The 56,356-nt window shown below is 62.1% G+C and carries 55 protein-coding genes and 1 tRNA gene (2 of these 56 cut by a window edge); 27 read left to right on the top strand and 29 right to left on the bottom strand.

All coding sequences use genetic code 11. From position 1 onward, the window contains the following. Both AB8A23_RS04820 and AB8A23_RS04815 read left to right on the top strand, forming a co-directional pair. Positions 1-1,029: the 3' portion of a 4-hydroxyphenylacetate 3-hydroxylase family protein gene (locus AB8A23_RS04820; RefSeq protein WP_439060284.1), read on the top strand. The gene continues 471 nt to the left of window position 1, outside the view; the window shows 1,029 of its 1,500 coding nt (coding positions 472-1,500); its start codon lies off the left edge, out of view; its stop codon occupies positions 1,027-1,029. A gap of 24 nt (positions 1,030-1,053) precedes the next feature. Continuing rightward, positions 1,054-1,434, top strand: a complete 381-nt coding sequence (locus AB8A23_RS04815; RefSeq protein ID WP_089266367.1) for a cupin — start codon at positions 1,054-1,056, stop codon at positions 1,432-1,434. A 33-nt stretch (positions 1,435-1,467) separates the two neighbouring features. Here AB8A23_RS04815 and AB8A23_RS04810 read toward each other — a convergent pair whose 3' ends face one another. Together AB8A23_RS04810 and AB8A23_RS04805 are read right to left on the bottom strand one after the other, a co-directional pair. Further along, the gene (locus AB8A23_RS04810) at positions 1,468-2,286 is read right to left on the bottom strand and encodes an NYN domain-containing protein (RefSeq protein ID WP_439061195.1); all 819 of its coding nucleotides are present in this window, start codon (positions 2,284-2,286) and stop codon (positions 1,468-1,470) included. 92 nt (positions 2,287-2,378) lie between these two features. After that, entirely contained in the window at positions 2,379-2,951 is a 573-nt protein-coding gene (locus tag AB8A23_RS04805) for a TetR/AcrR family transcriptional regulator (RefSeq protein ID WP_439060286.1), read from the bottom strand. Between the two features lie 81 nt (positions 2,952-3,032). On the opposite strand from AB8A23_RS04805, the gene AB8A23_RS04800 reads away from it, so the two are divergent. The 8 genes from AB8A23_RS04800 to ptsN all read left to right on the top strand — a co-directional run bounded on the left by AB8A23_RS04800 (position 3,033) and on the right by ptsN (position 10,234). Next, a complete protein-coding gene (locus AB8A23_RS04800; protein ID WP_439060287.1) occupies positions 3,033-3,527 on the top strand; it encodes an ester cyclase in 495 nt (164 codons plus the stop codon). A gap of 157 nt (positions 3,528-3,684) precedes the next feature. Beyond that, positions 3,685-4,299: a ribonuclease D gene (locus AB8A23_RS04795; RefSeq protein WP_068730302.1), complete on the top strand. Its 615-nt coding sequence runs from the start codon at positions 3,685-3,687 to the stop codon at positions 4,297-4,299. A gap of 175 nt (positions 4,300-4,474) precedes the next feature. Then, positions 4,475-5,224 carry an LPS export ABC transporter periplasmic protein LptC gene (lptC, locus tag AB8A23_RS04790; protein WP_439060288.1) on the top strand — a complete coding sequence of 250 codons (750 nt, stop codon included), beginning with the start codon at positions 4,475-4,477 and terminating at the stop codon, positions 5,222-5,224. 5 nt (positions 5,225-5,229) lie between these two features. Further along, the gene (locus AB8A23_RS04785; RefSeq protein ID WP_439060576.1) at positions 5,230-5,901 is read left to right on the top strand and encodes an LptA/OstA family protein; all 672 of its coding nucleotides are present in this window, start codon (positions 5,230-5,232) and stop codon (positions 5,899-5,901) included. 197 nt (positions 5,902-6,098) lie between these two features. Beyond that, positions 6,099-7,115 (top strand): LPS export ABC transporter ATP-binding protein, encoded by a 1,017-nt coding sequence (gene lptB, locus AB8A23_RS04780; protein ID WP_175369395.1) that lies wholly within the window; start codon positions 6,099-6,101, stop codon positions 7,113-7,115. Between the two features lie 90 nt (positions 7,116-7,205). Continuing rightward, positions 7,206-8,882, top strand: coding sequence for an RNA polymerase factor sigma-54 (rpoN, locus tag AB8A23_RS04775; protein WP_175369396.1), 1,677 nt, complete (start codon positions 7,206-7,208; stop codon positions 8,880-8,882). Positions 8,883-8,941: 59 nt separating this feature from the next. After that, on the top strand, positions 8,942-9,547 hold the full coding sequence (gene hpf, locus AB8A23_RS04770; protein WP_089266375.1) for a ribosome hibernation-promoting factor, HPF/YfiA family: 606 nt from the start codon (positions 8,942-8,944) through the stop codon (positions 9,545-9,547). Between the two features lie 225 nt (positions 9,548-9,772). After that, positions 9,773-10,234, top strand: a complete 462-nt coding sequence (gene ptsN / locus AB8A23_RS04765; protein ID WP_089266376.1) for a PTS IIA-like nitrogen regulatory protein PtsN — start codon at positions 9,773-9,775, stop codon at positions 10,232-10,234. 112 nt (positions 10,235-10,346) lie between these two features. Here the strand turns inward: ptsN and AB8A23_RS04760 are convergent, their stop codons facing one another. The 10 genes from AB8A23_RS04760 to AB8A23_RS04715 all read right to left on the bottom strand — a co-directional run bounded on the left by AB8A23_RS04760 (position 10,347) and on the right by AB8A23_RS04715 (position 19,062). Next, positions 10,347-10,874, bottom strand: coding sequence for a hypothetical protein (locus tag AB8A23_RS04760; RefSeq protein WP_439060289.1), 528 nt, complete (start codon positions 10,872-10,874; stop codon positions 10,347-10,349). A 27-nt stretch (positions 10,875-10,901) separates the two neighbouring features. Further along, complete coding sequence (locus AB8A23_RS04755) at positions 10,902-11,510, bottom strand: hypothetical protein (protein ID WP_439060290.1); 609 nt, start codon at positions 11,508-11,510, stop codon at positions 10,902-10,904. Between the two features lie 336 nt (positions 11,511-11,846). Next, complete coding sequence (locus tag AB8A23_RS04750) at positions 11,847-12,113, bottom strand: DUF1150 family protein (protein WP_089266380.1); 267 nt, start codon at positions 12,111-12,113, stop codon at positions 11,847-11,849. A 106-nt stretch (positions 12,114-12,219) separates the two neighbouring features. After that, a complete protein-coding gene (locus tag AB8A23_RS04745; protein WP_068730313.1) occupies positions 12,220-12,645 on the bottom strand; it encodes an Hsp20 family protein in 426 nt (141 codons plus the stop codon). Positions 12,646-12,803: 158 nt separating this feature from the next. Next, positions 12,804-13,901, bottom strand: coding sequence for a sn-glycerol-3-phosphate import ATP-binding protein UgpC (locus tag AB8A23_RS04740; protein WP_439060291.1), 1,098 nt, complete (start codon positions 13,899-13,901; stop codon positions 12,804-12,806). 6 nt (positions 13,902-13,907) lie between these two features. Then, positions 13,908-14,756: a sn-glycerol-3-phosphate ABC transporter permease UgpE gene (gene ugpE / locus AB8A23_RS04735; protein WP_231078589.1), complete on the bottom strand. Its 849-nt coding sequence runs from the start codon at positions 14,754-14,756 to the stop codon at positions 13,908-13,910. Then, positions 14,756-15,637 carry a sn-glycerol-3-phosphate ABC transporter permease UgpA gene (gene ugpA / locus AB8A23_RS04730; RefSeq protein ID WP_089266387.1) on the bottom strand — a complete coding sequence of 294 codons (882 nt, stop codon included), beginning with the start codon at positions 15,635-15,637 and terminating at the stop codon, positions 14,756-14,758. The genes ugpE and ugpA overlap by 1 nt, the downstream gene beginning before the upstream one ends. 87 nt (positions 15,638-15,724) lie before the next feature. Further along, positions 15,725-17,038, bottom strand: a complete 1,314-nt coding sequence (ugpB, locus tag AB8A23_RS04725; RefSeq protein WP_439060292.1) for a sn-glycerol-3-phosphate ABC transporter substrate-binding protein UgpB — start codon at positions 17,036-17,038, stop codon at positions 15,725-15,727. A 167-nt stretch (positions 17,039-17,205) separates the two neighbouring features. After that, positions 17,206-18,414: a CaiB/BaiF CoA transferase family protein gene (locus AB8A23_RS04720; protein ID WP_175369402.1), complete on the bottom strand. Its 1,209-nt coding sequence runs from the start codon at positions 18,412-18,414 to the stop codon at positions 17,206-17,208. 222 nt (positions 18,415-18,636) lie between these two features. Further along, complete coding sequence (locus AB8A23_RS04715; RefSeq protein WP_175369403.1) at positions 18,637-19,062, bottom strand: organic hydroperoxide resistance protein; 426 nt, start codon at positions 19,060-19,062, stop codon at positions 18,637-18,639. Positions 19,063-19,223: 161 nt separating this feature from the next. On the opposite strand from AB8A23_RS04715, the gene AB8A23_RS04710 reads away from it, so the two are divergent. Beyond that, positions 19,224-19,682: a MarR family winged helix-turn-helix transcriptional regulator gene (locus AB8A23_RS04710; RefSeq protein ID WP_175369404.1), complete on the top strand. Its 459-nt coding sequence runs from the start codon at positions 19,224-19,226 to the stop codon at positions 19,680-19,682. Between the two features lie 69 nt (positions 19,683-19,751). On the opposite strand, the gene AB8A23_RS04705 is transcribed toward AB8A23_RS04710, so the two are convergent. Together AB8A23_RS04705 and AB8A23_RS04700 are read right to left on the bottom strand one after the other, a co-directional pair. Continuing rightward, a tRNA-Ala gene (locus AB8A23_RS04705) sits at positions 19,752-19,827 on the bottom strand. 81 nt (positions 19,828-19,908) lie between these two features. Then, entirely contained in the window at positions 19,909-20,322 is a 414-nt protein-coding gene (locus AB8A23_RS04700) for a TIGR02300 family protein (protein ID WP_068730321.1), read from the bottom strand. Between the two features lie 147 nt (positions 20,323-20,469). On the opposite strand from AB8A23_RS04700, the gene aroA reads away from it, so the two are divergent. The 12 genes from aroA (at position 20,470) to AB8A23_RS04640 (ending at position 32,592) form a co-directional block, all read left to right on the top strand. After that, positions 20,470-21,819, top strand: a complete 1,350-nt coding sequence (gene aroA, locus AB8A23_RS04695; RefSeq protein WP_309941351.1) for a 3-phosphoshikimate 1-carboxyvinyltransferase — start codon at positions 20,470-20,472, stop codon at positions 21,817-21,819. Between the two features lie 111 nt (positions 21,820-21,930). Further along, on the top strand, positions 21,931-22,569 hold the full coding sequence (gene cmk / locus AB8A23_RS04690; RefSeq protein WP_439060293.1) for a (d)CMP kinase: 639 nt from the start codon (positions 21,931-21,933) through the stop codon (positions 22,567-22,569). Positions 22,570-22,831: 262 nt separating this feature from the next. Further along, the gene (gene rpsA / locus AB8A23_RS04685) at positions 22,832-24,535 is read left to right on the top strand and encodes a 30S ribosomal protein S1 (protein WP_068730324.1); all 1,704 of its coding nucleotides are present in this window, start codon (positions 22,832-22,834) and stop codon (positions 24,533-24,535) included. 201 nt (positions 24,536-24,736) lie between these two features. Beyond that, positions 24,737-25,717, top strand: a complete 981-nt coding sequence (gene sppA, locus AB8A23_RS04680; protein ID WP_439060294.1) for a signal peptide peptidase SppA — start codon at positions 24,737-24,739, stop codon at positions 25,715-25,717. Between the two features lie 161 nt (positions 25,718-25,878). Next, positions 25,879-26,190, top strand: coding sequence for an integration host factor subunit beta (locus AB8A23_RS04675; protein ID WP_089266402.1), 312 nt, complete (start codon positions 25,879-25,881; stop codon positions 26,188-26,190). An 87-nt stretch (positions 26,191-26,277) separates the two neighbouring features. Continuing rightward, entirely contained in the window at positions 26,278-26,667 is a 390-nt protein-coding gene (locus AB8A23_RS04670; RefSeq protein WP_199711988.1) for a LapA family protein, read from the top strand. A 57-nt stretch (positions 26,668-26,724) separates the two neighbouring features. After that, positions 26,725-27,381 (top strand): phosphoribosylanthranilate isomerase, encoded by a 657-nt coding sequence (locus AB8A23_RS04665; RefSeq protein WP_309941335.1) that lies wholly within the window; start codon positions 26,725-26,727, stop codon positions 27,379-27,381. Next, positions 27,381-28,598 carry a tryptophan synthase subunit beta gene (trpB, locus tag AB8A23_RS04660; protein WP_120287734.1) on the top strand — a complete coding sequence of 406 codons (1,218 nt, stop codon included), beginning with the start codon at positions 27,381-27,383 and terminating at the stop codon, positions 28,596-28,598. Before AB8A23_RS04665 ends, trpB begins: the two co-directional genes overlap by 1 nt. Next, a complete protein-coding gene (gene trpA / locus AB8A23_RS04655) occupies positions 28,595-29,431 on the top strand; it encodes a tryptophan synthase subunit alpha (RefSeq protein WP_309941333.1) in 837 nt (278 codons plus the stop codon). The genes trpB and trpA overlap by 4 nt, the downstream gene beginning before the upstream one ends. 105 nt (positions 29,432-29,536) lie before the next feature. Continuing rightward, positions 29,537-30,466 (top strand): acetyl-CoA carboxylase, carboxyltransferase subunit beta, encoded by a 930-nt coding sequence (gene accD, locus AB8A23_RS04650; RefSeq protein WP_175369410.1) that lies wholly within the window; start codon positions 29,537-29,539, stop codon positions 30,464-30,466. Further along, positions 30,463-31,794 carry a bifunctional folylpolyglutamate synthase/dihydrofolate synthase gene (locus AB8A23_RS04645; protein ID WP_439060295.1) on the top strand — a complete coding sequence of 444 codons (1,332 nt, stop codon included), beginning with the start codon at positions 30,463-30,465 and terminating at the stop codon, positions 31,792-31,794. Before accD ends, AB8A23_RS04645 begins: the two co-directional genes overlap by 4 nt. 57 nt (positions 31,795-31,851) lie before the next feature. Further along, positions 31,852-32,592 (top strand): metallophosphoesterase family protein, encoded by a 741-nt coding sequence (locus AB8A23_RS04640; protein WP_439060296.1) that lies wholly within the window; start codon positions 31,852-31,854, stop codon positions 32,590-32,592. A 234-nt stretch (positions 32,593-32,826) separates the two neighbouring features. Here the strand turns inward: AB8A23_RS04640 and trxA are convergent, their stop codons facing one another. The 11 genes from trxA to ubiE form a co-directional block, all read right to left on the bottom strand. Continuing rightward, positions 32,827-33,147 carry a thioredoxin gene (trxA, locus tag AB8A23_RS04635; RefSeq protein ID WP_068734104.1) on the bottom strand — a complete coding sequence of 107 codons (321 nt, stop codon included), beginning with the start codon at positions 33,145-33,147 and terminating at the stop codon, positions 32,827-32,829. 101 nt (positions 33,148-33,248) lie between these two features. Next, positions 33,249-36,743: a double-strand break repair helicase AddA gene (gene addA / locus AB8A23_RS04630; protein WP_439060297.1), complete on the bottom strand. Its 3,495-nt coding sequence runs from the start codon at positions 36,741-36,743 to the stop codon at positions 33,249-33,251. Then, a complete protein-coding gene (gene addB / locus AB8A23_RS04625) occupies positions 36,740-39,931 on the bottom strand; it encodes a double-strand break repair protein AddB (RefSeq protein ID WP_439060298.1) in 3,192 nt (1,063 codons plus the stop codon). Before addB ends, addA begins: the two co-directional genes overlap by 4 nt. Before the next feature lie 68 nt (positions 39,932-39,999). Continuing rightward, the gene (locus AB8A23_RS04620; protein ID WP_309943835.1) at positions 40,000-40,722 is read right to left on the bottom strand and encodes a nucleotidyltransferase family protein; all 723 of its coding nucleotides are present in this window, start codon (positions 40,720-40,722) and stop codon (positions 40,000-40,002) included. A gap of 159 nt (positions 40,723-40,881) precedes the next feature. Beyond that, positions 40,882-41,199: a PilZ domain-containing protein gene (locus AB8A23_RS04615; RefSeq protein ID WP_068734110.1), complete on the bottom strand. Its 318-nt coding sequence runs from the start codon at positions 41,197-41,199 to the stop codon at positions 40,882-40,884. A gap of 256 nt (positions 41,200-41,455) precedes the next feature. Beyond that, positions 41,456-42,979, bottom strand: coding sequence for a tRNA (adenosine(37)-N6)-threonylcarbamoyltransferase complex ATPase subunit type 1 TsaE (gene tsaE, locus AB8A23_RS04610; RefSeq protein ID WP_309943834.1), 1,524 nt, complete (start codon positions 42,977-42,979; stop codon positions 41,456-41,458). An 11-nt stretch (positions 42,980-42,990) separates the two neighbouring features. After that, a complete protein-coding gene (locus tag AB8A23_RS04605; protein WP_309941316.1) occupies positions 42,991-45,513 on the bottom strand; it encodes a sensor histidine kinase in 2,523 nt (840 codons plus the stop codon). Positions 45,514-45,686: 173 nt separating this feature from the next. Next, a complete protein-coding gene (gene dut, locus AB8A23_RS04600; protein ID WP_439060299.1) occupies positions 45,687-46,151 on the bottom strand; it encodes a dUTP diphosphatase in 465 nt (154 codons plus the stop codon). Then, positions 46,148-47,608: a bifunctional phosphopantothenoylcysteine decarboxylase/phosphopantothenate--cysteine ligase CoaBC gene (coaBC, locus tag AB8A23_RS04595; protein ID WP_439060300.1), complete on the bottom strand. Its 1,461-nt coding sequence runs from the start codon at positions 47,606-47,608 to the stop codon at positions 46,148-46,150. The genes dut and coaBC overlap by 4 nt, the downstream gene beginning before the upstream one ends. Positions 47,609-47,668: 60 nt before the next feature. Continuing rightward, entirely contained in the window at positions 47,669-49,237 is a 1,569-nt protein-coding gene (gene ubiB / locus AB8A23_RS04590; protein ID WP_093757889.1) for a 2-polyprenylphenol 6-hydroxylase, read from the bottom strand. Next, complete coding sequence (ubiE, locus tag AB8A23_RS04585) at positions 49,234-49,995, bottom strand: bifunctional demethylmenaquinone methyltransferase/2-methoxy-6-polyprenyl-1,4-benzoquinol methylase UbiE (RefSeq protein WP_120288096.1); 762 nt, start codon at positions 49,993-49,995, stop codon at positions 49,234-49,236. The genes ubiB and ubiE overlap by 4 nt, the downstream gene beginning before the upstream one ends. A gap of 94 nt (positions 49,996-50,089) precedes the next feature. On the opposite strand from ubiE, the gene mutM reads away from it, so the two are divergent. Continuing rightward, a complete protein-coding gene (gene mutM / locus AB8A23_RS04580) occupies positions 50,090-50,995 on the top strand; it encodes a bifunctional DNA-formamidopyrimidine glycosylase/DNA-(apurinic or apyrimidinic site) lyase (protein WP_439060301.1) in 906 nt (301 codons plus the stop codon). Between the two features lie 66 nt (positions 50,996-51,061). Here mutM and rutA read toward each other — a convergent pair whose 3' ends face one another. Further along, positions 51,062-52,162, bottom strand: a complete 1,101-nt coding sequence (gene rutA / locus AB8A23_RS04575; protein WP_439060577.1) for a pyrimidine utilization protein A — start codon at positions 52,160-52,162, stop codon at positions 51,062-51,064. Between the two features lie 181 nt (positions 52,163-52,343). On the opposite strand from rutA, the gene AB8A23_RS04570 reads away from it, so the two are divergent. Both AB8A23_RS04570 and AB8A23_RS04565 read left to right on the top strand, forming a co-directional pair. Next, on the top strand, positions 52,344-53,141 hold the full coding sequence (locus tag AB8A23_RS04570) for a class I SAM-dependent methyltransferase (RefSeq protein ID WP_120287745.1): 798 nt from the start codon (positions 52,344-52,346) through the stop codon (positions 53,139-53,141). 165 nt (positions 53,142-53,306) lie between these two features. Then, a complete protein-coding gene (locus AB8A23_RS04565) occupies positions 53,307-53,984 on the top strand; it encodes a PilZ domain-containing protein (RefSeq protein WP_120287746.1) in 678 nt (225 codons plus the stop codon). A 20-nt stretch (positions 53,985-54,004) separates the two neighbouring features. Here the strand turns inward: AB8A23_RS04565 and AB8A23_RS04560 are convergent, their stop codons facing one another. From AB8A23_RS04560 to AB8A23_RS04550, 3 genes are read right to left on the bottom strand one after another with little or no spacing between them, the layout of a single operon-like run. After that, complete coding sequence (locus AB8A23_RS04560) at positions 54,005-54,394, bottom strand: type II toxin-antitoxin system VapC family toxin (protein ID WP_120287747.1); 390 nt, start codon at positions 54,392-54,394, stop codon at positions 54,005-54,007. Positions 54,395-54,408: 14 nt separating this feature from the next. Next, positions 54,409-54,648: an AbrB/MazE/SpoVT family DNA-binding domain-containing protein gene (locus tag AB8A23_RS04555; RefSeq protein ID WP_120287748.1), complete on the bottom strand. Its 240-nt coding sequence runs from the start codon at positions 54,646-54,648 to the stop codon at positions 54,409-54,411. Positions 54,649-54,708: 60 nt separating this feature from the next. Next, positions 54,709-56,070 (bottom strand): serine protease, encoded by a 1,362-nt coding sequence (locus tag AB8A23_RS04550; RefSeq protein ID WP_120287749.1) that lies wholly within the window; start codon positions 56,068-56,070, stop codon positions 54,709-54,711. A 234-nt stretch (positions 56,071-56,304) separates the two neighbouring features. On the opposite strand from AB8A23_RS04550, the gene AB8A23_RS04545 reads away from it, so the two are divergent. Next, positions 56,305-56,356, top strand: the beginning of a protein-coding gene (locus AB8A23_RS04545; protein ID WP_439060302.1) for a HesA/MoeB/ThiF family protein. Its footprint extends 749 nt past the window's final position; the window shows 52 of its 801 coding nt (coding positions 1-52); its start codon is at positions 56,305-56,307; the stop codon falls past the right edge of the window.

Raw genomic sequence — 56,356 nt, 5'->3', positions numbered from 1 at the left:
AGCGCGGCCGAGCAGGCTGATCCGTTCCTGTCAGCAGGCGTGGTGTCGCGCGATGCCGAGGGTCTGACGATCCGTGGCGCCAAGATGCTTGCCACCGGTGGCATCATGGCCAACGAGGTGTTCGTCACCTGTATCCAGCCGCTGCAGCCCGGCGACGAAAAGTACGCGGTGTCTTTCGCGATTCCGATGAATACCAAGGATCTGAAGGTCCTGTCGCGCAAGTCTTATGAAGCCGCGTCGCCATCCGTGTTCGACAATCCGCTGTCGAGCCGCTTCGATGAAAACGATGCTGTGCTCTATTTCGACGACGTGAAGGTGCCTTGGGATCGCGTATTCATCGTCGATGACATCGCGATGTGCCAGAAGCAGTTCCACGCCACCCCGGCCCATGTGTATCAGAATTATCAGGCGATGATCCGGCTCTCGGTGAAGCTGCGTTTCCTGATCGGGATCGCGCATCGGACCGCTGAAACCAACGGCATCGCCGGCTTCCCGCAGGTCAGGGAAATGCTCGGCCAGCTCGCAGCCGAAGTGTCGATGGTCGAAGCCTTCGTCGTTGCGATGGAGACCAAGGGCACGCAGCGCGGCGCTTATTACGTGCCGGACCGGGCGATGCTGTATTCGGCACAGGTCCTCACCCAGCAGCTCTATTCCAAGGTCATCAACACGCTGCGCGAGCTCGCCGGCGGCGGCATGATCATGCTGCCGTCCTCGGTGAAGGACTTCGCCAATCCGGAATTGGCGCGTCTGATCGGCAAGACCCAGCAGTCCCCCGCGGCCAGCGCGATAGAAAAGGTCAAATTCTACAAGCTGGCCTGGGACGCGGTCGGCTCCGAATTCGCCTCGCGTCACTCGCAATACGAGATGTTTTTCGCCGGCGCGACCTTCGTCACCAAGGGCCATGCCTTCCGCACCTATGACTGGATGAGGTCGGCGGCGTTGCTCGACAAGATGCTCTCCAGCTATGACCTTGCCGACGAAGTCTCCACCTTAACGGCGCCGGCTGCTTCGCCGCGTGCTGTCGCTTGATCTGTCCCTTCAGGAAAACTGACCATGGCCATCAATAAACTTCACGATGAATTCCGTACCGTCGATATGTCTTCGGGATGGGAGACGCCCGCGGGCTATCCGGCCGGCATCCAGCAGAAGATCCTATCGGGGGCGCTCGACGAGGTGAACAAGCGTGGCAGCCGCACCCGCTTGCTGCGCTTCGAGCCAGGCGTCTACACCACCGAGCCGTTCGTGCACGAATATTGGGAAGAAGTGTTCCTGTTCACCGGCGACCTGATCGTCGGCAATGACAAGCAGGGGAATGGCGGCGAGTCCTTCAAGCCGAACACCTATGCCTGCCGTCCGCCCGGTGCCTATCACGGCCCGTTCAAGTCGGTCGGCGGCTGCGTGTTGATGGAAATCCACTATTTCGACCCGGCCTGATAGAGCACTGCCAAGTCCTGATCAGGATAGCCGTCAGCTCTGGCTGGCGGCTTTCTCGCGCGCATCCCTGGCTTTTCTTGCCCGTATTGACGTTCTCTTCGGAGCATCCGCCTTAGGAGGCTTCGCTTTGGCCTTGGCTCGTACTCTCAGGCGACCAGTTTCGGTCTTCTCGATCTCGAATATTTCAGTTTTGCGCACGAGATCGCTCAATTTTCTGAAACCATAGGTCCGGACATCGAAATCGGAAACGAAGTTCGGCAGTTGCTCGCCCATGCGGTCCAGGCTGACCCAGCCTTCCTCGTTGCTGAGTTGCGCAACGACCTTTTCCAGAATGGGAACGGCCGCAGCAGGGTTTTTGAGGGCAACGGCTTTTGGGGGCTGTTCTGTAGTAGCCGCGGCGCGGTCGGGGATCAGATTTTCCGTATAAATGAACCGGCGACAGGCCTGCCGAAAGCTTTCCGGCGTTCTCTGATTGCCGAAGCCGTAGACGTCCGCTCCCTGCTCCCGCAGTCGTGAGGCGAGGCGGGTAAAATCGCTGTCGGAAGAAACAAGGCAAAAACCGTCGAAGCGCCCACTATGCAGCAGGTCCATCGCGTCGATGACGAGCGCGATGTCGGATGCGTTCTTGCCTTTTGTATATGCGAATTGCTGATACGGATCGACGGCATATTTCTGCAGTATATCGGCCCAGGACTTGAGCTGTTGGCTCGAAAAATCGCCGTAGATCCGGCGAACGCTGGCTTCTCCGAATTTGGAAACTTCCTCGAACAGTCCGGCGGCAATCTGAGGCGATGTATTGTCGGCGTCAATCAAGACCGCGAAACGCGGCAGGCGTTGCTGTTGAACCTTCATCTGCTACTTCCATTTTCGCGGGATGAACGTGCTTGCGAATGTGTCAGCTTTCCGCAAATGACGAAACGACTTTCAAGGATTCTGAGATCCCGTCACGCCTCGCGCAGCAGTAACCGGATGGCTTTCTCCGCGCGGTGCATCGGCTCCAGGCTGCGATAGGTCCGTGCCAGCAGCAGCGCCCCCTCGAGCTGGCTCAATGCCGCTGTTGCAATGACCTCGGCATCATCAGCCGGTCGTCCGAATCGCTCCAGTCCCTTTTTGATCTCGGCTTCCCACTTCTGGAATGCGTTTCTGGTCGCGGCGCCCAGCACGTCGGACTGCGCAGCGGTCTCCAGCGCCGTGGTGGCGATCGGGCACCCCTCCTTGAAATCCGAAGTCTCGAGATCCGCGGCCATGCCGCGCGCAATCCGGATCAGGAAGGTTTCGGCATCCTCCGACGTCTCGGCCGCGCCAGCGATTGCCTTGCGCACTGCCTCGCCGGCCAGCGTCAGCGCGGTCTCGCCGATCTCTTCCTTGCCGCCCGGAAAATGAAAATACAGCGAGCCGCGGGGCGAGCCGCCGGCGGCCAGAATGTCGTGCAATGCGGTGCCGTGGTAGCCCTGCTGGCGAAACAGCTTTGCTGCGGCAGCAAGCGTTTTCCCTTTTGAATCAGTAGCTTTTGTCATATCCGCAAATATCATTTGCAAATCAGTATGTCGACCGTCATAATATGTAGGTTGACATACATATTATGGAGAAGGCGTTTCATGACCATTTTCTCGCGCCTCGTTCTCGCAGCGGCCGTTCTTACGGGTGCATCAGGCGCCACCGCCCAGACAATGACCGAAGCCCAGGCCCGCGCCGCGATCGCGCCCTGGTACAGCCTGTTCAATGTTGCCAGCCGCGGGGATGTGAAAACCATCCAGGAACAGGTGCTGACGCCGGACTACGAATCCTGCGCGGGCTACCTTCCGGGCGAATGCTGGGGACGCGACACCTCGATCAAGGTGGTCGGCAATTTTGCCAACACGATCCCCGACATGAAATTCGATATCAAGGAAGTGCTGGTTGCTGGCGATCGTGTCGTGGTGCGCGGCGAAGTGACGGGCACGCCGGCCGGCGAGCTGTTCGGCGTGCCGCATTCCGGCAAGAGCTTCCGGATGATGGCCATCGATATCCAGACCATCAAGGACGGCAAGATCTCCCGGACCTTTCACATGGAGAACTGGCTCAGCGCGCTGGGACAGCTGCGCGCCAGGTGAAGCGCCCTGCCATCCGCAGGAACAACTATCCGGAAAGGCCAAATCGGTATAATCGACGAAATGTCGGCAGTGCCCCGTTGCGCAGGCAATCGGGTGCATATGTCCAGCTGAGTTTCATGCGCGTCACGTCGACGCCGAATATACCGAGGCCTTTGAGATGACCATCCGCCTGCATCGCGGCGATTTGCCGGATTTGAGCCGCTACACCGATTCGGTTGCGATCGATACCGAGACCATGGGTCTCAATCCGCATCGGGACCGGCTATGCGTGGTGCAGCTCTCGCCCGGCGATGGAAGTGCCGATGTCGTGCAGATCCCGATGGGCCACACGGACGCGCCGAACCTGAAGAAGCTGCTCGGCGATCCCAAGGTGACGAAGATCTTTCACTTTGCGCGGTTCGATCTCGCCGCTCTCTACAACGCGCTCGGCGTCATGCCCGAGCCGGTCTATTGCACCAAGATCGCTTCCCGCCTGTGCCGCACCTATACCGACAGGCATGGTCTCAAGGATCTGGTCCGCGAAGTCCTCGGCGTCGATCTGTCGAAGCAGCAGCAGTCGAGCGACTGGGGCAGCCAGACACTCAGTGAGGCGCAGCTGTCCTACGCCGCGTCGGACGTGCTGCATCTGCATGGGCTGCGCGAGCGCCTCAACGTCATGCTGGCGCGCGAAGGACGCACCGAGCTGGCGCAGGCTTGTTTCGACTTCCTTCCGACCCGGGCCAAACTCGACCTTTCGGGCTGGGAAAACGAGGACATTTTCGCTCATTCGTGACCGGCCTGCGGCGAAGTGACTTTCTGAAACAGTTCAGGGTGCCTCCCGCCGCGTTTCGGTCATACTCCTCGTTCTGGTGGGCGGGGCTGCAAACCGGTGCATTTCAGCGTAGACTGGCGCCGGTTTGGCAGGCCTTTCGGTGTGGCCCTTTTTGGCATGGCCCGTTGGAGCGACGGTGAGTTCAGTTCAGATTCCCAGCTATCAGGCGGGCATGGATGCGCGGTTCAAGGCCGCGGCACGCCATAGCCGTCTGGTGCGTCTGCTGCGGATTGCTGTCCCTGCCGTCGTGATCCTGTCGATGGCGGCAATTGTCGGCGTGTCGATCTTCAATCCGTTCCGGATCCTCGCCAAATTGCCGCTCGACATGGGCAATCTGGTCGTTTCGGGGACCAGGATCACCATGGAGACGCCGCATCTGGCCGGTTTCTCGCCAGACGGGCGGCCCTATGAGTTATGGGCCAAGGCCGCGACGCAGGATCTGACAGATCCCGACAATGTCGAACTAACGACCTTGCGCGCCAAGGTGATGATGGAAGACAAGTCGACGATGACGATGGATGCCCGCACCGGGAAGTTCAATTCGAAATCGCAGATGCTCTATCTGTATCAGGACATTTTCCTGCAAACGACGACCGGCTACGAAGCCAAGCTGACACAGGCGAACATTGATATTGCCAATGGCACGGTCACGTCGGACGAACCGGTCGATGTCAAACTTCTCAATGGCACTTTGCTCGGGCAACGGATGCGCATCACGGAACACGGTGAGCTGGTTCGGTTCGAGGGCGGTGTGTCGATGAACCTGAAGATGGACCCGCCTTCGCCGGACGCTTCGGCTCAGCCTGAGACCGTGGCGGAGCCCGAAGCCGCGCCGGAGCCCGTGAAACCGCGGGCCGCCAACGGCAAGCGCGCCAACGCGAAATGAATGTGATGATTTTTCCCGTCAGTAATGTCCGATTCCGCGGGGTGACCGGCGCTGCGATCGCCGTGCTCGTGCTGGCTTTCACAGCCGATGCAAATGCGCAGAGCGCGGTGCAGGGTGTGCCGAATGCCATGCAGGGCTTCTCGCAGAATCGCGATCAGCCTATCCAGATCGAGGCCGCATCGCTGGAAATGCGCGACAAGAAAAAGGAAGCGACCTTCGCAGGCGATGTGAAGGTCGTGCAGGGCGATACCACGATGAAGTCGAAGACTCTTGTGGTCTTCTATGACGGCGGCGGCTCCGCGAACGAGCAGGCGGCCAAGGCTGCGCCCAAGGCGCCGATCAAGGCGGCGCAGCCCGGCCCTGGCGGCTCGTCGGCGATCAAGCGACTTGAAGCGCGCGGCGGGGTCATCGTCACCCAGAAAGATCAGGTTGTCACCGGCGAGACGGCGGTGTTCGACACCCGGACCAATCTCGTCACCATGCAGGGCAATGTTGTGCTCACCCAGGGCAAGAATGTGCTGCGCGGCGATCGTCTGACCGTGGATATGACCACGGGCACCTCACGCGTCGAATCCAACAGCGGCAGGGTCCAGGGCATGTTCGAGTCGTCCGGCCAGAAGGGTGGCGGGGGCCCGACCTCGATCATACCCGGGCCTGGAGGCGGAAAACCCAAGTAACTCGAAGGGTTTGCCGATATAGACGAGCCGGATCCGGTTGAATCTGGCTGCGTAACCCGTTATCGCCATTGTTTTAATCGACATGGAAGGCTTGGCGTTCGGCTGGGCAAGGGACATCTAGTCCGCCATGCTGTTCCCAGTGATCGAACATGCCGCGACCTGGCGCGGATGACGTTTAAAGGCTGATCGAAGCGCGAATGGTTGATTTCCTCGGCATGTTCCGTCGGCGCGCTCCAAAACGCGGTCCGCAGGGTTTTGCGCGGTCGCCGGTCGACATCACGGCGCTCGGCGACAGCATGGGCGACATGCTGGGCAATCCCAGCCGTGAGGCGCCGCCACTCGCGCGGACCGCCCCGGCCGATACGCCCCAGGTTCCGCAGGCCCGGGGGGAGACGCCGCGTGCCCCACAACCTGCGCCGGCCCGCCGTCCGGACAAGGCGCCGCCGCGGCCCCGGACCAACGGCGCCGCCGCGCCAAAAGCGACCCCGCGCGCGGGTTATCTGGCCGTCCATAATGTGAAAAAGAGCTTCGGTTCACGCCAGGTTACCCGCGGCGTCAGCATTTATGTTCGCCGCGGCGAGGCCGTCGGTCTGCTCGGACCGAACGGCGCCGGCAAGACCACAGTGTTCTACATGATCACCGGCCTGATCAAGCCCGACAGCGGGGCCATTGAGCTTGACGGCCACGACGTCACCCAGCTGCCGATGTATCAACGTGCGCGCCTCGGCATCGGCTATCTGCCGCAGGAAGCCTCGATTTTTCGCGGCCTCACGGTCGAGCAGAACATCCGTGCGGTGCTGGAGGTCGTCGAGCCCAGCCGCAAGAAACGCGAGCGCGAGCTCGACGGGCTGCTCGAAGAGTTCAACATCCAGAGACTGCGCAAGTCGCCGTCGATCGCGCTGTCCGGCGGTGAGCGCCGCCGCGTTGAAATTGCGCGCGCGCTGGCGACGCGGCCGAATTACATGCTGCTCGACGAGCCCTTTGCCGGCATCGACCCGATTGCCGTGGGGGATATTCAGGACCTGGTCCGTCACCTGACCAATCGCGGCATCGGCGTGCTCATCACCGACCACAACGTGCGCGAAACGCTGGGGCTGACAGACCGCGCCTACATCGTCTATGCTGGTGAAATCCTGACGGAAGGATCTCCTGAGGAGATCGTGGCTGACCCGGACGTGCGTCGCCTTTACCTTGGCGAGGAATTCCGCCTCTAGACCAAATTTACAATTCGTCAAGCCGTGTACATCAGGCCGGGAAAGAGATAAGCAAGAAACGGACCAACTTTTGGATCGGTTTTTGCCTCCATGGCGCTGACGCAGAGACTAGAGTTCCGGCAATCCCAGTCGCTGGTGATGACGCCGCAGCTGATGCAGGCCATCAAGCTCCTGCAGCTGTCGAATCTCGATCTCGCAACCTTTGTCGAAGATGAACTGGAGCGCAATCCGCTGCTGGAACGCGCCAGTGACGGTCCTGAGCCGCCAGTGGCCGGCGAGGCCAGCCCCGAGCGCAGCGAGTTTTCGAGCCAGGACGAGGCGGGCTATGCCTCCGGCCACGACGATGGCGGCGACCATTCCGATTTTTCCGATCGTTCAGGCGGCGACAGCTTCGATGCGCCGGCGCCCGACGAGTGGATGAACCGCGAACTCGGTACCCGCGCCGAGATCGAACAGACCCTGGACACCGGGCTGGACAACGTCTTTTCCGAAGAGCCGGCCGAAGCCGCCGCACGCAACGCACAAGACGCTGCTCCGACCGCCTATACCGAATGGGGCGGCGGCGCCTCCAACGACGACAGCTACAATCTCGAGGCCTTCGTTGCCGCGGAAGTGACGCTCGGCAGCCATCTCGCCGAACAGCTCTCGGTGGCGTTCTCGTCGCCCGCGCAGCGGATGATCGGTCAGTATCTGATCGATCTCGTCGATGAGGCCGGCTACCTGCCGCAAGATCTCGGCGACGTGCATGAGCGGCTGGGTGCCTCTGTTGACGATGTCCAAAGCGTTCTCGGTGCGTTGCAGAAATTCGACCCACCGGGGGTCTGCGCGCGCAGTCTCAGCGAATGTCTCGCAATCCAGTTGCGTGAACAGAACCGTTACGACCCCGCGATGCAGGCACTGGTCGAGCATCTCGATCTCCTGGCCAAGCGCGACATCGGCAATCTCAGAAAAATCTGCGGCGTCGACGACGAAGATCTGACCGACATGATAGGTGAGATTCGCAGACTCGATCCGAAGCCCGGTCTGAAGTTTGGCTCGGCGCGAACACAAACCGTAGTGCCTGATGTCTATGTGCGGCCGGGTCCTGATGGCGGCTGGCATGTTGAGTTGAACAGCGACACACTGCCGCGCGTTCTCGTGAACCAGGTTTATTATTCCGAATTGTCGAAAACGATCCGTAAGGATGGCGACAAGTCGTACTTCACAGATTGTCTACAGAATGCCACCTGGCTGGTGCGTGCGCTCGATCAGCGCGCGCGTACTATCCTGAAGGTTGCGACCGAGATCGTCCGGCAACAGGATGGCTTCTTTACGCAGGGTGTTGCGCATCTTCGGCCGCTGAATCTCAAGGCGGTTGCTGATGCCATTCAAATGCATGAATCGACGGTGTCGCGCGTTACCGCCAATAAATACATGGCGACAAATCGCGGCAGCTTTGAATTGAAATACTTCTTTACGGCATCGATAGCGTCGGCTGATGGTGGCGAAGCGCATTCGGCTGAAGCGGTGCGACATCACATCAAGCAATTGATTGATGGAGAAAGTCCTTCTCTTATTCTTTCGGACGACACGATCGTGGAACGCTTGCGCGAAGCCGGAATTGATATCGCGCGCCGTACCGTTGCCAAATACCGTGAAGCCATGCGTATCCCGTCTTCAGTTCAGCGCCGGCGCGACAAGCAGAGTATGCTCGGCAATGCACTCACGGCACCCGCCACTCCGTCCGATAGGGCACCCGACCGATCCCGCGACACTGCACCAGCTTGATTGCACTCCCGTGGAAACGGGATACTGTCGGTTCAAGGCAGAAGAATCGAGGCATCAGCATGACCCTTCGTATCTCGGGAAAAAGCATCAATGTCGGAGACGCTTTGCGAGGCCGCGTGAGCGAGCGGACCGATGAGGTCCTTCGCAAGTATTTCGATGGCAACTATTCCGGTCACATCACGCTCAGCAAAGACGGCTTCGGCTTCCGCACCGATTGTGCGTTGCATCTCGATTCCGGAATTACGCTCGAAGCGGACTCCAATGCAGCGGATGCTTACGCCAGCGCCGATCAGGCGCTGCTTCAGATCGAGAAACGTTTGCGTCGCTACAAGAGCCGGCTGAAGGATCGTTCCGCGCGCAAGACGCATGCTGAAAATCAGGCGATGGCCGAACTCACGGCCCCGACTTTGGACGCGCCGAGCTACATCCTTGAGGCGCCCGATCATGAGGGCGATGCCGACAGTGGCTACGATCCGGTCATCATTGCCGAATCGACCAGGTCGCTGAAGCGGTTCTCGGTGAGCGAAGCTGTCATGGAACTTGATTTCACCGGCGCGGCCGTCGTGCTATTCCTGCATGGCAGTACCGGTCGGGTGAATATCGTGTACCGCCGAGGCGACGGTAACGTGGGTTGGGTCGATCCACCGGTGGTTAAACCGTCCTGACGGCATTGACGCCCAAACGGCCCCTCCCTATGGTCCGCCGCCTTTGACAGGGTTATACCGGTCAATGGATTTCGCATGGGGGGGTTCCGGTGCTAGAGTACGTCCGGGCGTTCGCGCCCGGCGCGTTTTCCATCACAGGGAACGATGTCCCTTTCCAGTCTTTCTTGACGCTGCCGGTTTTGGTTCTAACTACCCGCTGACGGTCAAACATCCTCGGAACGGTCAATGACGATTACCGATCTGGTCGCGCCCGAGGCGATAATCCCGGCGTTGAAGGTCAACAGCAAGAAGCAGGCGCTGCAGGAGCTAGCTGCGCGCGCTTCCGCGCTCACCGGTCAGAACGACCGCGCCATTTTCGAGGTGCTGTTGCAGCGTGAGAAGCTCGGCACGACGGCCGTGGGCTATGGCGTTGCCATTCCGCATGGCAAGTTGCCGAAGCTCGACAAGCTGTTCGGCTTGTTTGCACGCCTCGATCGGCCGATCGATTTCGAGGCCATGGACGGTCAGCCGGTCGATCTGGTGTTCCTGCTGCTGGCGCCGGAAGGTGCGGGCGCCGATCATCTGAAGGCGCTGGCGCGGATCGCACGTCTGCTGCGCGATCAGGACGTCGCCAAAAAGCTGCGTGCCTCCCGTGACGCGCAGGCGATCTATTCGGTGCTCGCTTTGCCGCCAGCGACAGCCGCCTAACCATCTCACCCCGCAGCTTACGCTGGAATCGCCCGGTTGGACCGGGCGATTCTCCTATTCCGAACCAGATCCCCGCTTGCGGGGAGATAGAAGGCTGGCTGGCCTTGCCAGCTTATGCCGCGAATTCCTTAGCCGAGATTGGAGCGAGCGACTCGTTGCGCACCGCCTGCCGCGCGGTGATCGATGCGAGCTCGTTCATGGCTGCAGAGGCAGCTTCGGCCTGCGTTTCGGCACGGATCGATTCTGCTTCATCCGCTGCAGCAACTGCGCGCGATGATGCTGCCATCCGCAGTGCGGTCTGGATCTCGTTGGAATCCGCGCCGCTCTTGAGCAGCAGCAACGTCAGCAGCGCCTTGACGTCGGAATTCATCGCGTCTGCGCTCTGCTTCATGCGTCGCACGGCCGCTGACGTTTCAGGAACGTTGACGGCGGTTACGGGACGAAGCTTGGCGACGTTGCTGCCTGAAGTTTCTATGCCCTGCATGCGCATCGGATTGGCATACTCTTCCGCCATCATTACCCGCGATGCGGCAGCAAGCTGCAGAGCATTGTGAATCTCCGGCGAACCGGTGCCGGTCTTCAGCAACAGCAAAGTGAGGAGAGCTTTGACGTCCGAGTTCATCGCGGCAGTGTTTTGCATTGTGTTCCTCGCTTGTGAGTGACTGAGCTAGTTGAAACGTCGTCCGAACAGCTTTTCGAAGAAGGTTGGTTGTGGCGGCTCAGGGTGAGTGATTTCGGCGACGAGTTTGGGTGGCTTGGGGCGCCGGACGTCACGCTTCACCCGCAGCTTTGACAGCAGCATGGTCGGCCCAGGCATGGCCGCGGGCTCGGCGAAGGTCGTGAGCGTGCCGTCCTCGAGGCTGCCGCGGATCAGGATTGGTGAGAGAAATATGGGATCTGCGAGTGCAGCAGCCGTCGCAAGGCGCGCGTTATTTAGAGTGCCGAGGCTCTGAACGGCCTCGATACTCCATTGCCCGAGCGGCAAGCGGTCTGACTTGGTCACGAAAGGCGGGCTGCTGTCGGGTGCGGTGATGGGAGGGACGGTGCCGTCGGCGCGCATCAAGAATACGGTGGCAGCTGCGCAGCCCGGTGCAAAGACGAGGATCGCGAAACAGGCTGCGATCACCGGCCGACTATCAAAATCCCAGGAGCCGGTCCGGGGAACTGCCTCTGATTTCGGAGCGGTGATCGTTGCACCGAAGCTCCGTAGCAAGTCTTCGACTTGAACTATCTGGGCTTGTGTCGATCCATTCATGGCGACCTCGAATCTCAACATGACCAGATTTTCTCAAGTCATGGTGAATGCGTGGTCACCATTTTCTTCTGTGAAACGGCAGCAAAGATCAGGCGCAATGATGCCATCGCGTCGGATATCCAGATTGCTATTGATGGGGGGATCAGTTTTTCAGATGGCGCAGCGGATGAGAGGTCGCGTGCGGATCGATTGCGTCCGATGATGTGCTCACGATATTGACGACGGGTTAAATAGATACCGCGTCATGCAAGCCGAGCGCCTGCGCGTGATGATCGTCGTTTGGACGCTGGGATACCCGACATTGGGATACGCGGCTGTCACCGCGTATCCTGACGTCTGCATGCTGGCCAGTTCGCGTTAGTGAACGCTGACGGTCTGCAATTCCTGGCTCCATGCATTCGCGATCGCCGCTTCACGGCTGTCGGTGAGCATGATCGGCGTGCCGTCGGCGGCGTGCAGCGCGAACAGCTGCAATCCGGGCGCAATCTCCGGCGCCTGCGGGAACAGTCCCGGCACATCTTCCGAGCGAACCGGCTTCACATAGGCGATCATACCTTCGCCCAGATGCGCCAATGCTTCGGTGGTGACGGCGGCATTTTCATTGATCGTAACAACTTCAGTCATCGTCTCGACTCCTTCTATGAGATCAAGCGGTCGAGTCCGCTACTCGTTCCATACTCAGGATGCATGACCTGATCGAAAACCGGAAACCAGTTTGTCGCGTCATGCATTATTCGTGTTCATTGATAGCGATTGTCTTAATGACCCTTTCAGGCTCAGGCCTGGCCAGATCAATCGACAACAGCCCGTTCTTCAGATCCGCACCCAGCACCAGCATCCCCTCTGCCAGCACGAAAGTGCGCTGGAAGTGGCGCGCGGCGATGCCGCGATGGATGTATTGCCGGGTCTTGTCGTCCTGCTGGCGGCCCCGGATCACGAGCTGGTTTTCCTCGGTGGTCACATCGAGCTGATCGCGGGTGAAACCTGCGACCGCCAGCGTGATCCGCAGGCGTTCGGGTTGACCGTTATTACGGTCGCACCGCTCGATGTTGTAAGGAGGATAACCGTCGGCACCTTTGACGACGCGATCGAGCGCACGCTCAATCTCGTCGAATCCCAAAAGGAACGGACTAGATAACGAAGGAACACGAGACATACCTACAAAGCCCTCTCGAAGCGACTTTGAGGGGCCCTTACGGCACCCCTGGCCAATCGGCACTCTGCCAACCGGTCAATCAACAATATGGGCATGCCAAAGCCCGGTTCAAGCACCTCTAAATTGCCGGGAAACCGTTACTAAGGCCTTGAAACCGATCAGATATCGATCCGATTGCGGCCATCGACGCTGAACAGGTGCAGTTTGTCGCGGGGAGCCGTGGCGCGGATCGAAGCACCGATGGCCGGGGCATCCTGGCCGGGGATACGCACGATGACCTCGCCCTCGGGCAGCTCGCCCGGAGTGGCGCTGACGGCCTTCTCGGCCCGCGCACGGGTGCCATAGACGAAGGTTTCCGCGCCGACCCGTTCGATGGCCTCGACCGTCAGGTCCAGCGTGATGCCGCCGTCAGTTGCGGCCGCGCCGGAAATCGCAAGGTCTTCCGGCCGGACGCCCAGGATACCGGCGTCGGCGGCGCTGCGGCTGTCGCCGGCGAACTGCGCACGGATCTCATTGCCGCCCAGCTTGATCAGGTTCATCGGTGGCGCGCCGATGAAGGAGGCGACGAAAGTGGTCGCCGGCTTGCGGTAGATATCGAGCGGACTGCCGATCTGCTCGACCTGGCCGCCGTTCATCACCACCAGAATATCCGCCAGCGTCATCGCCTCCAACTGATCGTGGGTGACGTAGATCGACGTCGTCTTGAGGCGACGTTGCAGCTTGCGGATTTCGACCCGCATGGCGACGCGCAGCTTGGCGTCGAGATTGGACAGTGGCTCGTCGAACAGGAACACTTTCGGCTGGCGGACGATGGCGCGCCCCATGGCAACGCGCTGGCGCTGGCCGCCGGATAATTGTCTGGGCTTGCGATCGAGCATGCCGGCGAGTTCGAGCGTCTGCGCGGCTTCGCGCACGCGCGTATCGATCTCCGGCTTCGGCATGCCTCTGTTGCGCAGGCCGTAGGCCATGTTGTTGTAGACGCTCATATGCGGATAGAGCGCGTAATTCTGAAACACCATGGCGATGTCGCGATCCGCCGGCTCGATCTCGTTGACGATACGGCCGCCAATATCGACCTCGCCGGAGGTGACGGTTTCGAGGCCGGCAACCATGCGCAGCAAGGTTGACTTGCCGCAGCCGCTTGGCCCGACGAGCACGCAGAACTGGCCGTCGCCGATCTCGAAATCGATGCCCTTGATGGCCTCGAAGCCGCCGGGATAGGTCTTGCGGACGTTGCGCAGCGAAACATTGGCCATCTGAATTTACTTCTCCGTCTCGACAAGGCCACGCACGAACAGCCGCTGCATGAACACCACCACGGCGACAGGAGGCACCATCGCAAGGATCGCCGTCGCCATCGCGAGCTGCCATTCGGCGAGTTCATCTGTCGTCGTCAGCATCTTCTTGATGCCGGTGACGATGGTCTGCATGGATTCCTGTGTCGTGATCAGCAGCGGCCACAGATACTGGTTCCAGCCATAGATGAACTGGATCACGAACAACGCTGCCATCGTCGTCACCGACAGTGGCAGCAGCGTATCCTTGAAAAAGCGAAAGGGACCGGCGCCGTCGATGCGCGAGGCTTCGAGCAGTTCATCGGGGATGGTCATGAAGAACTGGCGAAACAGCAGCGTGCCGGTGGCCGACGCAATCAGCGGCAGGATCAGCCCGGCATAGGTGTCGAGCATCTTCAGATCGGCGATCACCTTGTAGGTCGGATAGATGCGAACCTCGACCGGCAGCATCAGCGTCACGAAGATGATCCAGAACGCCGTCTGGCGGAACGGAAAACGGAAATACACCACCGCATAGGCGGAGAGGATCGAGATCACGATCTTGCCGAGCGCGATGCCCATTGCCATGACGAACGAATTCATCAGCATATGGCCGACCGGCTCGCGGCTGGCGCGCGATCCGCCGACGAAAATCGCGCGGTAATAGTTCTCCAGCGTATGACTGCCCGGCAGCATCGGCATGTTGCCGTTGACCACCGTCGCGGCGTCATGTGTCGAGGCGATCAGTGCGACATAGACTGGGAATACGACGATGAACACGCCGAGTGTCAGGATCGCGTAAGCGAGGATGTCGTTCCAGCGGCGGTGCTCGACCATCAGTACTGCACCTTGCGCTCGACATAACGAAACTGGATGGCCGTGAGCGCGATCACGATAACCATCAGGATCACCGACTGCGCTGCCGATCCGCCGAGGTCGCCGCCGAGCCTGCCGTCGGCATAGACCTTGTAGACCATGGTGGTCGTCGCCCCAGCCGGCCCGCCGCCGGTGACCGCGTCGATGATGCCGAAAGTGTCGAAGAAGACGTAGACGACGTTGACGACCAGCAGGAAGAACGTGGTCGGTGACAGCAACGGGAACGTGATCGTCCAGAATCGCCGATACGGTCCGGCGCCATCAATCGCCCCGGCCTCGAGTACGCTGCGCGGGATCGCCTGCAGGCCGGCCAGGAAGAACAGGAAATTATAGGCGATCTGCTTCCACACCGCGGCCATGACGACGAGCGCCATGGCGTGGTTGCCGTTCAACATCGGATTCCAGTTGAAGCCCATCATGCGCAGCGGCCGTGCCATGGTGCCGAGGGAGGGATGGAAGATGAACAGCCACAGCACGCCGGCGACGGCCGGCGCCACCGCATAGGGCCAGATCATCATGACCTTGAAGGTCGGTGCCGCTTTCAGATTCTTGTCGGCCTGGGTGGCGAACAACAATGCGATCGACAGCGAGAGCGCCGCGACCAGCGACGAGAACACCACGGTCGTCGCCATTGCCTTGTAGTATTCCGGCTGGGCAAGCAGCGCCTGATAGTTCTCCAGCCCGATGAATTCCGAGTTCAGGCCGAACGCGTCCTCGCGCAGGAACGATTGCCAGACAGCCTGGCTGGCCGGCCAGTAGAAAAACACCAGGGTGATGACCAGCTGCGGCACGAGCAGCAGATATGGCAGCAGCTTACCCTTGAAGACCGCGGACTTTTCCATTGACGTAGTCGTGCCTTCGATACCGGTGCATTGGACGCCGTGGTCGAAGGCCTGCCCCAATATGGGAGCGGGCCTTCGACGGGAGCGTTACTTCGCAGTCTTTTCGAAGGTCCGCAACATGGCGTTGCCACGGCTTACGGCAGTATCGAGTGCCTGTTGTGCCGTCTTCTGGCCACCCAATGCAGCCTCAATCTCTTCGGACCAGATGTCTCGCAGTTGCACCATGTTGCCGAACCGCAGGCCGCGCGAATTTTCGGTCGGCTCCTTGTTGGTCAGCTCCTTCAGCGGGGTCTGCAGGATCGGGTTCTTGTCATAGAAGCCGTCGGCCTTGGTCTTTTCATAGGCGGCCTTGGTGATCGGCAGATAACCGGACTCCTGATGCAGCTTGGCCTGCCGATCTGTGTCGGACAGGAAGCTGAAGAATTTTGCGATGCCCTTGTATTCCTCAGGCTTCTTGCCGCCCATCACCCACAGCGAGGCGCCGCCGATGATCGAATTCTGTGGCGCGCCGGTGACGTCGGGATAGTAGGGCATCGGCACCGAGGTAAAGGCGAATTTGGCGGTACCCTTCGCCGTCGCGTAATAGCCGGACGAGGTCATGAAGAGCGGGCATTCGCCGGAGCCGAAGCGACTCTCGCTGGCGTTGGCGCGACCGGAATAATCGTAGGTCTTGTCTTTCTGCAATTCGATCAGTGTCTGCAGATGTTGGACATGGAGTGGCGAATTGAATTTCAGCTCGGTGTCGAAGCCGTCGAGTCCGTTCGCCTTCGTGCCGATCGGCACGTTGTGCCATGCCGAGAACTGTTCGATATTGGCCCAGGTCGCCCAGGCATTGGAGAAGCCGCAGGTCGCATAGCCGGCCGCCTTGAGCTTCTTGGCGCCCTCGAACACTTCGGGCCAGGTCTTGGGAATTTCGGCAATATTGGCCTTCTTCAGCGCATCCAGATTGACCCACATCACCATCGACGATGAGTTGAAGGGAAACGACAGCATTTCGCCCTTCGATGTCGAGTAGTAGCCGGTGATCGCGGGCAGGTAGTTGTTTGGATCGAACGGCTCGCCCGCATCCTTCATCAGCTGGTAGACAGGTTTGACGGCGCCCTTGGCGCTCATCATGGTCGCGGTACCGACCTCGAAGACCTGCAGGATGTGCGGTGCAGTGCCGGCGCGGAATGCTGCGATGCCGGCATTCATGGTGTCGGGATAGCTGCCCTTGAAGGTCGGGACCACCTTGTAGTCCGACTGGCTGGCATTGAAGTCAGCCGCGAGCTTGTTGACGATGTCGTTGTTGCCGCCGGTCATCGCGTGCCACCACTGGATCTCGGTCACCGCTTGCGCGGGCGAAGCGAGCGCCAGCGTGCATGCGAACAGAGTGGCGAGTGCGAATTGGGGGCGGATCATCCAGTTTCTCCCGTTAGCCGTCATCGTCTCGTTGCAACAAAGCTGCGCCGGATGACGTGCATGCGACATTTTGACAGCGCGGATGCTAGGCGGGAAATGGCGGCGTTGGGAAGCCGCAAAAAGTCGAAGACGAACGGGGCTGCGGATCGCGCAGCCCCGTGTTGTTCTTATCGCTTGCGCTCGGAGCCGCTCACGGTTCCTTTGGCGACCAGCTCCTTGATCTCATCACCGGAGTAGCCGAACTCGGTGAGGATCTCGTTGAAGTGCTCGTTGAACTTCGGCGGCACGTGGCGCAGGCTCGCTTTGGTGCGGTCGAAGCGGACCGGCGAGGCAACGCCCTTGTACCAGTCCTTCTCGATGATATCGCCGCGATGCTTCGTGTGGGCATTGGCGAGCGCCTTGTCGATCGACTGCACCGGGCCTGCCGGCAGGCCGGCGCCGAGCAGGCGCTCGCACAGCGGTGCGCTGTCGTGATCCTTCAGGATCGCTTCCAGCTCGGCACGCAGCGCATCGCGATTCTGCACGCGGTCACGGTTGCGTGCGAAGCGCACGTCCGTGCCGAGTTCCGGCTTGCCAAGTTCGCGGCACAGCTTCCGGAAGGTGCCGTCATTGCCGACGCCCATGAAGATATTGCCGTCGCGGGCAGCGAACACGGCATAGGGCACTAGGTTCGGATGCTCGTTGCCGGTCAGTGCCGGCGGCTTGCCACCGTTGTAGAAATAGTTCGCGGTATGCGGGTGCATGATCGCGAGACCGGTTTCGTACAATGTCGCCTCGACGAATTGACCGAGACCCGATTTGGCGCGCTCGGCGAGCGCCATCAGGATGCCGACGCAGGCATAGAGACCGGTCGCCATGTCGACAAGCGCGACGCCGATGCGGGTCGGGCCGCTGTCCTGTGAGCCGGTCGATGCCATCAGGCCGACCATCGACTGGATGATCGCGTCATAGCCGGGGTGGCCGCCATGCGGGCCATCGCCGCCGAAGCCGGAGATGCGGCAATGGATCAGCTGCGGGAATTTCTCGCGCAGGAAATCGTTGCCGATGCCCCATTTGTCGAGCGTGCCGGGCTTGAAGTTCTCGATCATCACGTCGGCATTTTCGAGCATCCGCATCAGCACAGTACGACCGCCCTCGGAGGCGAGGTCGAGACCGATCGAACGCTTGTTGCGGTTGGTGCCGATGAAATAGGCCGCATCGTCGTCGTGGAAGGGGGGGCCCCAGTCGCGCGTCTCGTCGCCGGCGGGCGGCTCGACCTTGACGACGTCAGCGCCGTGGTCGGCCAGGATCTGGGTGCAATAGGGTCCGCCAAGAACGCGCGACAGATCGATCACGCGCAGGCCGGCAATCGCGCCGGGAGCTATGGGCAAGCTCATTCAATCAGCCTTCTCTCAAGTGTCGTTGGGATATTTTTATGCCAGAGAGCATGTAAGGGCTGTCAGAGCTAGCGGGCTTCCGGCTGGTCAGCAATGGCCTTGTCCGGGCAGCGGCTATGGCCAGAGCGAGGGTATGGCGCAACCGCCAGACGAACGCGAACGGGCTCGGCCGATGGCCGAGCCCGTTCGTATCGAGAGTCAATTCGTTTGCGTCGCCGAAACTCAGACGATCACGGTGCGGACGTCGATATTGCCGCGTGTAGCGTTGGAATACGGGCAGATCTGATGTGCCTTTTCGACCAGCGCTTCGGCTTCCGCGCGCGGCAGGCCCGGCAGCGAGACCGCGAGTTCGACATCGAGGCCGAAACCGCCAGCCGAGCGCGGGCCGATGCCCACGGTGGAGGTGACCGACACATCGGCGGGTACCTTCGGGCCGCCCTGCGAGCCCACGAACTTCATCGCGCCGATGAAACAGGCAGCATAGCCGGCCGCGAACAGCTGCTCGGGATTATTGCCTGCGCCGCCTGCGCCGCCGAGTTCCTTCGGCGTGGTGAGTTTGACGTCGAGCGCGCCATCAAGCGTAGCGGCGTGGCCATCGCGGCCACCGGTTGCCTTGGCACTGGTCTTGTAGAGCACGTTGACAGACATGGTGTGTCTCCTCGTTGTTTGTACCTTGCCTCATTATAATTGCGCACAATTAGATTGTGCACAATACATAAAATGCGTGACGCAATCGAATTGTGCTCAACTGATCGTGAAGGGGTTGGGGTCTGGCGTCAGCTGTGGCCAAATAAGCTCCGGAGATCATCATGGCCAAGAAACCCGCACCTGTTCCGCTGCTGCAGCTCGATAACCAGCTCTGCTTTGCCGTCTATTCGACCGGCCACGCGTTCAACCGCGTCTACAAGCCGCTGCTGGACCGATTGAAGCTGACCTATCCGCAATATCTGGCGATGCTGGTGCTGTGGGAGCAGGACAATGTGCCGGTGAAGGACATCGGCGAGCGGCTGTTTCTCGATTCCGGCACGCTGACGCCGCTGTTGAAGCGGCTGGAAGCGGCCGGCCTGATCAAACGCACCCGCAGCATCGAAGACGAGCGGCAGATGCTGATCGCATTGACGGCGCAAGGTCAGGCGCTGCGTGAAAAAGCCAAGGCTGTGCCGCAGGGAATCCTCGCAGCGTCAGCCTGCACGGTCGGCGAAATGGCTGCGATGAAAAATGAACTCGTGGCGCTACGTGATCGGCTGAACGCAGCGCTCGGGGATTAGCGCGGTCATTCTCTACGAGGATGGGTTGGTGCGGCTTGCCGAGCCGAAGCTCGCGAAGCGAGCGAAGGATGGTGGAGCCAGGCGGGATCGAACCGCCGACCTCTTGCATGCCATGCAAGCGCTCTCCCAGCTGAGCTATGGCCCCAATACCTGCGACGCACTGGGTGGGGCGTCGCGCGGCAAACCAAGATCACATATCAGGAGTGATCTCAAGTCTCTTCTGAGCTTAACTTTCTTCGTCGCCCGAGACGTCGCCGATGATGTCGGTCACGTCCTCATCGCCTTCTTCTTCGTCGGCAATGAAGGTCGAATCATCGTCCTCATCGTCATCGATCGTGTCATCGACTTCGATATCGTCCTCGGATTCCAGCACGGCAGCCTTCTTGCCGGTATTTTCCTCGGCGTCGGCTTCCTCCAGCGAGACCAATTCTTCGCTCTCGGCGGCTTCCGGAGTTTCTGCGGCGGCAGATGCTGCAGCTGCGCGTGCAGCTGCATCCGCGCGGGTCCGCGGCGGCGCAATCGGCGCAATCGGCACAACCTCGCCCGTATAAGGCGAAATCACCGGGCTCTTGTTGAGGTCGTAGAACTTCTTGCCCGTCGTGGGGCAAATGCGTTTGGTTCCGAGATCGGATTTGGCCACGTGAAGGGTCCTGGGGATTTTTTGAAAAACGGTGCTTCACTTGGCTAGTTGACGCGCCCCTGTCAATAGCGGTTTGCGTGAGAATGACCGCTGCGTGACGCAGCGTGGCTCATATGCTACGAGCCGCCTGCGCGAAGGAACACAATCTTGACCCAATCAGACACAGCCGCCGCCCAGCCGACCCCGCTGACCGCGCGAAAATCCGGCGCCCTGCGCGGCTCTGCCCGCGTGCCCGGCGACAAGTCGATCTCGCACCGGGCTCTTATTCTGGGTGCCTTGGCGGTCGGCGAGACCCGGATTACGGGGCTGCTGGAGGGCGAGGACGTCCTGAATACCGCCAAATCGATGCAGGCGCTGGGCGCCAAGGTCGAACGAACAGGCGATTTTGCGTGGAAGGTCAACGGCGTCGGCGTTGCCGGCTTCGCCGCGCCCAAGGCGCCGCTGGATTTCGGCAATTCGGGTACCGGGTGCCGGCTGGTGATGGGGGCGGTCGCGGGCTGTCCGATCGAGGCGACATTCGATGGCGACGCGTCGCTGCGCAGCCGACCGATGCGCAGGATCGTTGATCCGTTGGAGCTGATGGGCGCCAAGGTCACCGCGAGCCAGGACGGCGGGCGTCTGCCGTTGACGCTCAAAGGCGCGCGTGATCCGCTGCCGATCGTCTATCGTACCCCGGTAGCTTCCGCCCAGATCAAGTCAGCCGTGCTGCTGGCCGGCCTGTCGGCCCCGGGCACCACCACGGTCATCGAGACCGAGGCCAGCCGGGACCACACCGAGCTGATGCTCAAGCATTTCGGCGCCGAGATTACTTCCGAAAAAGAAGGCGCGCACGGCCGCAAGATCACGCTCACCGGCCAGCCCGAATTGAAGGGTGCCGATGTCGTGGTGCCGGCAGATCCGTCCTCCGCAGCATTCCCGATGGTTGCGGCATTGATCGTGCCGGGCTCCGAGATCGTACTCACCGATGTGATGACCAATCCGCTGCGCACCGGGCTGTTCACGACGTTGCGCGAGATGGGCGCATCCATCGAGGAAAGCGATATCCGCGGCGATGCCGGCGAACCGATGGCGCAGTTCCGGATCAAGGCCTCGAAGCTGCACGGCGTCGAAGTGCCGCCGGAGCGCGCGCCGTCGATGATCGACGAATATCTGGTGCTGGCTGTGGCTGCGGCGTTTGCCGAAGGCACGACCATCATGCGCGGGCTGCAGGAGCTGCGCGTGAAGGAATCCGACCGTCTGGAAGCCACTGCGGCGATGCTGCGGGTCAACGGCGTTAATGTCGAGATTGTTGGCGATGACCTCATCGTGCACGGTGACGGTCGCGTTGCCGGTGGCGGCCTCGTCGCCACCCATATGGATCACCGCATCGCCATGTCGGCACTGGCCATGGGCCTCGCCTCGGACAAGCCGGTGACCATCGACGACACGACATTCATCGCCACCAGCTTCCCCGATTTCATCCCGATGATGCGTCGGCTGGGTGCTGATTTCTCCTGAAGGTTGCCGGCGTGGATATTTCCGGAGACGGGTGCTAAGCCCGCGCAGGTCGCGCGAGCCTGGCTCCCGATCCACCGCCATTCATCGTGACAAGACGAGCACGCGCAACGCATGATCATTGCTATCGACGGTCCCGCCGCATCCGGAAAAGGCACGCTGGGCAAACGGCTTGCGCATCATTACGGCTACCGGCACCTCGATACCGGCGTGATCTATCGCGCTGTCGCCAAGGCGCTGCTCGATCTCGGCGCGGATCTGACCGATGAGGCGCAGGCCGTGGCTGTCGCCAGTGAGCTCGACCCCGAGAAATTCGGCAATCCGGCGCTGAAGACCCAGGAAGTCGGCGATGCGGCCTCTGTGGTCTCGGCCATCCCCCGGGTGCGCGAGGTCCTTTTGAACTTCCAGCGGCGTTTTGCCGAGGATCCGCCGGGAGCGGTGCTCGACGGCCGCGACATTGGAACCGTGATTTGCCCCCATGCGGACGTGAAGATCTTCGTGGTGGCGGATGCCAGGGTCCGCGCCCGCCGCCGCACCCTGGAGGCTCTTGGACGGGGCGAGGTGGCCGATGAGGCCGCCGTGCTGGCGGATATCATCAGGCGCGACGAACGCGACCAGAACCGCCCGATTGCGCCTCTGAAGCCGGCCACGGATGCATACTTGCTGGATAACTCCAATTTGGATATAGAAGGCGGCGTCCGGGCCGCCATCGACATTGTCGAGGCCGTCCGAGCGGGCCGGCAACGGGTCTGATTTTTCTTTCTTTCCGAAAGACGTCAGACAAAACCGTTGCCGTCATTGGAGGAAAGCCCGCTCCCGATCTCGAGCTGCGATACGCGCTTCAGGCTCCGGACACCATCAAGACCCTACCCACGTTTCGATCGTGAAGGCATGCTGCCGGCCCGTTCTTGCATCCTCCTGCAAGGCGGTCGTTAGAGGTTGCGGACCCCTGACACTTCACATTTGAGACGCCCATTAACCCGAACGGCCGGCGATACCCGCATCTGGAGAACAAATGGCTTCGACTGCTTCTTCGTATAATCCTTCCCGCGATGATTTCGCGGCAATGCTCGACGAGTCCTTCGCGGGCGGCAACCTTCAGGAAAGCTCTGTCATCAAGGGCATCGTGGTTGCGATTGAAAAGGACATGGCCGTCATCGACGTCGGCCTGAAGACTGAAGGCCGTGTGGCACTGCGCGAATTCGCCGGTCCCGGCCGTGACAGCGAACTCAAGGTCGGCGACGAAGTCGAAGTGTTCCTCGACCGGATCGAAAACGCACTGGGCGAAGCCGTTCTGTCGCGCGACAAGGCCCGCCGCGAAGAGAGCTGGGGCAAGCTCGAGAAGGCCTTCAACAACAACGAGAAGGTTCACGGCGTCATCTTCAACCAGGTCAAGGGTGGCTTCACCGTCGATCTTGACGGTGCAGTGGCCTTCCTGCCGCGTTCGCAGGTGGACATTCGTCCGATCCGCGACGTCGCTCCGCTGATGAACAACTCGCAGCCGTTCCAGATCCTCAAGATGGATCGCCGCCGCGGCAACATCGTCGTGTCGCGTCGTACGGTTCTCGAAGAGACCCGCGCCGAACAGCGTCAGGAACTGGTCCAGAACCTCGAAGAGGGTCAGGTCATCGACGGCGTCGTCAAGAACATCACCGATTACGGTGCGTTCGTTGACCTCGGCGGTATCGACGGCCTGCTGCACGTCACCGATATCGCGTGGCGCCGCGTCAACCATCCGACCGAAGTGCTCACCATCGGTCAGACGGTCAAGGTCAAGATCATCAAGATCAACCACGAGACCCACCGTATCTCGCTCGGCATGAAGCAGCTGCTGGACGATCCGTGGCAGGGCATCGAGGCGAAGTACCCGCTGAACGCACGCTTCTCGGGTCGCGTCACCAACATCACCGACTACGGCGCATTCGTCGAACTGGAGCCGGGCATCGAAGGCCTGATCCACGTGTCGGAGATGTCGTGGACCAAGAAGAACATGCACCCCGGCAAGATCGTTTCGACCTCCCAGGAAGTCGAAGTGCAGGTTCTCGAAGTCGACAGCGTCAAGCGCCGCATTTCGCTCGGTCTCAAGCAGACCATGCGCAATCCATGGGAAGTGTTCGTCGAGAAGTTTCCGGTCGGCTCGACCGTCGAAGGCGAAGTCAAGAACAAGACCGAGTTCGGTCTGTTCCTGGGTCTCGAAGGCGACGTGGACGGCATGGTCCATCTCTCCGACCTCGACTGGAAGCAGCCGGGCGAGCAGGTCATCGACAACTTCAAGAAGGGCGACATGGTCAAGGCCATCGTCCTCGACGTGGATGTCGAGAAGGAGCGCATCTCGCTCGGCGTCAAGCAGCTCGAAGGCGACCCCTTCGCAGAGCCGGGCGACGTCAAGAAGGGCGCTGTCGTGACTTGCGAAGTGATCGAAGTGAAGGAATCCGGCATCGACGTTCAGATCGCCGGCACCGACTTCACGACCTTCATCAAGCGTTCGGAACTGGCGCGTGAGCGTTCGGATCAGCGCGCTGAGCGTTTCGCTGTCGGCGAAAAGGTCGATGCCCGCGTGATCCAGTTCGATAAGAAGGCCCGTAAGGTCCAGGTGTCGATCAAGGCTCTCGAAGTGGCAGAAGAGAAGGAAGCCATCGCGCAGTACGGATCGTCGGATTCGGGCGCGACCCTCGGCGACATTCTCGGCAAGGCGCTCAAGCAGAGCACCGACAAGTAAGCGCGCAAGTAAGTTTCGACTCACTTGTTGCTACCAATTGGGCCCCGGTTTCACCGGGGCCCTTTTTGCTGTTTCGACCATGTTTTCTTCATATTGCCTCGCAATTGATGTATTTGAGATACCTCAAGTAAACGCTGCCCGGACGACAGATGCAGCATCCGCCAGACGCAAGCTCTCCCGAGGGCTTCCAGGAGATTTCCGATGTCGCTTGATTCCGATGTGATCGTCGATCGCCGCAGGATACGTCGCAAGCTGACGTTCTGGCGCGTGGCGGCGGTGCTGGTCGCGGTCGCTGCGGTGGTCGTCGTCGGCGTCGTCGTGACACGATCGGGCTCTGAGGCGCTGTCGTCGTCGGGGGCGATCGCGCGCATTAAGATCGAGGGCCTGATCCAGAGCAACAATGATCGCGTCGAGGCGCTGGAGCGGCTGGAGAAGTCATCCGCGGCAGCGGTGGTGGTACATATCAATTCGCCGGGCGGCACCACGGCTGGCTCCGAGCAGCTCTATGACGCGCTGATGCGCCTCAAGGCCAAGAAACCGATGGTCGTTGTCGTCGAGGGCCTGGCCGCATCGGGCGGCTACATCGCGGCACTCGCATCCGACCATATCGTTGCGCAGCAGAGCTCGCTGGTCGGCTCCATCGGTGTTCTGTTCCAGTTTCCCAATTTCACGGGGTTGATGAAGACCGTCGGTGTCGAGGTCGAGCAGGTCAAATCCTCGCCCCTGAAGGCGGCGCCCAATGGTTTCGAGCCGACCAGCCCGGAGGCGCGGGCAGCGCTTGAATCGCTCGTGAAGGACTCCTATGGCTGGTTCCGTGGGCTTGTGCAGAGCCGCCGCGCCATGGATGACGCGCAACTACAGAAAGTCGCCGATGGCCGTGTTTTTACGGGGCGCCAGGCCGTGGACCTCAAGCTGATTGATCAGCTTGGCGACGAGAAAGCCGCCGTGGCGTGGCTGGTAGCCGAGAAGAAGATCAAGAGCGATCTGCCGGTTCGCGACTTCAAGCTGACGCCTAAATTCAGCGATTTCACCTTCCTGCGCGCTGCTGCGACGATCACACTCGATGCAGTGGGTCTCAACGCGATCGCGCGGCAGGTCGAGCAGGCGGGCCTCGCGCAGGCCATGGACGGCTTCGGTCTCGATGGCATGCTGGCGCTGTGGCGGCCGGCCACCACCAACTAGGGAACTGCTCGTCCTGTTCTTTCCGCACTGCAAGGAAGGCTGCAACAACGGTTTCGGGCATTTGTCACGCATTTTCGAAGGTGCCCGAATTCATTTAGCGTCTTGACAGTTCAAGGCATTTTCACGGAAATGCATCCTCCCGTTCAGAGTCCAACGTCTCGATGATCAAATCCGAACTCGTTCAACGCATCGCTGAGCATAACCCGCACCTCTACCAGCGGGATGTTGAGAACATCGTGAATGCGATTCTCGATGAGATCGTGGCTGCGCTGGCACGCGGTGACCGTGTCGAACTCCGCGGCTTCGGTGCATTCTCGGTGAAGCATCGCCCCGCCCGTGCAGGCCGCAATCCGCGGACTGGCGAGCATGTTCCGGTAGACCAGAAGAGTGTTCCGTTCTTCAAGACCGGCAAGGAAATGCGCGAGCGGCTCAACCGTGAGAATGGTGCGCCGGAAGCCAGCGCGGCGTCATAAAGAACTTTGAGGTAGCGCGCATTCGGGCCGACAGGTCTGAGCCAATTAGCGGCATGCGCGCCCGCATCGCCTTCGCGAGAGACGTTGATGCGCAAATTCTTCTCAGCCCTGGTGATCATCCCCCTCGCGATCGTCTTCGTCGTGTTCGCCGTCGCCAACCGTCATATGGTCACGGTCTCCTTCGATCCGTTCAACAGCAGCGATCCCGCGGTCGGTGCCACGATGCCGCTATTCGTTGTGATCATCCTGTCGGCCATCCTGGGCGTCATCGCAGGGGGAATGGCGACCTGGTTCAGGCAAGGGCACTGGCGCCGCGCAGCACGTCAGCATGAGGCCGATATTAGGCGGGCCCGTGCAGAACTGGCCGATCTGCGCGCCCATACCGCGACCACGTCACGGAACGGTGTGCAGCGGCTTCCGGCGCCGGGTTCCTCCTATATGGCCGGTGAGCGAGACAAGTCCGGCGCGACGTTGTAGAACCCCGCGCATAGGCTTTTCCTGCCATTTCCGGTATTGCCAGCGGCCATTTGAAGCATGTCTCTGATCGTCAAAATCTGCGGCCTGTCCACTCCGGAGACGCTCGATGCGGCTCTGGTCGGCGGCGCGGATATGGTCGGCTTCGTGTTCTTTCCGCCGTCGCCGCGTCACGTCACGCTCGATGTTGCGCGGGTTTTGGGCAAGCAGGCGAAGGGCCGCGCCGTGAAGGTCGCGCTGTCGGTGGATGCCGATGACGCGGATCTCGAAAACAGTATCGATGCCTTGGGCCCCGATATCCTGCAGCTCCACGGCAACGAAAGCGTGGCGCGGGTGCGTGATATCAAACAGAAGTTCGGCCTTCCGGTGATGAAGGCGCTCGCCGTCGAGACCAGGGCCGATCTCGCTGCATTGCCCGGCTATGCCGCGGTCTGCGATCGCATCCTGTTCGATGCCAAACCGCCGAAGGATGCGACGCGTCCGGGTGGTCTCGGCGCGGTCTTCGACTGGCATCTGCTCGAAGGCCTAGATCTGAAGCTGCCCTTCATGGTGTCGGGCGGCCTCAATGCCGCCAACGTCGCCGAGGCCCTGCGCATCACGCGGGCCGGCGGTGTCGATATTTCGTCCGGCGTGGAAAGCGCGCCGGGCATCAAGGATCCCGACATGATCCGCGCTTTCATCCGCGCCGCGCGCGCAACGGAAGAGTTGACGACCTGATGACTCAAGCCATTCCCAATTCCTATCGGTCCGGTCCCGACGACACCGGTCACTTCGGCATTTTCGGCGGCCGCTTTGTCGCCGAGACGCTGATGCCGCTGATCCTCGACCTGCAGAAGGCCTATGAGGACGCCAAGGCCGATCCCGCCTTCCGCAAGGAGATGGATGGTTATCTCAAGGCCTATGTCGGCCGCCCGTCGCCGCTCTATTTCGCGGAACGTCTCACCGAGCATCTCGGCGGCGCAAAAATCTATCTGAAGCGCGAGGAGCTGAACCACACCGGCTCGCACAAGGTGAACAATGTGCTCGGCCAGATCATGGTTGCGCGCCGCATGGGCAAGAAGCGCATCATCGCCGAGACCGGCGCCGGCCAGCATGGCGTGGCGACGGCGACGCTCTGTGCGCGCTTCGGCCTCGAATGCATCGTCTATATGGGCGCAGTGGACGTCGCGCGTCAGCAGCCCAATGTGATCCGCATGGAAATGCTCGGCGCCAAGGTGGTGCCGGTGCAGGTTGGTGCGCGCACGCTGAAGGATGCGATGAACGAGGCGCTGCGCGACTGGGTCACCAATGTGCATAACACGTTCTATTGCATCGGCACCGTCGCCGGCCCGCATCCGTATCCGATGATGGTGCGCGACTTCCAGTCGATCATCGGCGAGGAAACTCGCGTGCAGATGCAGGAGATCGAAGGTCGTTTGCCGGATTCGCTGATCGCCTGCATCGGCGGTGGCTCCAATGCGATGGGGCTCTTCCATCCGTTTCTTGATGATCCCTCGGTTGATATCTACGGCGTCGAAGCGGCGGGCCACGGGCTCACCAACCTGCACGCCGCATCGATCGCTGGCGGCCGTCCCGGCGTGCTGCATGGCAACCGCACCTATCTCCTGATGGACGAAGACGGCCAGATCCAGGAAGGCCATTCGATCTCCGCCGGCCTCGATTATCCCGGCATCGGCCCCGAACATTCGTGGCTGCATACGATCGGCCGCGTGAAGTATCTGTCTGCGACCGACGAGGAAGCGCTCGCCGCATTCCAGTTGCTGTCGAAACTCGAAGGCATCATCCCGGCGCTGGAGCCGGCCCATGCCCTCGCCAAGGTGAGCGAACTCGCGCCAACGCTGCCGAAGGATCACCTGATGGTCGTCAACCTCTCCGGCCGCGGCGACAAAGACGTCCCGCAGGTCGGCGATATCCTGAAGGGCAGGCAGTCGTGACCACCCGCATCGATACCCGTTTCGCCGAACTCAAGGCCGAAGGCCGCGCGGCATTCGTCACTTTCGTGATGGCCGGCGATCCCGATCTTGCAACCTCGCTCGAGATCGTCAAGGCGCTGCCGAAAGCCGGTGCCGACATCATCGAGATCGGCATGCCTTTCACCGATCCGATGGCCGATGGCCCGTCGATCCAGGCCGCCGGCCTGCGCGCGCTGCAGGGCGGCATGACGCTGCGCAAGACGCTGCAGCTCGTGCGCGATTTCCGCGCCGCTGACGACAAGACGCCCATCGTCCTGATGGGCTACTACAATCCGATCTATATTTACGGCGTCGACAAGTTCCTGCCCGATGCCAAGGCGGCCGGCGTGGATGGTCTGATCATCGTCGACCTACCGCCGGAAGAAGACGCAGAGCTCTGCCTGCCGGCAATCAAAGCCGGATTGAACTTCATCCGTCTGGCCACGCCGACCACCGATGACAAGCGCCTCCCGGCGGTGCTCGCGAACACGTCGGGCTTCGTCTATTACGTCTCGGTCACCGGCATCACCGGCTCGGCCAGCGCGGATTCATCCGTCGTGAGCACGGCCGTGGCGCGGATCAAGCGCCATACCAAGCTGCCGGTCTGCGTCGGTTTTGGCATCCGGACGCCGGAAGCCGCGCATGACATCGCCCGGCATGCCAATGGCGCCGTGGTTGGTACCGCGCTGATCGATGCGCTGAAAGGCTCGCTGGACGCCGATGGCAAGGCCACGGCCAAGACTGTCAGTGCGGTCGCCGATCTGGCCGCAGCCCTCGCCCAGGGCGTTCATGGGGCCAAACAGGCTGCGGAATAAGCCACAATTGGCCTCCATCAACCGGGAACAACGGTTGCCGGGCTCCGTCCCGGCCGCCATATAGATATCAGAGCGACGCATCATCTCAGCGACGCGGAGACACATATGAACTGGCTCACCAACGTCGTCCGGCCGAAGATCCGCAGCATCCTCAAGCGCGATACGCCCGAGAACCTCTGGATCAAGTGCCCGGATACAGGGCAGCTCGTGTTCTACAAAGACGTCGAGAGCAACCAGTTCGTCATTCCCGGCTCGAACTATCACATGCGCATGGGCGCCACCGCCCGCATGAAGTCGATCTTCGACAACGAGACCTGGTACGACGTGGCGCTGCCCGAAGTGATCGCCGATCCGCTGAAGTTTCGCGACGAGCGCAAATATGTCGACCGCATCAAGGATGCCCGCACCAAGACCGGCATGAACGATTCGGTGAAGGTCGGTTACGGCAGGATGGAAGGCTCCGGCGTCGTCGTCGCCGTACAGGATTTCGATTTCATGGGCGGTTCGCTCGGCATGGCTGCCGGTGAAGCGCTGGTGCGCGGGCTCGAACTCGCGGTCGAGAAGAAGTCGCCCTTCATCGTGTTCGCAGCCTCCGGCGGCGCCCGCATGCAGGAAGGCATTCTTTCGCTGATGCAGCTGCCGCGCACGACTGTTGGCGTACAGATGCTGCGCGAGGCCAAGCTGCCTTACATTGTCGTGCTGACCAACCCGACCACCGGCGGCGTCACCGCGTCCTATGCCATGCTGGGCGATGTGCAGATCGCTGAGCCCGGCGCGCTGATCGGCTTTGCCGGTGCGCGCGTGATCGAACAGACCATTCGCGAAAAGCTGCCGGAAGGTTTCCAGCGCGCTGAATATCTGCGTGACCACGGCATGATCGACATGGTCGTGCATCGCCACGATCTGAAGCCGACGCTGGCGCGCCTGTGTCGCCTGCTGACGAAGTCTCCGGCCATTGCGAGCCCGCCGCGCGCGGAGAGCATTCCGGCCGAGATCCTCGTGGCTCCGGACGCGGTGCCGGCCGCTCACGCGTGAGCACCTCCGCGCCGCCATCGTCGCCCGAACTCGGCGAGATTCTGGCGCGGCTCTCGAAGCTGCATCCGAACGCCATCGATCTGTCGCTGGACCGCATGCAGCGGCTCATGGCGCAGCTCGGCAATCCCGAGCGCAAGCTGCCCCCGGTCATTCATGTGGCCGGCACCAACGGGAAGGGCTCGACCATCGCCTATCTGCGCGCGATCTGTGAGGCCGCAGGCCTGCGCGTTCACGTCTATACCTCACCGCATCTCGTCCGCATGAATGAGAGCATTCGCCTTGCTGGCACCTTGGTGAGTGACGACGCATTGCGTGACGCGTTCGCGCATGTCGAGACGATCAATGCCGGCGCTCCGATCACGCTGTTCGAGGCTGAGACCGCCGTTGCGTTCGGTCTGTTCGCAAAGTCTCCCGCCGATATCGTGCTACTCGAAGTCGGCCTCGGCGGGCGGCTCGATGCGACCAACGTGATCGAAACGCCCGCCGCCTGCGTGCTCACGCCGATTACCATCGATCACACCGACTTCCTCGGCGACACGCTCGCGAAAATCGCAACCGAGAAAGCCGGCATCATCAAGCGCCGCGTGCCGGTCATCACGGCCGAGCAAGCGCCTGATGTAACCGATGTGATCGAACAGCAGGCGCGCAGGATGCATGCGCCGCTTGTGAGCGCCGGGCAGGAATGGCACGTCAATATCGAGCGCGGCCGCCTCGTGTATCAGGATGATCGCGGGTTGATGGATATTGCTGCGCCGCGGTTGTTCGGGCGCCATCAGTTCGGCAATGCGGGTCTGGCGATTGCGGCATTGCGCGCGCTGGATATCTTCAAGATCGATCCTGCCGCCTATGAAACCGGTGTGGCGCGCGCCGAATGGCCAGCGCGGATGCAGCGGCTGACGTCGGGCAAGCTTGTCGCGGCGGCGCCTGCCGAATCCGAAGTCTGGCTCGACGGCGGTCACAATGCCGATGGCGGGCGCGTCATTGCAGCCGCGCTCGGCGATCTCGAAGAGCGCGTGCCGCGGCCGCTGGTGGTGATCGCCGGCATGATGGCCAACAAGGATGCGACGGGCTTTCTGGCGAATTTCGCCGGCCAGACCCGCCATATCATCGCCGTGAAAATCCCCGGCCGCGACGGCGTCATGGCACCGGATGCGCTGGCCGACGCCGCGCGGAGTCTCGGCATGCGCGTCGAGACAGCGCCGAGCGTCGCCGATGCGCTGCAATCCCTCACCCGGCTCGCCTATGAAGTGCCTCCGCGGATCCTGATTGCAGGCTCGCTCTATCTGGCCGGTCATGTACTTGCGGAGAACGGCACGCTCCCTGCATAGAACGGCATCGATACAAGTGATCTCTGATCGATCTTTGCTTGATTTTAGGGAGGTTCGATGCGCTTCGCTGCCATTGCCGATGTTCACGGCAACCACTTTGCCCTTGAGGCGGTTGTCGCCGATATCCGTACCCAAGGCATCACCGACATCGTCAATCTTGGCGATATGGCCAGCGGTGCGCTCGATGCGCGCCGTGCGGTGGACATCATGATGGGCCTCAATGCCACCAATGTCCGCGGCAATCATGATCGTTACATCACCGACTACAAGCTTGACGACATGTGGCCGTCCGATCGGCTGGCCCACAGCCAGCTAGAACCAGAGCAGATGGACTGGCTGCGCGCGCTGCCCTTCAGCACGATTTATCAGGGCGAGGTCTATCTCGTTCACGCGACGCCCGATGACGACAACACCTACTGGATGGAAGCGGTGACCCCCGAAGGCATCGTGCATATGGCCGCGATCGAAGCCATCGAGGAAAAGGCCAAGGGCATCACGCAATCGCTGATTCTCTGCGCGCATACGCATATCGCGCGGTCGGTGCGGCTTCGCGACGGCCGCATGATAGTCAATCCGGGCAGCGTAGGCGGCCCCGGCTATCGCGACGTCACGCCCTATCCGCATACGCTGGAAGTCGGCACGCCGGATGCCTGCTACGCGATTATCGAGAAGGCGGGCGAGCGATGGCAGGTGACGTTCCGTCAGGTGCCGTATGATCACGCCGCGATGGCCGAACTGGCGTTGCAGAACCAGCGAGCGGAATGGGCGAGCGCGCTGGCGACCGGGTGGATCAGGTAGACGAGACGGTACACCCTCTCGACTGTCATCCCCGCGAGGGCGGGGATCCATACACGCCGAGAGCATAGTTGAAATGCTGTAGTCACGGCTCGGCCGTTTCAAACACACTGATCGTGGCTATGGGTCCCCGCCTTCGCGGGGACGACAGCTGAGAGGGCCCAGTTCCATCACCCAAACAAAAACGGCCGGTGAGGTGATCACCGGCCGTCGAATTCTCAGAGATGAAGCGCGCGATCACACCGCGGCGCTGATCCACTGCTGCAGCTTCGCCTTCGGCGCGGCGCCGACTTGGCGCGAGGCCATTTCGCCGCCCTTGAAGATCATCAGCGTCGGGATCGACATCACGCCATACTTGGAGGCAGTCTTCGGGTTCTCGTCGACATTGAGCTTCAGGATGGTGACCTTTTCGCCCATGGCAGCGGAGATTTCGTCGAGCGCCGGCGCGATCATGCGGCACGGGCCGCACCATTCGGCCCAGAAGTCGATCACGACCGGGCCGGTCGCCTTGAGCACTTCTGCTTCGAAATCGGCGTCTGTCACCTTGCCAACGGCCATGTTCGTATCCTCGTCCTGTTCAATGAAAGGCGCGCCAGAAGATTCGCGCGCTGGAATGATGCATCCAACCTATGAACGCCCCCTTGCCGGGTCAAGGTTGGTCACGCCGAGATGATGGCGGCCAGCTCCGCGTCCAGCGCAGCACCGGAAATCTCCATCATTTCAAGCGTTTCCGTCCAGAGCAGGGCAGCCCGGATCGGCCGGTCTGGGTATAACTTGGCGAGCACGCCGCGATACAGCGCCAGCTGCCGGATATAGGCCTTGGGCGCCTCGATCAGCTTGCGCGGCGGGTTGTGGTTGGTCTTGTAATCGACGATCCGGATCTCCGTTTTGGTCAGGACCAGCCGGTCGATCTGGCCCGACACCAGCACGGGCGACCCGTCCTTCCGCGTCAGTCGTCCGGCCACCGCCACCTCGGCGCGACTGCCGGGGGCAAACAGTTCCGCGAGGCGCGGATCGCCAATCAGCGACAGCACCTGCGTGGCCAGCGCCACGCGGTCGAGATCGGTCCAGTCATTGGCGTTGCGAGCGAGGAAATTCAGCGCGGTCTCGCGACGCTTTTCGGCGGCGATGTCGGGTAGCGATTGCAGCAGCCGGTGCACAAGGTTGCCGCGCTGTAAGGCCAGTTGGCGCAGCCGCTCGGATTCACCGGTACGCTGGCCGCGCCCGTCGTCATCGTCGTCGGCATCCGATGGCCGCAGCAGGCTTTCGCGGCGCGGCTGGTCGCCGACCTTGTCGCGCATCCAGGATGGCAGCACGATGGGCGCACCTGCTGCGACAGACGCTATCGCGCCAGGCGCCGGTGTCACGTCTTCCACGCGCGTATAGCGTTTCACCACGCCGTCCGGCGGCGGCACGCTCTGCATCTGCAGCCCGGAATTCTCCAGACCCTTCTGGATCAGGTCGTACCAGGACAGCGGCCGCACCTCGTTGCGGTTGCCGGGCATGCAGCCGCCAACGATCAGGCGATCGGCCGCGCGCGTCATCGCCACATAAAGCAGCCGGCGATATTCGTCCTCGGTACCGCGGATCATGTCGGTGCGCGCCGCCGCGACTGCTGGCGGATCGTCCGCCTTCTTGCCGGCCCAGACCACGACGCCCGGGCTGTTCGGTGCGGCGTTGCCCTGCGGGAGATGGATCAAATTGAGTCGCTGCGAATCCGCCGGCGACGATGTGGTATCGACCAGGAATACGACCGGTGCTTCCAGGCCTTTGGCGCCATGCACGGTCATCACGCGAACTTCGTCGCGGGTGATCTCCATGTCGCGCTTCACTTCCGTGTCGGCGGCGCGCAGCCAGGCGACGAAGCCCTGCAGCGAGGCCGGCGCCTTGCGCTCATAGCCCAGCGCGAGTTCGAGAAATTCGTCGAGCGCGTCATTGGCCTCATGGCCGAGCCGACGCAGGATGCGCGCGCGGCCGTGATCACCGCCGAGCAGCCACGCATAGAACGCAAAAGGCGTCTCGCTGGCAAAGCGCTTCTCGCAAGCGATGAGCCGCTTGAAAGCGCCGCCGAGCTTGGGATCGCTCACCGCCTTTTCGCCGAGTGCGTCGCGCAGCGATCCCGTGCGCTCATAGGCCAGCTTGAACAGGTCATCGTCATCGAGGCCGAATAGCGGGCTCTTCAATACGGTCGCCAATGCCAGGTCGTCCTGCGGCAGCAGTAGCGCGTCGGCCAGGTTCATCAGGTCGATGATGGCGATATGTTCGGTGAGCTTCAGCCGGTCGGCGCCGGCGACGGGAATGCCGGCATGTTTCAGCGCCTGGATGATGGCGTCGAAGGCCTTGCCGCGGCGGCGCACCAGCACCAGCATGTCGCCATAGCGCAGCGCGCGACGCTTGCCGATGGGCCCGGTCTCCGTCTTCGCCGCGATCAAGTCTTTGATCTCGGTCTGCACGCGGCGGGCGAGTTTCACTTCAGGGCTGGTCTCGGAGCGCTTGTCGAACGGCGCCTGCCAGCCTTCGATGCTGGGCCGGTCGTCGGGCTGCTCCAGCTCCCACAGATCGATCAGGCTGGGTCCGGCATCATCAAGCGTTTCATGAATGGGATAGCCGTTTTCGACAGCGTGGATGCTCCGGAAGATCGCTTCTTCGCGAAACACCTGATCGACCGATTGCAGAATGGCCGAGCCCGACCGGAACGAATGGCTGAACGCGATGGGATCGAACTTCATCCCGGCGTTCTTGAAGCGGCTTTGGAGTGCCTTGCGGCGCAGGTCGAATTCGCGGGGCGCCGCGCCCTGGAACGAGAAGATAGATTGCTTCTCGTCGCCAACGGCAAAGATCGTGCGCTTGAGATCGTCGCGCGCGCCTTCGCCGGAGGTGAATTCCGAGATCAGATGGGTGATGATGTCCCACTGCCGCGGGCTGGTGTCCTGCGCCTCGTCGATCAGCACGTGATCGACACCGCGGTCGAGCTTGAAATGCACCCAGCTCGACGACACCCGATCCAGCATCTCCAGCGTGCGCGCGATCAGGTCGTCGTAGTCCAGGAGGCCGCGCTCGTTCTTCTCGCGGCGATAATTCTCCGCGACCTGACTGGCGATCACCAGCAGCGACTGGGTGCGTTCGCGCATCGCGACGGCGCGGCGGCGCTCCAGCAGCGGGATTACACGATCGCCCTCGCGCTGCAGGGCTGCCAGCAGATCCGGCCGGCTGTCGGCGATCTTCTTGGTCGCTAGCGATTTCCGGAGCGACTGGTCTTTGGTTAGGAACAGTTCGAGATATTTCTCGACCTGTTCGGCGCCCGACAGCGTCAATGCCTCGCGCAGCCGCGCTGCTTGATCGTTGTCGGTCTTGCTACCGGTCTCGAAGATTTCGGCGGCCGGTATCCAGCGCTCGCGCGGCAGATGCGGTCCGTCGATAATCTCCAGTTCGACGCTCTCTTTGGTATCGCCGGGCGTCACGCCCAGCGTGGCTGAGAGTTGCGCCATCGCGGCGTCGGTCGAGCCGGCACGCTCGATCCAGGCCAGGAACTGGTCCCGTGACAGACTCGCCTCGCGCACGACATCGCGGAACGTGACGTCTGCCGCCGAGGTCATGGCGGTCGTCAGCGCGCGGCCCTCGGCACTGTTGGGCGCCGCAGCGGCGTGCAGCAGCACCTGCAGGCTGGCGCGCTCCATCATCTCGTTCTGGTCGCGGTCGTCGAGCACGCTGAACCGCGCCGGCACATTGGCCTCGAACGGAAATTGCTGCAGCAGCCGCGTGCACAGCGCGTGGATCGTCTGGACTTTCAGGCCGCCAGGCGTCTCCAGCGCGCTGGCGAACAATTCGCGCGCGCGCGAGCGCAGTCTGCTGTTCGACGCGGGAACGCCGGCATTTCTGATTTCGGCATCAAGTGCGGTGTCATCCAGTGTGACCCAGTGACCGAGCCGCGCGAACACGCGCTCTGCCATATTGGCCGCCGCGGCTTTGGTGAAGGTGACGCAGAGAATCTTCTCGGGCGGCACGCCATCGAGCAGCAGTCGGATCACGCGGTTGACCAGCACATAGGTCTTCCCGGAACCGGCATTCGCTGAAACGAACACCGACGAAGCGGGATCCGATGCGAGCTGCTGCTTTGCACTCGCTGCGGGCGGGATATTGCGCGGGCCGCTCATGACTCGCCCCCGCCAGCGCCGCCATTGGCCGACCACTCCTTGATCCGCGCCAGATCGTCATAACTGCCATAGCGGTTCGACCACATGGACAGGCTGAGCGACGTATAGGCGGTGGCTTCGTCCTCGAAGCTGCGGATCAGCGCTTCCAGCTTGGCGCGCGCTTCGATCGCAGCGTCATCAGGCAGTTGCGGCTCGTCCTTGCGCTCGACCTTCAGTTCCAGCAGCCGCTCTTCGCCGGGCGGGTTGTTGCCGCTGAGGCGGACATACACCAGTTCGCTGACGGACGATCCCGCGGCAATGCCGGCAAATCCACCCTCGCGCAGGATTGCGGCTTCCAGCGTGAGCTGCGGCGACAGGCCCATGCGCACCTGCTTGCCGGTGGGCGGCTGGCCGGTCTTGTAGTCGAGCAGCGCGAAAGTGCGGTCGCTGCGGTGTTCGATACGGTCGGCCCGCGCCGAGAGATGGAAGACACGGCCGTGATCGAGCGGGATCTTGATCTCTCCGCGCACTTCCGCGTCGATGCTGGCGACATTGATGCGGCGGTCGATTTCCCAAGCGCCAAACCACGACGCGATGCGCAGGAAACGCGGCCACCACAATGCGCGCGCCTCAGGTCGCGCCATCAGGGGCGCAAAATGTCGATCGCCGATTCTGCGCAGCTCGCGCGCGGGATCGTCCGGCAACGCCTTGCTGTATTCCATCGTGAAGTCGCCGAGCGACGCATGGATCGCCGATCCCCTGTCGGCTGCCGAGAGCGGCATGTCGACGGGATCGAGCGGCGCCAGACCCAGAATATATTTGGCGTAGATCGTATAGGGATCGCGCAGCCAGTCCTCGATGGCGGTGACCGACAGCCTGAGCGGCCGCGCAGTACGCGGCGGCCGCGGCTCCGGCTGGGCGATCGGCGTGACGGTGTCGGGTTTATCGAGCTCTTCGGCATAGCGAACATAGTGCTCGCCCGCAGCCAGCGCGGCCTTCCAGCGGGTTTCGCCGGCGACGGCTTCGAGCCGATGCAGGAAGCGCGATGCCACAGCCGGCGCGCCGCCGACTTTTGCGGCATGACTGAGAATGACGTCTTCGGTGCCGAGCAATTGCACGAAGTCATGCGCGGTGAGGCCGATACGGCGTTCCGGCAGATCCAGACCGAGCTGGTGGCGCATCGGGCGGCTTAGCCATGGATCGATGCGCGGCGAGGGCGGCCAGATGCCTTCGACGAGACCGCCGAGAATCACGCGATCCGATTGCGTCAGCCGCGCTTCGAGCTGGCCATAGATGCGCAAACTGGCATTGGCGACTTCCGGCCGCCGCACGATGCGGTCCGCGAAGGCGGTTTGAAACACGTCGGGATAATCGCGCAGCTGCATCATCAGCCCGCTCGGGCGAAGCCGCTCGTCCTCGCCGCTCTCGGTCGCGACGGTCTCCATGATAATGAGATCGTCGAACGCCTTGGTCAGCGCCGTGCCTTCGCGCCCCACAAGCGCGACATCGTTGCCCCTGTCGTCGCGCGACAGCAGTCTGATCGCCTCGCGATGTCGCAGCGCGACCTCGGCGAAATCTATCGGTCGGATCGGGTGGATGCCTTCCAGCGGGGCCAGCGCGGCGCGCAGTCCCGCGATCAATTCTTTCGCGCGGTCGAGGCGGTCGTCGTTGAGTTTTGCGCGCGGCTCCGCGCCATGCAGCATCGATGCCTCGCGGCGGCGCAGCTTGCCGAGCTCGTCGCGGAACCGCGCGAAATCCTGCGCCAGTCCCGCCGTGCCCGGTGTCGGCCGCGTACCGCGTAGCAGCGCCAGCTCAAGCGTCTCGATTGCGTCTTTCCAGGCGTTCGGGGGCGCCCCCAGACGAAACAGCGGATGTTTCAGCAGCGCCAGCAATGTCGCCGGTTCGAGCTGCTCCGCTGCGGCCTCGGCGACGAGGCGCGCGAAGATGCCGGCCGAGGTCTCGGTCAGCGCATCGCCGCCGGAATCGTCGAAGACGAGATTCCAGCGGCCCAGCGCGGCCATCACCCGGCGCGCCAGTGCGCGGTCGGGCGTCACCAGTGCGGCGGATTTCTTGAGTTCGTAGGCTTCGCGCATGGCGATCGCGATGGCCAGTGCTTCCATTTCCGGATTCGCGGCGGCGATCACAGCAAGGTTCTGCATGCCGGCCGCAATTTTCTGTTCGACGGCCGGCTGAGCGAGACGCGTATGCCACTGCGCCGTGGCATTGGATGGCCGCATCGCCTCCGAGGCCAGCAATTCGCGGCCCTGCGGCGACGGCGTGCCGAGCGTCATCACATCACGGCGCGTGATGCCGAAGCGTTCCAGTAGCGCATGGAGCGCGAATTGCGGATGGTTCGATGCCGAGGATTCGGTTCGGCCGAATGCATCCTTGGTGCCGCCGATCAGATTCCATGCGGTGTCGTCGAGGTCGGTATCGAGCCCCGGCAAGACGACAGCACCATCAGGCAGTTGCGCGACTTCGCGCAGGAACTTCGCCGTGGTCGGCATCGAGCCGGTCGAGCCGGCGGCGATGATCGGACCGCCTTTGTGCGCTTTCAGGCGCGAAGCTTCAGCCTCGATCAGCAGATCGCGGCGCACTGCAGGTTCGATCGCAGTGTGAGCTGCGAGAATGCCCGGCCAGACGTCCTTGGCGATGCTGAGAAACTGCAGCGTCAGTTGCCAGTATTGATCGAGCGCATCGGGCACCAACCCGTCCAGCGCGCTCCAGTCGACCTTGCGAGTCGCCATGTCGTCCATCAGCCGCGCAAGATCGTCGGCGAGAGCGAGCGTAGAGGCGGGGCCGCCGACCACGAGCGGCGTCTGTCCGGGATCGCCGGGTGCGAGTTGCTTCGCCCATGCGGCAATCAGTTGCGCCAGCAGAAGCCGGCGCTGCAATCCGTCGAGCGCGGGAGGTGCATCGAGCCTTTCGAGCGCCTCGGGCGAGGCCGCCTGTGCGAAGGCCAGTTCTTCTTCGTCGACATCTCCGAGCGGAACGATACGCGGCAGCAGCACGGCGTCGGTCCCGAGCACGTCGAGGAAGATCTCCTGCGCCATGCGTCCGGCGCGGCGTGTCGGCAGATACAGGGTGACTTCAGCCAGTTTCTCCGGCGCTCTGCGCGCAGAGAATTCTTCCACGAGATCACCGTCGACAAGCGCGGTGATCAGCGTGCGCAGGAATGGCGCCGAGGATGGAATGTTGAAGACGCGCATGAACACCCTGATTCGTGATCAGGGTGCATCATGGCATGGCTGGAAAGGCGACGGGAGTCGCAGGAAGCTCAGGCGACGCTGGCGAGGAACGCGTCTTCCGCGGCGCGGACGGCGTCTGGCGTGCCGACATGCATCCAGACGCCCTCCATGCGCAGGCCGAACAGGCGTTCCTGTTCATTGGCCTTGTCGAATAGTTTGGTCAGCGAAAATTCGCCGGATGGCGCATCCTTGAACAGTGCGGGTGAGAGAATCGCGACGCCGGCATAAACGAACGGCACCACCTGATTCTCCTTGCGGCGACGCAGCGCACCATCGGTGAGCATCGCGTAGTCACCGCATCCGGCGTAGCCGATGCTGTTGGCGGTCGGCGCCATCAGCAGCAGGATGTCCATACGTGCGGGATCGAAGGCCTCCGCAAGACGCGCGAGATTCGGCTGCACGCCGTCAATCCACATCGTGTCGGCATTGAGATGATAGAACGGCTTGGAGCCGAGCAGCGGCAGCGCCTTCACCACGGCACCGCCAGTGCCGAGCACCTGATCGCGCTCATCGGAAATGGTGATCTTCGGTTCGGTGCGCGTCGCGACATGATCGATGATCTGGTCGGGCAGGTAATGCACATTGACGACGGCTTCAGTCACGCCTGCAGCGGCGAGCTTGTCGAGCACGTGATCCAGCAGCGGCTGTCCTGCGACAGGGACCAGCGGCTTCGGCAAGTTGTCGGTGAGCGGTCGCATACGCAGGCCGAGACCGGCGGCGAGAACCATTGCTTTGGTGGGTTTTACGGACATAGCGACATTGGCCTTGGTAGAATGATGGGCCTTGATGGAATCGTTCTTGAATTTTTGAGCTGAAATGATGGTAGCACGGCGGCGTGTCGCATGCATGAACCTATCGAGCCATAATGGGCCGAGATGACGCGGATGCGACAATTACACCCGCCTGCACAGTCACGTTTCTGCCTCCTGCGTCTCGGAACGTTTCGTCTTTTTCTTTTTGTCGTTGGGTTTGAGAAAATTCACACCAATCTGGTCGCCATTGACCCAGCCGAGTTCGCAGCGGCGATAGGCAAGTCCGGTTGATGAGAGCAGAAGGAAGAATTCCTTCAGGTTCAATCCTTCGACAGAACCATCGACGGTGAGCTTGGCGCCGGTCTCGGAAATATCTTCCATGATGCAGGAGCGACGCCAGGTGCCGTCGATGCCCATCATGTGCGCAGGAAAGCCGCGCTCGAAAACGACCCGATCTCCGGCACGCCGCTCCGTCATGACACGTCCCTTGTCCAGTACGCCAAGCCCCGCACGTGCAGGGCTCAAGCGCAGGATAGAGCGTGTGCGACTAATAAGTAGTTAAGGAAGTGTTAGAGTGTGAGTCGATCAGCGGGACCAACGACTCCGTCATTGCGAGCCGGCAAAATTGCTCTTGCAATCCAGAAGGCAACAAGCGAGGGCTGGATTGCTTCGTCGCAAGGGCTCCTCGCGATGACGACGCAGAGGTCGTAATTCGTCTCGGAAGGAAGGGCCTCTAACCGCGGGGCGGTGGTACATGCGCCGCATACCACTGCTGGAACGGCGCCAGCGTCGGATGCGCCAGCGAGCGGTTGAGATAGGTCCAGATCCGTGGCTGGTGCTTGAGATAATGCGGCTTGCCGTCGCGGCGGTTGAGCCGTGCAAATGTACCAAGCAGTCGCGTGTTTCGCTGTGCCGACATGATTGCATAGAGCTCGGCAAAGGCCGCGGCATCGAAAGCGGGATCGGCCGCGCGTCGCGCCTTGATGTAGCGCGTCAGCATGGTCAGCTCCAGATGCTCGGGCACGTCGATACGTGCGTCCTGCAGCAGCGAGACGAGATCATAGGCGGCGGGGCCGAGCACCGTGTCCTGGAAATCGATTACGCCGACCTTATTGATGCTCTCGCGATCACCGAGCCAGATGATATTCGGCGAATGGAAGTCGCGCAGTACCCAGGTCTTTGGCGCCGCAGCGGGTTTCGCCAGCAGCGCGCGCCACATCGTGACAAATTCAGTGCGTGCGTCATCTGCGAGCGGCGCGTCGCGGTCCGGCAGATACCATTCCGGCATCAGGCCGATCTCAACCAGCAATGCATCCGTGTCGAAGACGGGTATGGCGTAATCGACATGCGGCAACAGCGGCAGCGTCTCCGGCAGCATCTTGCCGTGCAGCATTGCGAGCATATCGGTCGCGGCCTGATAGCGCTCGGCGATCGGCGCAGGTGGCTCGCCTTCGGTCACCGGCATCGTGCCGAAATCTTCGGTGATCAGGAAACCCGCAGCGAGATCGGCGTGATGAATCGCCGGCGCGGAGATCCCCTGCGCGCGCAAACCGTTCGCAATGGCGACGAACGGTCTGACGTCTTCGGCCAGATGCACTGCCGCACTATAGGACTTGCCGTCATAGACCGGCGCACCGTCCGGCCGCCTAGGCGCATTCATCAGGATGAAGACGTCATCACCGCGGATTAGCCGCGCATAGGAGCGCGTTGAGGCATCACCGGCCATGCGCTGTCTGATAGCATCGAGATAGCGCGCTTCTTCGAGAAATTCACGCAGTGCTTTCAGGCGCAGAACGATCGACGCGGCCTTGCCATGACCGGTGATCTCCGCGGCACGCGCCACGGAGCCCAGTGCCGGACGGTGGCTGAGTGCAATATCGATACGATCCGGCGGCAGCGTACCATCGGCGCGCTCCGGCCATTCGATCAGCGCCACCACGTCGTCCGGCAACGGCGATAGGCCGATCTCCTCGAGTTCGCTCGCGTCGTTGATACGATAGAGATCGGCATGGATGAGAGGATACGACGGCAGGTCATAGTTCTGCGCCAGCGTGAAGGTCGGGCTCGGCACTTCGAGTTCAGAATCGCTGGCGAGATAGCGGATCATCGCGCGTGCCGCGGCCGTCTTGCCGGCGCCGAGATCGCCCGAGAGGGTGATGACATCGCCGGGGCCGATCAGCAGAGCGAGGTCGGCCATCAACTGCGCAGTGGCGGTCTCATTTGCGAGCGCCAGTGAAAATGTGCAGGGCTCGTTTATGATGGGTTCGCTCATTCGGCGGCGTTGCGATGCGCGGTCTGGTCGATGGGGAAGTCGCAGCTGACGGTGGTGCCCTTGCCGACCGCGGAATCGACGCGAACCTTGCCGCCATGCAGCTCGACGAAGGAGCGCACCAGCGACAGGCCGAGTCCTGCGCCGCGATGACGCGAGCCATTGGCGTGGCTCTCGAACCAGTCGAACACCTTGTCCTTCACCTCGGGCGGAATGCCCGGGCCGCGATCAGTGACGGTGAAGGTGATGGTATGCTCGGATCGTCGCGCGGTCAGCGTGATTGCGGCATCATGCGGCGAGAAGCCGACGGCATTGGCGAGCAGATTATACAGCACCTGCACGACGCGGCTTTCGTCGCCGGTAAAGCTGCCGATGGCAGGATCGACATCGATCTGCAGTGCGATGCGGTCGCGCACCAGGCGATCCTGAATGCCTTCGGCCGCCGCAGAGATGGTCTTGCGGATATCGATCGGGCCGAGATTCAGCGTCATCGCGCCGGCATCGATGGTGGCGAGATCCAGGATGTTATTGATAATCGCCAGCAGCGCGCCGGTCGAGGTGGTGATGTAATCGAGATATTCGGCCTGCTTCGGCATCAACGGGCCGGTCACGGGATCGCTGAGCAGATGCGCGAAGCCGATGATCGTGGTCAGCGGCGAGCGCAGCTCGTAGGAGACGTGATGGACGAAGTCGACCTTCATCTGGTCGGCTGTCTCCAGCGCCTCGTTGCGCTCGCGCAGCGCGCGCTCGACATTCTCGGCGTCTGAAATGTCTTGGAAGGTGAGCATGGTCGCGCCGTCGGGCAGCGGCATGGTCATGCAGGCCAGCACGCTGCCGTCCTTGCGCTCGAGCTTGAGCGGAACAGACTTGCGATTGTCGATCCCGGTAATGGCGCTGCGGATCGCCTGCCATGTCGGGGTGTCGTCGAACAATGGCCGGCACCAGGTCTCGACCATTTCGATATGCGGGCGCTGTTCCAGCGCTTCGTCCGACAGCTTCCACATCTTGGCGAAAGCCGGATTGAACAGTTGCGCGCGGCCGTTGCTGCCGAACACGGCGACGGCTTCGGCCAGATTGTCGAGCGTTTCGCGCTGCACGCGGATCAGGCCATCGAAGCGCCGTGCCAGTTCGAGGCTCTCGGTGACATCGTCGAACAGATAGGTGACGCCGCCTTCGGGATTTGGCGTGGTGACGATCGAGAGCGCGCGGCCATCCGGCAGATACCAGACATCCTTATGGGCTTCGACGGCACGATAGGCTTCGTGCAGCTTGGCCTTCCAGGCGCGGAAGTCGGGCTGCTCCGGCAGTTTGCGTGCAGCACGGAGACGGTCGAGCACACTGGAGTCGTCGGGATTGCCGTCGAGGAAGGTGCGGTCGAGATCCCACAGCCGGCGATAGGAGTCGTTGTAGAAGGCAAGGCGGCGCTGGCCGTCGAATACGGCGACGCCCGACGACAGCTGGTCGAGTGTCCGGCGATGCGCCTCGGCCATCCGCACCAAAGCGGCTGATAGCGCGGCAGCTTCGCTGGCGTCGATGGCCATGCCGGCGCTGCCGCTGGCGACCTTGGCGGCGTGGACGTCGAAGATGCGCCGTTCGCCCGAGATCACGATCGGCACGCGAGCGGCAAATGGCTGGTTGTCGTTCAGCGCACGCGCCAGACTGCTGCGGTCGTCGCTGTCCAGCAGTTCCAGATTGCGACCGACCGCATCGCCCGTATCAGTCGCTTCAGTCGCACGCGCATAGGCCGCATTGACAAAGCTCAATCGGCCATCGGCCTGCTTGGCCCAGATCGGCCATGGCGCGGCATTGGCGAAGCCGCGGAGAATCTCGGCTTCCTCGGCCAGTTCCTTGTGACGCAGCGAGACTTCGGCAAGCTCGCGGCGTAAACCGCTCAATTCGCGAATCCGGACAATGGCCTGACCGCCGATGGCGCGGCCCATCGCCTCGATGGCGCGGCCACTGGAGGTCGTCAGATTGAGCAGGAAACCTTCGCCGGCATCGAGCAGTGCGTCGACGGCGTGATCCATCCGCAGCGCGGGTTCCGGCGACAGCCATGTTCCGAACGCGAGAATGCGCTGCGGCTGATGCTGCTGCGGGTCCTGCGACATCATCAATGCGGTGTCGCCGGAGATATCGGGACGGGTTTCGCCTGCGGCCCAGGCGATCAGAACCTGCGGCTCGGTGAACAGCAGGGCGCGAAAGCGGTCGGATTCGACCTGCAGCGTATGCAGCTCGGCGCGCAGTTTCGCCTCGGTCTTGGCCGAGCGAATACGATTGTGCATCAACAGGATGGCGGAAACGACAGAGAAGCCGAGCACTGCTGTGGCGGTCGTCAGCGCGGCGATTTCCTGGCGATCGAGATCGAGCAGATTGGCGAGCGTCTGGGTAATGAAGGGTTCGTCAGCGGCCGACGCCGAGGAGGTGGCCAGAAGTGCAGACGCACTGATGCCGACAAGCCCGTCGCGCACCATAGAAGTGCACGACAGCAAGGTCCGACGCATCGCCGCGATCACGCCTGACATCATTCGCCCCAAACCGCACGTCTTCCCGACCAGCCCCTCACCGATCGCGAATCGTTCGACAATATCCGCTTCGGGAGTCGCCGGGTAAGAGTCCAGACCGTGAACGCAGAGTCCCCGGTTAAAAAATGCAGGCGCTTTTGATTCAAATGCTGCGCGATGTGACGAAATACGCGCTAGCGGCCGGTGGATCCGAAGCCGCCGCTACCGCGTTCGGTTTCGCTGAGCGCCGCGACCACCACGAGTTCCGCATGCGTAACCGGCGCGATTACCATCTGGGCGATTCGCTCGCCGCGCTTGATCGTGAAATCCGCGGGGCCGTGATTGATCAGCAGCACGCCAATCTCGCCCCGGTAATCGGCGTCGATGGTGCCTGGTGAGTTCAGCACGGTGATGCCGTGCTTGGCGGCAAGGCCGGAGCGTGGGCGCACCTGCGCCTCATAGCTTGGCGGCAGCGCGATGGTCAGCGCGGTCGGCACCAGCGCATATTTGCCGCGGGCGAGAATCATCGGTTGGTCTTCGGGAACCGCGGCGAGCAGATCGAGGCCGGCAGCATGCGCGGTCTGATAGGCCGGTAGCGCCAGGCCAGCGCCATGCGGGAGCTGCTGGACGTCGACCTGAACGGGGATGGCAGCGCTCATGATTGGTCTTTCGTGGATTGCGTCCATTTATTTGATGTCGCCGCGTCGGCGATTCGTGCGACCAAGGTCGTCGCGACCTGTTCCTTGCTCATCGGCGCCCACGAATCAACGGCGATATCCGCGCTGTCCGTGCTGCGCGTCAGCAGATGCACGGTATTGTTGTCGCCGCCCATGATGCCGGTCGCGGGCGATACGTCATTGGCGACGATCCAGTCGCAGCCCTTGCGCGCGATCTTGGCTTTCGCATTGTCGATCAGGTGCTCGGTCTCGGCGGCGAAGCCGATCACGAGGGGTGGACGATGTTCGGGGAGTTTTGAGATCGTCGCGAGGATGTCCGGATTTTCCGTGAGCTGCAGCGGCGCCATCGCAGCACCGGCGGTCTTCTTCAGCTTCTGGGCGCCTTCATTGACGACGCGCCAGTCGGCCACGGCCGCCGCGAAGATCGCGATGTCCACCGGCAGTGCGGCTTGAACCGCGGCGAGCATGTCGCGCGCGGATTCGACATGCGTCATCGACACGCCCGGCACCTCGTCGAGATCGACCGGGCCCGAGACGAGAATGACCTCGGCGCCCGCGTCCCGTGCCGCCGCGGCGATCGCATAGCCCTGCTTGCCGGACGAGCGATTGGCGATGTAACGCACCGGATCGATCGGCTCATGCGTCGGGCCTGCAGTGATCAGCACGCGCTTGCCCGCCAGCGGTTGCGCGCGCGGCGGCCGCAGGAAGGCGTGAGCCGCAATCGCAATCTCGGTCGGCTCGGCCATGCGACCAACACCGGCTTCGTTGCGTTCGGCCATCTCGCCGGCATTCGGCCCGATCATCCTGATGCCGTCGCGCTGCAACTGCGCGACATTGCGGCGCGTCGCGGCGTTATTCCACATCAGCGGATTCATCGCCGGCGCGATCAGGATCGGTTTGTCGGTGGCCAGGAGAATCGCAGAGGCCAGATCATCAGCGTGGCCGTTGGCCATCTTCGCCATCAGGTCCGCCGTCGCAGGCGCCACAACAATGAGATCGCATTCCCGCGCAAGACGGATATGCCCGGCATCGAATTCGCTCTGCGGATCGAACAGGTCGGTATAGGCGCGCTCGTTGGACAGCGCGCTGGCGGCCAGCGGGGTGACGAATTGCTGCGCGGCCCGGGTCAGCACCACGCGGACATGGATGCCGCGTTCCTTCAAGCGGCGGATCAGATCGAGCGCTTTATAGGCTGCGATTCCGCCGCCGATGATCAGCGTGACGCGGAGCTGATCGCCGATCTTTTTCAAGGGCTTGGGTGGGTTTTCCGGGGTTGGCGCGTCTTGCGGAAAGCTTGCGTCAGCCTTGAGGCCGTCTTGCGACGCATCGCGCAGGATGACCCGCACCTCGTCCTCGACCGACCGTCCGTTGCGGGCAGCACGCAGTCGCAATTCGTCGCGAATGGAGTCGTCGAGCTTGCGGATTGTCAGGCTGGCCATAAGGCGTCTCGCGCTATTTTGACAGCAACGCTAGCACAAAGTGCCAGCATTGCAATCATTCTAGCGGATCGACAGCAGCAGCCCGAGGAACGATAGCGCGATCACCCAGACGCCCACGGTGCGCCAGCGGAGCTGCTTGGCCCGCGCCCGCGCGATGGCGGCGATGGTTGCGTCGTCGAGCCTGACGCCGTCGCGGGTCATGGTCTCCAACTGTTCCAGCACCGTCAGCGCCCGTGTTGCCAGGGCCGGCAGACTGCCGGCGACCTTGCCGAGTTCGCCGGCGCCGGCGAGCGCGCCCTGAATCTTGCCCAATGGGCCGAGATTGCGCTCGATCCATTCGCGGACAACGGGATCGGCGACCTTCCAGATGTCGAGCTTAGGATCGAAGCTTCGTGCGACACCTTCGACCACGACCATGGTCTTCTGCAGCAAAATCAATTCCGGCCGCGTACGCATATCAAAGAGACCGGTGACCTCAAGCAGCAGCGTCAGCAGCTTGGCCATCGAGATTTCTTCGGCCGTGCGATTGTGAATCGGCTCGCCGATGGCACGGATCGCCTGCGCAAAGTTTTCGACCGAGTGATGACCGGGCACATAGCCGGCCTCGAAATGGACTTCGGCGACGCGGCGATAGTTGCGGGTGATGAAGCCCAGCAGAATCTCCGCGAGGAAGCGGCGCTCCTTCAGACCGAGCCGGCCCATGATGCCGAAGTCGACAGCGACGAGGCGGCCGTCAGGATCGAGGAACAGATTGCCGGGGTGCATGTCGGCATGGAAGAAGCCGTCGCGCAGCGCGTGGCGCAGGAAGCTCTGGATCACCTTGCGGCCAAGGTCCGGCAGATCGACGTTGGATTCTTCCAGGCCCTTGTGATCGTTCAGCGCGATGCCGTCGATCCATTCCATCGTCAGCACATTGTGCGAGGTACGATCCCAGTCCACTTCCGGCACGCGGAAATCCGAATCGTTGCGGGTGTTCTCCGCCATCTCGGAGAGTGCTGCGGCTTCGAGCCGAAGATCCATCTCCATCGCCACCGAGCGCGACATGGTGGTGATGATCTCGATCAAGCGCAGGCGCCGCGCTTCGGAAAAATGCTCTTCGGCCTTGTGGGCGACGTAAGCGAAATCGCCGAGGTCGCGGCGGAATTGCGCGGCGACATTCGGGCGCAGCACTTTCACGGCGTAGACCTTGCGGACACCATCCTTGTCTATCTCGGCGCGATGCACCTGTGCGATCGAGGCCGCGGCGACCGGCGGACTGAAGCTCGCATAGAGCTGCGCCACAGGGCGTTCCAGCGAAGCGGCGACGACACCTTCGGCTTCGGTCAGGGAGAACGGCGGAAGCCGGTCCTGCAGGCTTTCGAGATCGCGCGCCATGGCGACGCCGACCACGTCGGGTCGTGTCGCGAGAAACTGGCCGAGCTTGAGATAGGCAGGTCCCAGCCGGGTCAGCGCGCGCGACAGCCGCGCGCCCGATTTCGCGCCGGGACGCTCAATGAGCCGCGCCATGCGCAGCGCGAGCTGTCCCGGCGGCGGCACCAGCGAGGGATCGACGACGCCGAACACGCCTTCGCGCGCAAACACGAAGCCGGCGCGGGCCAGCCGCGCCATATGATTGAGTGCAGAGATCACAAACGCCAGCCCGAATGCAGCGCGACGATGCCGCCCGAGAGGAGTTCGTATTTCACGCGGGAGAAGCCGGCCTCGCGGATCATGTCGGCGAAAATTGGCGGCTTCGGAAACTTGCGGATCGATTCGACGAGATACTGATAGGATTCGGAATCGCCGGTGACGGCCTTGCCGAGCGGCGGGATGACCTTGAACGAAAACAGGTCATAGATCTTGTCGAGGCCGGGCACATCCACGGTCGAGAATTCGAGACAGAGAAAACGGCTGCCCGGCTTCAGCACGCGATAGGCCTCAGCGAGCGCGCGGTCGATGCGCGGCACGTTGCGGATGCCGAAGGCGATCGTATAGGCGTCATAGCTCTTGTCGGCGAATGGTAACTCTTCTGCATTGCCCTCGACGAAGGAGACCTGATGTTCGAGATGGTGGGTAATGGCGCGCTCACGGCCGACATCGAGCATGCCGGTGTTGATGTCGCAGACCGTCGCCGAGAAGCCGAGGCCCGACGCCTTGGCAGCGCGGAAGGAAATGTCGCCGGTGCCGCCGGCAACGTCCAGCAGGGCGAAAGGCGCGTCCGAGCGCGGCGGGTTGAGCGCGTTGATCATCACGTCCTTCCAGACGCGATGCATGCCGCCGGACATCAGATCGTTCATCAGGTCGTAGCGCCGGGCCACGCTGTGGAACACATCGTTCACCAGCGTCTGCTTGTCGCCCACCGGGACGTCCCTGAAGCCGAAATGGGTGGTTTCGCCCGGCTGATCCATCGTTTTCATCTCAAAAGCCTCAATGCGGCGGACCATAGCGCGCCTGCGGCAATGGGGCTATCACGTCCCCATCTCAAGGTGAATGACGTGAATCATGCCTGAATTGCCCGAAGTCGAGACCGTCCGCCGCGGCCTGCAGCCGGCCATGGAGGGGTCAAAGATCACCCGTCTGGATCTCAGGCGAAAAGACCTGCGTTTTCCGTTTCAGCCGGATTTTGCCGGGAGGTTGCAGGGCCGGGTGATCACCAGCCTCGGCCGCCGCGCCAAATATCTGCTGGCGGACCTCGATTCCGGCGATGTGCTGCTGATGCATCTGGGCATGTCCGGTTCGTTCCGGGTGGTGTCTGATGCGCCCGCTGCTGTCGCAGGTGATGAAGAAAATGTGATGCCGGGCGCCTTCCATCATCCGCGCAGCGACGAGCGGGCCCATGATCACGTCGTCTTCCATATGTCGTCGGGCCCGTCGGTGATCTACAACGATCCCCGCCGTTTCGGCTTCATGAAGATCTTTGCGCGCAGCGAGATCGAGAACGAGCCGTTCCTGAAGGACATCGGCCCCGAGCCGCTGGGCAACGAATTCGATGCAGCCATGCTGGCCGGCGCCACCGCCGGCAAGAAGACCAGCCTCAAGGCCGCGCTGCTCGATCAGCGCGTCGTCGCGGGCCTCGGCAACATCTATGTCTGCGAAGCGCTGTTTCGCTCGCATCTGTCGCCGCGGCGGCTGGCCGCGACACTGGCGACCAAGAAGGGCGAGCCGACCGATCATTCCAGACGACTGGTCACGGCAATCCACGAGGTGCTGAATCAGGCCATCAAGGCCGGCGGCTCGTCGCTGCGCGACCACCGCCAGACCGATGGCGAGCTCGGTTACTTCCAGCACTCGTTTCAGGTCTATGACCGCGAAGGCGAGCCGTGCCAAACCGATGGCTGTTCAGGCATCGTGAAGCGCTTCGTGCAGAACGGACGGTCGACCTTCTGGTGCCCGAAGTGTCAGAGGTGACACCGAGTCGGGGCTGACCTTGTCGGCGACTCTTCTTGATATCGACAGTCACATTGATATCGACAGTCACATGTCTTTCAATGCCTCTGCCGCCGCCTCCGCAACTCCCTTACGCGATGTCATCAGCGGCTGAATGTGTTGTCCGAAGTCTTCAACGCCCTGGACGAAATCGTCGAAGGTGAGCAATACGCCCTCGGTCCCCGGCACGGTGGCGACGTCGTCGAGCATGCGGGCGACATTGGCGAAAGAGCCGACGAAGGTCCCCATGTTGATGTTGACCGCTGATGTAGGGTCCGCCATCTGGCGGATGTTGGTGTCCTTGCCTGACTTGGTGTCGACGGCACCCTGTACGCCCAGCCAGGCGACCGCTTCGTGATCCACGCCGGCTTTGTAGTGCTCCCACTTTGCGAACGCGGCTTCATCGGTCTTGGCCGCGATCACCATGAACAGCACATAGGTCGTCACGTGTCGGCCGGTGTCATGCGTAGCCTCGGCCAGCCGTTCGGCGGCGGGTGCGAAATCGGTCGGGGTGTTGATGCCTTTGCCGAAGCAGAAATTGTAGTCGGCGTATTTTGCGGAGAAGGCCATTCCGGCGCCGCTCTGGCCGGCGCAAATGATCTTCATATCGGCTTGCGGCCGCGGGCTAACGCGGCAGTCTTCCATCTGGAAGAATTCGCCTTTGCGATCCGAGGCACCGGTCTGCCAAAGCTCGCGGAGGATCTCGACATATTCCGAAAGATATTCGTAACGGCGTGCGAAATATTGATCGCCCGGCCAAAGCCCCATCTGCGAATATTCGGGACGTTGCCAGCCGGTGATGAGATTGAGGCCGAAGCGGCCATGTGAAATCGAATCGATGGTCACAGCCATGCGCGCGGCAATCGCGGGAGGCATCACGAGCGTCGCTGCCGTGGCGAACAGTTTTATTCGCTTGGTCACTGCGGCCAACCCGGCCATCAAGGTGAAGGATTCCAGATTGTGATCCCAGAATTCGGTTTTCCCGCCGAAGCCACGCAATTTGATCATCGAGAGCACAAAATCGAGCCCGTAATGTTCGGCTTTTAGCGTCACCTCCTTGTTGAGGTCGAAAGTCGGCATGTATTGCGGGGCATTTTCAGAGAGCAACCAGCCATTGTTCCCGATTGGAATGAATACGCCGACCTTCATCTCGCTCTCCTCTGTAACAGGGTGACGCCTCGGGACGTCGCGAACTGTTCTGCTTGCGATAAACCAAGCAACAACTGTGCCGATGCGTGCGCATCGCGCCGATCCCACCGTGAAGGCAACGTGGTTGCGCGCCCGGCATTTCCGGCCATGATCTGCTGCCAACACGTATTGAGGACTCCCTATGACCGACGCATCGTCTCCCTCCATCCGCTTCAATGACGGCGCGTCCTATGAGCGGATGATGGGCGTCTGGAGCCGCAGCGCCGGCGAGGTCTTTCTGGACTGGGTGGCGCCAAAGCCGGGTCTTGCCTGGGTCGATGTCGGCTGCGGCAACGGCGCCTTCACGCAGCTGATCGCCGAGCGCCATGCGCCGTCGGTGATCGACGGTATCGATCCCTCGGAGCCGCAGCTTGCCTATGCGCGGACGCGGCCGGGTGCTGCGATGGCGGCGTTTCATCTGGGCGACGCAATGGCACTGCCGTTTTCCGACAAGTCCTTCGATGTCGCCGTGATGGCGCTGGTGATCTTCTTCGTGCCGGAGCCGTCGAAGGGCGTTGCGGAGATGGTGCGTGTCGTGTCACCCGGCGGCACGGTGGCCGCCTATGCCTGGGATATGGATGGCGGCGGCTTTCCGCTGCAGCCGATCCTGGGTGAATTGCTGAAGATGGGCCAGATGCCGTCGCTTCCGCCGAGCGTGGACGCATCGCGCCTCGACGTGATGCAGTCGCTGTGGACCTCCGCCGGCCTAGTGGACGTCGAAACCCGCGTGATCGATGTCACCCGTGCCTTCACCGATTTCGACGACTTCTGGTCGGCCTCGTCTGCAGGGCCATCGGTGAAGGCAGCTCTGACGGCGATGACGCCGGAGGAGATTGTGCAGCTCAAATCGCGCGTCCGGACGGGACTTTCGGAGGATGCAACCGGTCGTATCACCTGCAGTGCCCGCGCCAATGCCATCAAGGGGCGGGTGCCCGGCTGAGGCAGAGCATCCTCCGCCGCTCGATAGCGCCAATCGCCGGGATCTGCCGGTAATATTTCCTCAACTTGAAGGGGTATATAAGTAACGCAATAACCAAGGCGGGCGCAAATGCTGGCGTGGTTGGGTTTTCTATGGTGGTGGAAATGTACCGTAGAGGATGAACCTGTGTCCGTCGAAAAATTCCTCAAGCAGCGCGCCGTCAACGTCGTTGTCAGCGGGCAATATACGCTGTCGAACTGGCTGGATTCCGCAGGCAATCCGCGCAGCTTTGCCTGCCGGACCAGCCGCGTCTCGCCGTTCCGGATGATTGTCGATGTGCCGGTGGTGGGTCGTATCGGCGATCGCATCACGCCTTATTTCGGCGACTTCGGTCAGCTCGAAGGCCGCATCAGCGACACCATCTCCGGCAGCTTCCTGCTCGAACTCAACATGACGCCGCCGATGCGGCAGAAGCTGTCAGACAAGTTGACCTGGCTGGAGAAATTCCAGAAAGACCCCACGGTGCGGGAAGAGCGCAAGCAGGCGCGCCTCATTCCTGCGAGCCCGCATTCCATGCTGACCTTCGCCGACGGCAGTATGAAGAACTGCTTCGTCATCGACATGTCCGTGTCCGGCGCCGCGATCTCGGCCGACGTGCAGCCAGAGGTCGGAACGCCGCTCGCCGTCGGCGCCTGCGTCGGCCGCGTGGTGCGCCATCTCCAGGGCGGTTTCGCAGTGAAATTCGTCGAGCAGCAGAACCGCGAACAGCTCGAACGCCGGATCATCCGCGCCCCTGCCGCGCCGCCGCCGCGCGCAACGCCGTTCGCGGCGCAGATGGATGCGATGTACGAGGAAGTGGATTAGAGCATCGGACAGGCGGTTGCCTATGACAGCCAGTTCTCGACTTTCAGACCGCTCACCCGTTTGAATTCTTTCGCATTCGCAGTCACCAGCGTGGCATCGACGGCGCAAGCGTGAGCCGCGATCAGCAGGTCATTCGGGCCGATGGGGACGCCCTTCTTTTCGAGGTCGTGGCGAATGCGGGCGTATTCGGTGTCGGCCGGACTTTCCAGCGGCAGGATATCGAGCTCATTCAGCACCTGCTCTACGAGTTGCGTGAGCCGCGGTGAATTACGTTTGGCGCATCCGAACCGCAATTCGGCGGACGTAATGATGCTGACGCAAAATCCCTCGGCGCCGAGTTTACGAATTCTCTTGGCTACACGACCCGCTGGATTTCGGATCAGATCCGAGACGACGTTTGTATCAAGCATGTAGCGTGGTGTGCTCACAGCTTGATGTCCCGTAGCGGGCGCAGGCCTGCATCGACGTCCGGAAATTCTTCTGTGAATGGCACCATCGTATCAAGCAATGCCAGCAGGCCGCGCTTGCGTACGGGCTCGATTACGAGCCTGTCGCCGTCGCGGTGCATGACAGCTTCGTCGCCCGGTAACTCGAATTCAACGGGAATGCGGACCGCCTGATTGCGACCGTTACGAAACAGCCTGACGTGACGGGAGTCGGTCATCGGCACCTCCGTGGCATATGCTTAAGCATAGGCCAAAAGAGAGCTAATTTCCAGCGAAAACTACTTCCGCACGCAGATCACGCGCACCATCGCGGCCTTGGCATCGGTCGAGCTGCTGTTCGCGCTCACGCCATTCGCTTTCACGAAATTCAGCACGAGTTCCGCGGGCACCAGAGCCGCCTGTGGCGCTGCATTCGGCGGGCCGGCTACGAGCAGCGGCTTCAATTGCGCGAGGCCCGCGAATTTGCCGTCGCTGTCGATGGCGGCCGCGCCGGAAAAGCCGAGCCCCGGTGCGGGTGACAGCGCCAGTTCGCTTCCGGTGCCGATCGGTGTGGTGGTTGCCTTCACGCTGGTGACGGCTGCGCCGCCGCCCTGGTTTTGCGGATCGGCGATCCCTACGAGATCGAGATTGGGCTTCGCTGCGCCAGCGCCAAGCGACAGCGGCTTCAGCTCGCGCGCGCCATAGATGCGCAGCAATGCGAGATCGCGCACTTTATCTTCGGCGACTTTGTCGGCATTGCCGTAACCGGCCACGACGATGGACATGCAGCCATCGACTGCCTGGCGATCGGTGACGATGGCGCCGTCATCGCTCACGACGATTCCGCTGGCATATTCGACCTTCTTGCGCGGCGGCGGACCCATCGCCTGCGCCCCTGCGGGGAATGCGTTGAAGGCAGACGACATCGCGATCACCACCGGCTCCATGGTGCCTTCGGTGGCCTGATCGTAGAAGATCGAGAGGATGCGGACTTCCGAGTCCTTGAACTGGCCGCGGATGTAGAACTTCTTCTGGTTCTGCAGGCCGGACAGCACGAAGAAATCCGGCTTGACGACCTGATAGTCGATCTTGCGGCCGGGCTCCTTGCGCTCGGCCTCGGCGAGTTTCGCGGTGGAGGGCGTGTCCTCCTTGCGGCGCGCCAGCGTGATCTGGACCGTGCCGGTGGAGGACGACCATTTGCTGCCGTTCGCGTCGGAGGCCTGCTGCGGCACCAGCTTGCCGGGAATGCCAAGCCGTGCGCCGGTCACCATGTCGGTGACCATTTTCCAGCCGACATTGTCCTGAAGTTTCCTCGCGGCCGCGCGCAGCAGATCGCGCTCCTGCGGGTTCAGAACGCCTGTCTGCTTGGCGCCGTTGTCCTTCTGGAACGTCTTGATCGCATTGACCATGCGATCCGAGACCTCGCCGGTAATGGCGCCGTTATACTGTCCGGTCCACGCCAGATCCGATTGAATGCCGAGCCGCTCGGCCTGCGCCATGGCATTGGCGGTGTCGGCAGGGGTCTGCAGCGCCGGGCGGATCGGTGTGGTGGTGACCGGCTTCGGCTTGATGCCTTGCACCGCGGGAGGCGTCGCCTGCACCTGTGCGTGAGCCGCAGAGGCTGCCACGATCATCAATGTTGCTGAAAGCATCGATCTCATGACATGTCCGGTCTTGAAGCTGGTGATTGATTTCGGTGGAATTAAGCACATCTCGTGGGTCGGTGACAGCGCGGGAAGGGTTCACGACAATGCGGGACCTGATCTGTGGCCTCATCCTGAGGAGGCGCTTCTTCAGCGCCGTCTCGAAGGATGAGCTGTTCATCTCATGGTTCGAGACGCGCGCAAGAAGCGCGCTCCTCACCATGAAGGTCGGAGTTTGGAGCGACTATTGCGATGCTGAATGCCGATGAACTCGAGCGCTATGCGCGCCATATCGTGTTGCGCG

It is taken from the genome of Tardiphaga sp. 619_E2_N8_4, assembly GCF_051810905.1.
In the GTDB taxonomy this organism is placed as follows: domain Bacteria; phylum Pseudomonadota; class Alphaproteobacteria; order Rhizobiales; family Xanthobacteraceae; genus Tardiphaga; species Tardiphaga robiniae.
This window is presented reverse-complemented; position numbering and strand designations above follow the sequence as displayed.

Excerpts from the sequence above, each read along its gene's own strand:
- AB8A23_RS04665 (WP_309941335.1), top strand. The coding sequence starts at position 26,725 with ATGTCTCTGATCGTCAAAATCTGCGGCCTGTCCACTCCGGAGACGCTC.
- AB8A23_RS04620 (WP_309943835.1), bottom strand. The coding sequence starts at position 40,722 with ATGTCCGTAAAACCCACCAAAGCAATGGTTCTCGCCGCCGGTCTCGGC.
- ugpE (WP_231078589.1), bottom strand. The coding sequence starts at position 14,756 with ATGGTCGAGCACCGCCGCTGGAACGACATCCTCGCTTACGCGATCCTG.
- AB8A23_RS04550 (WP_120287749.1), bottom strand. The coding sequence starts at position 56,070 with ATGAGATCGATGCTTTCAGCAACATTGATGATCGTGGCAGCCTCTGCG.
- dut (WP_439060299.1), bottom strand. The coding sequence starts at position 46,151 with ATGAGCGCTGCCATCCCCGTTCAGGTCGACGTCCAGCAGCTCCCGCAT.
- cmk (WP_439060293.1), top strand. The coding sequence starts at position 21,931 with ATGATCATTGCTATCGACGGTCCCGCCGCATCCGGAAAAGGCACGCTG.
- AB8A23_RS04810 (WP_439061195.1), bottom strand. The coding sequence starts at position 2,286 with ATGAAGGTTCAACAGCAACGCCTGCCGCGTTTCGCGGTCTTGATTGAC.
- mutM (WP_439060301.1), top strand. The coding sequence starts at position 50,090 with ATGCCTGAATTGCCCGAAGTCGAGACCGTCCGCCGCGGCCTGCAGCCG.
- AB8A23_RS04615 (WP_068734110.1), bottom strand. The coding sequence starts at position 41,199 with ATGACGGAGCGGCGTGCCGGAGATCGGGTCGTTTTCGAGCGCGGCTTT.
- rutA (WP_439060577.1), bottom strand. The coding sequence starts at position 52,162 with ATGAAGGTCGGCGTATTCATTCCAATCGGGAACAATGGCTGGTTGCTC.
- AB8A23_RS04805 (WP_439060286.1), bottom strand. The coding sequence starts at position 2,951 with ATGACAAAAGCTACTGATTCAAAAGGGAAAACGCTTGCTGCCGCAGCA.
- AB8A23_RS04710 (WP_175369404.1), top strand. The coding sequence starts at position 19,224 with ATGGCCAAGAAACCCGCACCTGTTCCGCTGCTGCAGCTCGATAACCAG.
- sppA (WP_439060294.1), top strand. The coding sequence starts at position 24,737 with ATGTCGCTTGATTCCGATGTGATCGTCGATCGCCGCAGGATACGTCGC.
- AB8A23_RS04675 (WP_089266402.1), top strand. The coding sequence starts at position 25,879 with ATGATCAAATCCGAACTCGTTCAACGCATCGCTGAGCATAACCCGCAC.
- AB8A23_RS04750 (WP_089266380.1), bottom strand. The coding sequence starts at position 12,113 with ATGACTGAAGTTGTTACGATCAATGAAAATGCCGCCGTCACCACCGAA.
- AB8A23_RS04640 (WP_439060296.1), top strand. The coding sequence starts at position 31,852 with ATGCGCTTCGCTGCCATTGCCGATGTTCACGGCAACCACTTTGCCCTT.
- ubiE (WP_120288096.1), bottom strand. The coding sequence starts at position 49,995 with ATGGATCAGCCGGGCGAAACCACCCATTTCGGCTTCAGGGACGTCCCG.
- addA (WP_439060297.1), bottom strand. The coding sequence starts at position 36,743 with ATGAGCGGCCCGCGCAATATCCCGCCCGCAGCGAGTGCAAAGCAGCAG.
- AB8A23_RS04605 (WP_309941316.1), bottom strand. The coding sequence starts at position 45,513 with ATGTCAGGCGTGATCGCGGCGATGCGTCGGACCTTGCTGTCGTGCACT.
- AB8A23_RS04570 (WP_120287745.1), top strand. The coding sequence starts at position 52,344 with ATGACCGACGCATCGTCTCCCTCCATCCGCTTCAATGACGGCGCGTCC.
- AB8A23_RS04745 (WP_068730313.1), bottom strand. The coding sequence starts at position 12,645 with ATGTCTCGTGTTCCTTCGTTATCTAGTCCGTTCCTTTTGGGATTCGAC.
- AB8A23_RS04555 (WP_120287748.1), bottom strand. The coding sequence starts at position 54,648 with ATGACCGACTCCCGTCACGTCAGGCTGTTTCGTAACGGTCGCAATCAG.
- AB8A23_RS04800 (WP_439060287.1), top strand. The coding sequence starts at position 3,033 with ATGACCATTTTCTCGCGCCTCGTTCTCGCAGCGGCCGTTCTTACGGGT.
- ugpA (WP_089266387.1), bottom strand. The coding sequence starts at position 15,637 with ATGGAAAAGTCCGCGGTCTTCAAGGGTAAGCTGCTGCCATATCTGCTG.
- ptsN (WP_089266376.1), top strand. The coding sequence starts at position 9,773 with ATGACGATTACCGATCTGGTCGCGCCCGAGGCGATAATCCCGGCGTTG.
- accD (WP_175369410.1), top strand. The coding sequence starts at position 29,537 with ATGAACTGGCTCACCAACGTCGTCCGGCCGAAGATCCGCAGCATCCTC.
- coaBC (WP_439060300.1), bottom strand. The coding sequence starts at position 47,608 with ATGGCCAGCCTGACAATCCGCAAGCTCGACGACTCCATTCGCGACGAA.
- AB8A23_RS04760 (WP_439060289.1), bottom strand. The coding sequence starts at position 10,874 with ATGCAAAACACTGCCGCGATGAACTCGGACGTCAAAGCTCTCCTCACT.
- AB8A23_RS04715 (WP_175369403.1), bottom strand. The coding sequence starts at position 19,062 with ATGTCTGTCAACGTGCTCTACAAGACCAGTGCCAAGGCAACCGGTGGC.
- rpsA (WP_068730324.1), top strand. The coding sequence starts at position 22,832 with ATGGCTTCGACTGCTTCTTCGTATAATCCTTCCCGCGATGATTTCGCG.
- AB8A23_RS04560 (WP_120287747.1), bottom strand. The coding sequence starts at position 54,394 with ATGCTTGATACAAACGTCGTCTCGGATCTGATCCGAAATCCAGCGGGT.
- AB8A23_RS04670 (WP_199711988.1), top strand. The coding sequence starts at position 26,278 with ATGCGCAAATTCTTCTCAGCCCTGGTGATCATCCCCCTCGCGATCGTC.
- AB8A23_RS04815 (WP_089266367.1), top strand. The coding sequence starts at position 1,054 with ATGGCCATCAATAAACTTCACGATGAATTCCGTACCGTCGATATGTCT.
- AB8A23_RS04785 (WP_439060576.1), top strand. The coding sequence starts at position 5,230 with ATGATTTTTCCCGTCAGTAATGTCCGATTCCGCGGGGTGACCGGCGCT.
- ugpB (WP_439060292.1), bottom strand. The coding sequence starts at position 17,038 with ATGATCCGCCCCCAATTCGCACTCGCCACTCTGTTCGCATGCACGCTG.
- lptB (WP_175369395.1), top strand. The coding sequence starts at position 6,099 with ATGGTTGATTTCCTCGGCATGTTCCGTCGGCGCGCTCCAAAACGCGGT.
- AB8A23_RS04795 (WP_068730302.1), top strand. The coding sequence starts at position 3,685 with ATGACCATCCGCCTGCATCGCGGCGATTTGCCGGATTTGAGCCGCTAC.
- AB8A23_RS04740 (WP_439060291.1), bottom strand. The coding sequence starts at position 13,901 with ATGGCCAATGTTTCGCTGCGCAACGTCCGCAAGACCTATCCCGGCGGC.
- AB8A23_RS04755 (WP_439060290.1), bottom strand. The coding sequence starts at position 11,510 with ATGTTGAGATTCGAGGTCGCCATGAATGGATCGACACAAGCCCAGATA.
- AB8A23_RS04720 (WP_175369402.1), bottom strand. The coding sequence starts at position 18,414 with ATGAGCTTGCCCATAGCTCCCGGCGCGATTGCCGGCCTGCGCGTGATC.
- rpoN (WP_175369396.1), top strand. The coding sequence starts at position 7,206 with ATGGCGCTGACGCAGAGACTAGAGTTCCGGCAATCCCAGTCGCTGGTG.
- trxA (WP_068734104.1), bottom strand. The coding sequence starts at position 33,147 with ATGGCCGTTGGCAAGGTGACAGACGCCGATTTCGAAGCAGAAGTGCTC.
- addB (WP_439060298.1), bottom strand. The coding sequence starts at position 39,931 with ATGCGCGTCTTCAACATTCCATCCTCGGCGCCATTCCTGCGCACGCTG.
- trpB (WP_120287734.1), top strand. The coding sequence starts at position 27,381 with ATGACTCAAGCCATTCCCAATTCCTATCGGTCCGGTCCCGACGACACC.
- hpf (WP_089266375.1), top strand. The coding sequence starts at position 8,942 with ATGACCCTTCGTATCTCGGGAAAAAGCATCAATGTCGGAGACGCTTTG.